53 protein-coding genes and 1 pseudogene (2 of these 54 only partly in view) are annotated in these 55,137 nt (G+C 69.3%); 26 read left to right on the top strand and 28 right to left on the bottom strand.

The genetic code is table 11. From position 1 onward, the window contains the following. Positions 1–144, bottom strand: partial view of a Smg family protein gene (locus HHAL_RS11740; RefSeq protein WP_011815110.1) — the 5' end (the start) only. Its footprint begins 327 nt before the window's first position; the window shows 144 of its 471 coding nt (coding positions 1–144); it begins with the start codon at positions 142–144; the stop codon falls past the left edge of the window. Positions 145–146: 2 nt separating this feature from the next. Beyond that, the gene (dprA, locus tag HHAL_RS11735) at positions 147–1,313 is read right to left on the bottom strand and encodes a DNA-processing protein DprA (protein WP_011815109.1); all 1,167 of its coding nucleotides are present in this window, start codon (positions 1,311–1,313) and stop codon (positions 147–149) included. A gap of 123 nt (positions 1,314–1,436) precedes the next feature. Between dprA and def the strand changes: the two genes are divergently transcribed. From def to hemF, 4 genes are read left to right on the top strand one after another with little or no spacing between them, the layout of a single operon-like run. After that, complete coding sequence (gene def / locus HHAL_RS11730; RefSeq protein ID WP_011815108.1) at positions 1,437–1,946, top strand: peptide deformylase; 510 nt, start codon at positions 1,437–1,439, stop codon at positions 1,944–1,946. Then, positions 1,946–2,878 (top strand): methionyl-tRNA formyltransferase, encoded by a 933-nt coding sequence (gene fmt / locus HHAL_RS11725; protein ID WP_011815107.1) that lies wholly within the window; start codon positions 1,946–1,948, stop codon positions 2,876–2,878. Before def ends, fmt begins: the two co-directional genes overlap by 1 nt. Continuing rightward, on the top strand, positions 2,875–4,164 hold the full coding sequence (gene rsmB, locus HHAL_RS11720) for a 16S rRNA (cytosine(967)-C(5))-methyltransferase RsmB (protein ID WP_011815106.1): 1,290 nt from the start codon (positions 2,875–2,877) through the stop codon (positions 4,162–4,164). Before fmt ends, rsmB begins: the two co-directional genes overlap by 4 nt. Continuing rightward, on the top strand, positions 4,161–5,081 hold the full coding sequence (gene hemF / locus HHAL_RS11715) for an oxygen-dependent coproporphyrinogen oxidase (RefSeq protein ID WP_011815105.1): 921 nt from the start codon (positions 4,161–4,163) through the stop codon (positions 5,079–5,081). Before rsmB ends, hemF begins: the two co-directional genes overlap by 4 nt. A 47-nt stretch (positions 5,082–5,128) precedes the next feature. Here the strand turns inward: hemF and HHAL_RS11710 are convergent, their stop codons facing one another. After that, on the bottom strand, positions 5,129–6,145 hold the full coding sequence (locus HHAL_RS11710) for a class 1 fructose-bisphosphatase (protein WP_011815104.1): 1,017 nt from the start codon (positions 6,143–6,145) through the stop codon (positions 5,129–5,131). A gap of 151 nt (positions 6,146–6,296) precedes the next feature. Here HHAL_RS11710 and HHAL_RS11705 point away from each other — a divergent pair, with 151 nt between their 5' ends. Next, the gene (locus HHAL_RS11705; protein ID WP_011815103.1) at positions 6,297–7,565 is read left to right on the top strand and encodes a 6-phosphofructokinase; all 1,269 of its coding nucleotides are present in this window, start codon (positions 6,297–6,299) and stop codon (positions 7,563–7,565) included. On the opposite strand, the gene HHAL_RS11700 is transcribed toward HHAL_RS11705, so the two are convergent. Genes HHAL_RS11700 through HHAL_RS11690 form a run of 3 tightly spaced genes read right to left on the bottom strand, consistent with a single transcriptional unit; the run spans position 7,562 to position 10,456 of the window. Further along, the gene (locus tag HHAL_RS11700) at positions 7,562–8,830 is read right to left on the bottom strand and encodes a 3-deoxy-D-manno-octulosonic acid transferase (protein WP_011815102.1); all 1,269 of its coding nucleotides are present in this window, start codon (positions 8,828–8,830) and stop codon (positions 7,562–7,564) included. The genes HHAL_RS11705 and HHAL_RS11700 overlap by 4 nt on opposite strands. 4 nt (positions 8,831–8,834) lie before the next feature. Further along, complete coding sequence (gene lpxL / locus HHAL_RS11695; protein WP_011815101.1) at positions 8,835–9,806, bottom strand: LpxL/LpxP family Kdo(2)-lipid IV(A) lauroyl/palmitoleoyl acyltransferase; 972 nt, start codon at positions 9,804–9,806, stop codon at positions 8,835–8,837. Beyond that, the gene (locus tag HHAL_RS11690; RefSeq protein ID WP_338073431.1) at positions 9,803–10,456 is read right to left on the bottom strand and encodes a protein-L-isoaspartate O-methyltransferase family protein; all 654 of its coding nucleotides are present in this window, start codon (positions 10,454–10,456) and stop codon (positions 9,803–9,805) included. Before HHAL_RS11690 ends, lpxL begins: the two co-directional genes overlap by 4 nt. Before the next feature lie 168 nt (positions 10,457–10,624). On the opposite strand from HHAL_RS11690, the gene rpmB reads away from it, so the two are divergent. The 4 genes from rpmB (at position 10,625) to mutM (ending at position 13,294) form a co-directional block, all read left to right on the top strand. Further along, a complete protein-coding gene (rpmB, locus tag HHAL_RS11685; protein ID WP_011815099.1) occupies positions 10,625–10,861 on the top strand; it encodes a 50S ribosomal protein L28 in 237 nt (78 codons plus the stop codon). Next, on the top strand, positions 10,861–11,031 hold the full coding sequence (rpmG, locus tag HHAL_RS11680; protein ID WP_011815098.1) for a 50S ribosomal protein L33: 171 nt from the start codon (positions 10,861–10,863) through the stop codon (positions 11,029–11,031). Before rpmB ends, rpmG begins: the two co-directional genes overlap by 1 nt. 160 nt (positions 11,032–11,191) lie before the next feature. After that, on the top strand, positions 11,192–12,463 hold the full coding sequence (locus tag HHAL_RS11675; protein WP_011815097.1) for an EAL and HDOD domain-containing protein: 1,272 nt from the start codon (positions 11,192–11,194) through the stop codon (positions 12,461–12,463). Positions 12,464–12,481: 18 nt separating this feature from the next. Next, positions 12,482–13,294, top strand: coding sequence for a bifunctional DNA-formamidopyrimidine glycosylase/DNA-(apurinic or apyrimidinic site) lyase (mutM, locus tag HHAL_RS11670; protein WP_011815096.1), 813 nt, complete (start codon positions 12,482–12,484; stop codon positions 13,292–13,294). Between the two features lie 6 nt (positions 13,295–13,300). On the opposite strand, the gene HHAL_RS11665 is transcribed toward mutM, so the two are convergent. The 5 genes from HHAL_RS11665 to HHAL_RS11645 are packed head-to-tail and all read right to left on the bottom strand — an operon-like array spanning position 13,301 to position 17,483. Next, a complete protein-coding gene (locus HHAL_RS11665; protein WP_011815095.1) occupies positions 13,301–13,681 on the bottom strand; it encodes a hypothetical protein in 381 nt (126 codons plus the stop codon). Between the two features lie 23 nt (positions 13,682–13,704). Then, positions 13,705–14,199: a pantetheine-phosphate adenylyltransferase gene (coaD, locus tag HHAL_RS11660; protein ID WP_011815094.1), complete on the bottom strand. Its 495-nt coding sequence runs from the start codon at positions 14,197–14,199 to the stop codon at positions 13,705–13,707. Between the two features lie 10 nt (positions 14,200–14,209). After that, the gene (rsmD, locus tag HHAL_RS11655) at positions 14,210–14,800 is read right to left on the bottom strand and encodes a 16S rRNA (guanine(966)-N(2))-methyltransferase RsmD (protein ID WP_011815093.1); all 591 of its coding nucleotides are present in this window, start codon (positions 14,798–14,800) and stop codon (positions 14,210–14,212) included. Continuing rightward, complete coding sequence (locus tag HHAL_RS11650; RefSeq protein ID WP_011815092.1) at positions 14,797–16,152, bottom strand: M16 family metallopeptidase; 1,356 nt, start codon at positions 16,150–16,152, stop codon at positions 14,797–14,799. Before HHAL_RS11650 ends, rsmD begins: the two co-directional genes overlap by 4 nt. After that, positions 16,152–17,483, bottom strand: a complete 1,332-nt coding sequence (locus HHAL_RS11645; protein ID WP_011815091.1) for a M16 family metallopeptidase — start codon at positions 17,481–17,483, stop codon at positions 16,152–16,154. Before HHAL_RS11645 ends, HHAL_RS11650 begins: the two co-directional genes overlap by 1 nt. Before the next feature lie 127 nt (positions 17,484–17,610). On the opposite strand from HHAL_RS11645, the gene ftsY reads away from it, so the two are divergent. The 4 genes from ftsY (at position 17,611) to rpoH (ending at position 21,309) form a co-directional block, all read left to right on the top strand. Continuing rightward, on the top strand, positions 17,611–18,558 hold the full coding sequence (gene ftsY, locus HHAL_RS11640) for a signal recognition particle-docking protein FtsY (RefSeq protein ID WP_011815090.1): 948 nt from the start codon (positions 17,611–17,613) through the stop codon (positions 18,556–18,558). After that, complete coding sequence (gene ftsE / locus HHAL_RS11635) at positions 18,555–19,235, top strand: cell division ATP-binding protein FtsE (RefSeq protein WP_011815089.1); 681 nt, start codon at positions 18,555–18,557, stop codon at positions 19,233–19,235. Before ftsY ends, ftsE begins: the two co-directional genes overlap by 4 nt. After that, positions 19,235–20,281, top strand: coding sequence for a permease-like cell division protein FtsX (ftsX, locus tag HHAL_RS11630; RefSeq protein WP_011815088.1), 1,047 nt, complete (start codon positions 19,235–19,237; stop codon positions 20,279–20,281). Before ftsE ends, ftsX begins: the two co-directional genes overlap by 1 nt. Positions 20,282–20,445: 164 nt before the next feature. Continuing rightward, positions 20,446–21,309, top strand: a complete 864-nt coding sequence (rpoH, locus tag HHAL_RS11625; protein WP_011815087.1) for an RNA polymerase sigma factor RpoH — start codon at positions 20,446–20,448, stop codon at positions 21,307–21,309. Between the two features lie 46 nt (positions 21,310–21,355). On the opposite strand, the gene radC is transcribed toward rpoH, so the two are convergent. After that, positions 21,356–22,030 carry a RadC family protein gene (gene radC / locus HHAL_RS11620; RefSeq protein ID WP_011815086.1) on the bottom strand — a complete coding sequence of 225 codons (675 nt, stop codon included), beginning with the start codon at positions 22,028–22,030 and terminating at the stop codon, positions 21,356–21,358. 73 nt (positions 22,031–22,103) lie between these two features. Continuing rightward, complete coding sequence (locus HHAL_RS11615; RefSeq protein WP_011815085.1) at positions 22,104–22,502, bottom strand: hypothetical protein; 399 nt, start codon at positions 22,500–22,502, stop codon at positions 22,104–22,106. Between the two features lie 130 nt (positions 22,503–22,632). Between HHAL_RS11615 and coaBC the strand changes: the two genes are divergently transcribed. The 4 genes from coaBC (at position 22,633) to argB (ending at position 26,763) form a co-directional block, all read left to right on the top strand. Beyond that, complete coding sequence (coaBC, locus tag HHAL_RS11610; protein WP_011815084.1) at positions 22,633–23,862, top strand: bifunctional phosphopantothenoylcysteine decarboxylase/phosphopantothenate--cysteine ligase CoaBC; 1,230 nt, start codon at positions 22,633–22,635, stop codon at positions 23,860–23,862. Beyond that, positions 23,852–24,313: a dUTP diphosphatase gene (gene dut / locus HHAL_RS11605; RefSeq protein ID WP_011815083.1), complete on the top strand. Its 462-nt coding sequence runs from the start codon at positions 23,852–23,854 to the stop codon at positions 24,311–24,313. Before coaBC ends, dut begins: the two co-directional genes overlap by 11 nt. Positions 24,314–24,352: 39 nt before the next feature. Beyond that, the gene (locus HHAL_RS11600) at positions 24,353–25,747 is read left to right on the top strand and encodes a phosphomannomutase/phosphoglucomutase (RefSeq protein WP_011815082.1); all 1,395 of its coding nucleotides are present in this window, start codon (positions 24,353–24,355) and stop codon (positions 25,745–25,747) included. A 113-nt stretch (positions 25,748–25,860) separates the two neighbouring features. Continuing rightward, positions 25,861–26,763: an acetylglutamate kinase gene (gene argB, locus HHAL_RS11595; protein WP_011815081.1), complete on the top strand. Its 903-nt coding sequence runs from the start codon at positions 25,861–25,863 to the stop codon at positions 26,761–26,763. On the opposite strand, the gene HHAL_RS11590 is transcribed toward argB, so the two are convergent. The 13 genes and pseudogenes from HHAL_RS11590 to HHAL_RS11540 all read right to left on the bottom strand — a co-directional run bounded on the left by HHAL_RS11590 (position 26,751) and on the right by HHAL_RS11540 (position 43,200). Then, positions 26,751–27,917, bottom strand: a complete 1,167-nt coding sequence (locus HHAL_RS11590; protein WP_011815080.1) for an MFS transporter — start codon at positions 27,915–27,917, stop codon at positions 26,751–26,753. The genes argB and HHAL_RS11590 overlap by 13 nt on opposite strands. A gap of 32 nt (positions 27,918–27,949) precedes the next feature. Continuing rightward, complete coding sequence (locus HHAL_RS11585) at positions 27,950–30,988, bottom strand: efflux RND transporter permease subunit (RefSeq protein WP_011815079.1); 3,039 nt, start codon at positions 30,986–30,988, stop codon at positions 27,950–27,952. Beyond that, on the bottom strand, positions 30,985–32,100 hold the full coding sequence (locus HHAL_RS11580) for an efflux RND transporter periplasmic adaptor subunit (RefSeq protein WP_011815078.1): 1,116 nt from the start codon (positions 32,098–32,100) through the stop codon (positions 30,985–30,987). The genes HHAL_RS11585 and HHAL_RS11580 overlap by 4 nt, the downstream gene beginning before the upstream one ends. An 82-nt stretch (positions 32,101–32,182) precedes the next feature. Then, a complete protein-coding gene (pyrE, locus tag HHAL_RS11575; protein ID WP_011815077.1) occupies positions 32,183–32,830 on the bottom strand; it encodes an orotate phosphoribosyltransferase in 648 nt (215 codons plus the stop codon). A 6-nt stretch (positions 32,831–32,836) separates the two neighbouring features. Next, positions 32,837–35,488: a phosphoenolpyruvate carboxylase gene (gene ppc / locus HHAL_RS11570; RefSeq protein WP_011815076.1), complete on the bottom strand. Its 2,652-nt coding sequence runs from the start codon at positions 35,486–35,488 to the stop codon at positions 32,837–32,839. A gap of 45 nt (positions 35,489–35,533) precedes the next feature. Next, positions 35,534–35,914 (bottom strand): CBS domain-containing protein, encoded by a 381-nt coding sequence (locus HHAL_RS13620; protein WP_276569347.1) that lies wholly within the window; start codon positions 35,912–35,914, stop codon positions 35,534–35,536. Positions 35,915–36,061: 147 nt separating this feature from the next. Further along, a pseudogene (gene icd, locus HHAL_RS11565) lies at positions 36,062–37,303 on the bottom strand (isocitrate dehydrogenase (NADP(+))); the annotation flags it as partial. 111 nt (positions 37,304–37,414) lie between these two features. Further along, positions 37,415–38,377, bottom strand: coding sequence for a thioredoxin-disulfide reductase (gene trxB, locus HHAL_RS11560; RefSeq protein WP_011815074.1), 963 nt, complete (start codon positions 38,375–38,377; stop codon positions 37,415–37,417). A 67-nt stretch (positions 38,378–38,444) separates the two neighbouring features. Further along, the gene (locus HHAL_RS11555) at positions 38,445–39,851 is read right to left on the bottom strand and encodes an AmpG family muropeptide MFS transporter (protein WP_011815073.1); all 1,407 of its coding nucleotides are present in this window, start codon (positions 39,849–39,851) and stop codon (positions 38,445–38,447) included. Further along, the gene (locus HHAL_RS11550; RefSeq protein ID WP_011815072.1) at positions 39,848–41,542 is read right to left on the bottom strand and encodes a potassium channel family protein; all 1,695 of its coding nucleotides are present in this window, start codon (positions 41,540–41,542) and stop codon (positions 39,848–39,850) included. Before HHAL_RS11550 ends, HHAL_RS11555 begins: the two co-directional genes overlap by 4 nt. Before the next feature lie 16 nt (positions 41,543–41,558). Further along, positions 41,559–41,942: a DUF6394 family protein gene (locus tag HHAL_RS11545; RefSeq protein ID WP_011815071.1), complete on the bottom strand. Its 384-nt coding sequence runs from the start codon at positions 41,940–41,942 to the stop codon at positions 41,559–41,561. An 8-nt stretch (positions 41,943–41,950) separates the two neighbouring features. Then, positions 41,951–42,163, bottom strand: a complete 213-nt coding sequence (locus tag HHAL_RS13155) for an endonuclease V (protein ID WP_081432233.1) — start codon at positions 42,161–42,163, stop codon at positions 41,951–41,953. Continuing rightward, positions 42,160–43,200 (bottom strand): NADP(H)-dependent aldo-keto reductase, encoded by a 1,041-nt coding sequence (locus tag HHAL_RS11540; RefSeq protein WP_011815070.1) that lies wholly within the window; start codon positions 43,198–43,200, stop codon positions 42,160–42,162. The genes HHAL_RS13155 and HHAL_RS11540 overlap by 4 nt, the downstream gene beginning before the upstream one ends. Positions 43,201–43,332: 132 nt before the next feature. Here HHAL_RS11540 and xth point away from each other — a divergent pair, with 132 nt between their 5' ends. The 4 genes from xth to HHAL_RS11520 are packed head-to-tail and all read left to right on the top strand — an operon-like array spanning position 43,333 to position 47,697. Further along, positions 43,333–44,136: an exodeoxyribonuclease III gene (xth, locus tag HHAL_RS11535; protein WP_011815069.1), complete on the top strand. Its 804-nt coding sequence runs from the start codon at positions 43,333–43,335 to the stop codon at positions 44,134–44,136. Then, a complete protein-coding gene (ubiD, locus tag HHAL_RS11530; RefSeq protein ID WP_011815068.1) occupies positions 44,133–45,599 on the top strand; it encodes a 4-hydroxy-3-polyprenylbenzoate decarboxylase in 1,467 nt (488 codons plus the stop codon). The genes xth and ubiD overlap by 4 nt, the downstream gene beginning before the upstream one ends. 36 nt (positions 45,600–45,635) lie before the next feature. After that, positions 45,636–46,643: a CDP-6-deoxy-delta-3,4-glucoseen reductase gene (locus tag HHAL_RS11525; protein ID WP_011815067.1), complete on the top strand. Its 1,008-nt coding sequence runs from the start codon at positions 45,636–45,638 to the stop codon at positions 46,641–46,643. Then, positions 46,618–47,697 carry a phytoene/squalene synthase family protein gene (locus tag HHAL_RS11520; RefSeq protein WP_011815066.1) on the top strand — a complete coding sequence of 360 codons (1,080 nt, stop codon included), beginning with the start codon at positions 46,618–46,620 and terminating at the stop codon, positions 47,695–47,697. Before HHAL_RS11525 ends, HHAL_RS11520 begins: the two co-directional genes overlap by 26 nt. 20 nt (positions 47,698–47,717) lie before the next feature. Here the strand turns inward: HHAL_RS11520 and HHAL_RS11515 are convergent, their stop codons facing one another. After that, positions 47,718–48,608, bottom strand: a complete 891-nt coding sequence (locus HHAL_RS11515; protein WP_011815065.1) for a fructosamine kinase family protein — start codon at positions 48,606–48,608, stop codon at positions 47,718–47,720. Positions 48,609–49,820: 1,212 nt separating this feature from the next. Between HHAL_RS11515 and HHAL_RS11510 the strand changes: the two genes are divergently transcribed. Next, a complete protein-coding gene (locus HHAL_RS11510) occupies positions 49,821–51,158 on the top strand; it encodes an ethylbenzene dehydrogenase-related protein (protein ID WP_041595697.1) in 1,338 nt (445 codons plus the stop codon). Between the two features lie 24 nt (positions 51,159–51,182). On the opposite strand, the gene HHAL_RS11505 is transcribed toward HHAL_RS11510, so the two are convergent. Beyond that, positions 51,183–51,767 carry an HNH endonuclease gene (locus HHAL_RS11505; RefSeq protein ID WP_011815063.1) on the bottom strand — a complete coding sequence of 195 codons (585 nt, stop codon included), beginning with the start codon at positions 51,765–51,767 and terminating at the stop codon, positions 51,183–51,185. 264 nt (positions 51,768–52,031) lie between these two features. On the opposite strand from HHAL_RS11505, the gene HHAL_RS11500 reads away from it, so the two are divergent. The 4 genes in view from HHAL_RS11500 to HHAL_RS11485 are tightly spaced (at most 37 nt apart) and all read left to right on the top strand, a layout consistent with a single transcriptional unit that may run on beyond the window. Continuing rightward, the gene (locus HHAL_RS11500; protein WP_011815062.1) at positions 52,032–53,171 is read left to right on the top strand and encodes a Re/Si-specific NAD(P)(+) transhydrogenase subunit alpha; all 1,140 of its coding nucleotides are present in this window, start codon (positions 52,032–52,034) and stop codon (positions 53,169–53,171) included. Continuing rightward, positions 53,168–53,467, top strand: a complete 300-nt coding sequence (locus HHAL_RS11495; protein ID WP_011815061.1) for an NAD(P) transhydrogenase subunit alpha part 2 — start codon at positions 53,168–53,170, stop codon at positions 53,465–53,467. The genes HHAL_RS11500 and HHAL_RS11495 overlap by 4 nt, the downstream gene beginning before the upstream one ends. A 2-nt stretch (positions 53,468–53,469) precedes the next feature. After that, complete coding sequence (locus tag HHAL_RS11490) at positions 53,470–54,864, top strand: NAD(P)(+) transhydrogenase (Re/Si-specific) subunit beta (RefSeq protein ID WP_011815060.1); 1,395 nt, start codon at positions 53,470–53,472, stop codon at positions 54,862–54,864. Between the two features lie 37 nt (positions 54,865–54,901). Continuing rightward, a protein-coding gene (locus tag HHAL_RS11485) for a TIGR02444 family protein (protein ID WP_144446144.1) crosses the window boundary here: on the top strand, positions 54,902–55,137 show its start. The gene runs 319 nt beyond the window's last position; 236 of the gene's 555 nt are visible here — the first part of the coding sequence; it begins with the start codon at positions 54,902–54,904; its stop codon lies beyond the right edge, outside the window.

The following is a 55,137-nucleotide window of genomic DNA, read 5'->3' as shown; positions in this document are numbered from 1 at the left end:
CTCGAAGGCCTTGCGGATCTCCATCGCGCTGAACCCGGCCTCGTGGAGTTCGCTCTCGAGCGAGTCCCGATCGCCGGGTTCCTCGTCGTTGTAAAGGTAGTTCTCGAACAGGTACATCAGCACTTCGAAAACGTTCTGCTTCATCATCAGCCCTCTGGCCCGCGCCGCTGGTACCGGCCCCCGGGTACCGCAGTCAACAGGCCCTTCAGCTCCATGGTTAGCAGAATGGATGAAAGCCTATCGAGCGTCAATCCAGACCGCTGCTGGAGGGTGTCGAGGGTGAGCGGATCGTGGCCGAGGGCTTCGAGGATACGCGCCTCGTCCGGATCCGCGGCTGGACTGGTCGACTCCGAGGGGGCGTTGACGGGCGCTTCACAGACCGTCCCCGGGAACTCTTTCAGGATATCGTCGATCGATTCTAACAGCTTGGCGCCGTCGCGCAGAAGTGCGTGGCACCCGCGGGCCAGGGGGTCGTGGATCGACCCGGGTACGGCGAAGACCTCGCGGCCCTGCTCGGCAGCGAGCCGGGCGGTGATCAGCGAGCCGCTGTGGCGACCGGCCTGGATGACCACGACCCCCAGCGACAGACCGCTGACGATGCGGTTGCGCCGTGGGAAGTGGGCGGCCAGGGGGCCGCTGCCCGGGGGCAGCTCACCGAGCACCGCCCCGGAGGCGGTGATCTCGGCGTGCAGGCGCTGGTGCCGGGCGGGGTAGACCTGGTCCGGCTCGGTGCCGACAACGGCCAGCGTGGTGCCGCCGGCCTCCAGCGCGCCACGGTGGGCGGCCGCATCGATGCCGGTTGCCAGACCGCTGGTGGTGGCGATGCCGGCGCGTGCCAGGCCGCCTGCCAGGTTGCGGGCCAGATCCCGGCCGCTGGCGGTGGCGTGGCGGCTGCCGACAATGGCTACCTGCGGCCGGTGTAGGGTGGTCGGATCGCCGGTCACGAACAGCAGCGGCGGCGGGTCGGGGATCTCGGCCAGGCGGCGCGGATACCCGGGTTGCGCCAGGCGCAGCAGGTGCCGCGGCCCGGGGCCATCCAGCCAGTCGGCATCGGTCCGGGCGGCATTCCAGTCCGGGGCGAGGATTCCGCTCTCGGTGGCGGCGCTGAGGCCGAGGCTGCGCAGGGCGCTGCGCCCGGCCCGGAAGACCGCCGCCGGCCCGCCAAAGGCCGCCATCAGCCGGGACCAGGTGCGTGGCCCCACGCCCGGCACCCGTGCCAGGGCCAGGGCGTAGAGGGTGTCGTCGTCCATGTCGTGCTCACCGTCCTTGGTGAAGGAACCGATACCGTGCCGGGCGGTGAGGGCCGGGCGCAAGGGTGTGCCGTTGGAGCGGGGGCGGTCTGGATGCTCTGTATAAGCATTCCAGATTATGGCTGCCCTCGGCTGCGCGGTGCGTTACAATCGACCCGTCATTTAACAACAGGCACAGCATCGGTCATGGCCCTCCTCGATATCCTTGTCTATCCCGATCCCCGCCTCCGTGAGCGGGCCGAGCCCGTCGCCGAGGTGGACGACGCCGTCCGCCGCCTGGTGGACGACATGCTTGAGACCATGTACGAGGCCCGCGGCATCGGTCTGGCCGCCACGCAGGTGGGCGACCGCCGGCGGGTGGCGGTGATCGATGTGTCCGAGGAGCGTGACGAGCCGCTGGTGCTGATCAATCCGGAGATCCTCGAGGCCACCGGCGAGGCCAGCGGCGAGGAAGGCTGCCTGTCCATCCCGGGCTACTACGACGATGTGGCACGGGCCACCCGGGTGCGCTACCGCGCGCTGGACCGCGACGCCCAGCCCATCGAGGGCGAGGCCGAGGGGACGCTGGCCGTCTGCCTGCAGCACGAGATCGACCATCTGGACGGTCGACTGTTCATCGACTACCTCTCCGAGCTCAAGCGCAAGCGGGTGCGCAAGCGCATGGAGAAACGCGAGCGGCTCAGCGCGGCGGGCTGATGGCGGCACGGATCGTCTTTGCCGGAACCCCGGATTTTGCGGTGCCCGGCCTCGATGCCCTGGTCGAGGCCGGGGTGAGGCCCGTGGCGGTCTTCACCCAGCCCGACCGGCCCGCCGGGCGAGGGCGGAGGCTGACCCCGCCGCCGGTCAAGCGGGCCGCCGAGCGCCACGGGCTGGGCGTTCACCAGCCCGAGCGCCTGGGGGCCGAAGAGGCGGAGCAGATCCGCGCGCTGGCGCCCGATCTGATGGTGGTGGTGGCCTACGGCCAGATCCTGCGGCGCAATGTGCTGGACGTACCGCGCTTTGGCTGCGTGAATGTCCACGCCTCGCTGCTGCCGCGCTGGCGGGGCGCGGCGCCGATCCAGCGCGCCCTGCTGGCCGGGGACGAGCAGACCGGTGTAACCCTCATGCAGATGGACGAGGGACTGGATACCGGGCCCATGCTTGCCCGCAAGGCGACCCCGATCAGTGCCGACGAAACCGCCGGGTCGCTCCACGACCGCCTGGCGCGCATCGGCGCCGACCTGCTGGTCGCCCACCTGCCCGAGATTCTGGCCGGGGCCATCACCCCGGAGCCTCAGCCGGACGACGGCGTGACCTACGCCGCCAAGCTGACCAACGACGAGAGCTGGCTCGATCCCACCGAGCCCGCGGAGCAACTGGAGCGGCGCGTGCGCGCCCTGGCCCCGGTCCCCGGAGCGCGGCTCCAGCTGGGCGAGACGCCGGTGCGGGTACTGGCGGCACGGGCCTGTGCGGGGCGGCCCGAGGATCGGGCCGGAACCGTGGCGGCGGTGGGCAGTGGCGGCATCGAGGTCGCTACCGGCGAGGGGCGTCTTGAGATCACCCGGCTGAAGCCCGCCGGTGGGCGGGAACAGACGGCTGCCGATTACCTCAACGGGCGCCGCCTGGTGCCGGGAGAGCCGGTTCAGTGAGTACCCCCCCGCGGGTCGCCGCGGTGCACGTCCTTGAACGGGTGCTGGAGCGCGGCGAGACCCTGGATGAGGCCCTGGAGGCCCAGTTTTCCCGGGTATCCGAGCGCAATCGGTCGTTGCTTCAGGCCCTGGTCTACGGCGCGCTGCGCTGGCTGACCCGGCTCGAGGCCCAGGTGGCGACCCTGACCCCGCGCGACGACTGGCGCGCCGATCCGCTGCTACGTGGTCTGCTGGTGATCGGGGCCTGGGAGGCCCAGGGGCTTGCCACCCCAGCCCATGCGGCGGTCTCCGAGGCCGTCGATGCGGCCCGACGGCTGCGTCGGGCGCGCGCGGCCGGCATGGTGAACGCGGTGCTGCGCAAGCTGCACAAGGCCACCCCACCCGGGCCGGCAGACGAAGCCGCCCGCTACGCCCTGCCGCCGTGGCTGCTGGACCATCTACGCCGCGCCTGGCCGGAGGATTGGCCGGCGGTGGCCGAGGCCGGGAACGCTCACCCGCCAATGACCCTGCGCTTCGACCGGAACCGCATCTCCCGCGAGGCGTGCCTGCAATCGCTGGCCGAGCAGGAGATCCCGGCGCACCCCGGCGAGGTCGCGCCGAGCGCCGCGACCCTCCATGCCCCGGTACCCGTGGCCCGCCTGCCCGGCTTCGCCGAGGGGTGGTTGTCGGTGCAGGATGAGGCCGCGCAGCTCGCCGCCCCGCTTCTCGACCCGCAACCCGGCGACCGGGTGCTCGATGCCTGTGCCGCACCGGGTGGTAAGACCCTGCACCTGCTCGAGCACACGCCGACGGCGGCGGTGACCGCCCTCGACCGTTCGTCACGCCGGCTGCGCCAGGTACGCGATAACCTCGCGCGTGGCGGCTACGAGGCCCAATGCCTGGCCGCCGATGCCGCCGACCCCGAAGCGTGGTGGGACGGTGAACCGTTTCAGCGCATCCTCCTCGACGCCCCGTGCACGGGCAGCGGCGTGATCCGCCGACACCCCGATATCAAGTGGCTGCGCGGGGTCGACGACCCGGCGCGCATGGCGGCGGCGCAGCGCCACCTGCTCGCCGCCCTGTGGCGCGTGCTGGCGCCGGGCGGGCGGTTGCTCTACGCCACCTGCTCGATCTTCCCCGAGGAGAACGAGCAGGTGGTGGCCGGTTTCCTGGCCGAGCACGCCGATGCCAAACCGGGGCCGTTGGCGCCGGTGGGCCGCTGCACCGGGTCCGGGTGCCAGATCCTGCCCGGCGAGCACGGGATGGATGGGTTCTTCTACGCCTGCCTCGAGCGGAGTGCCGCATGACGGATGCGATGCCGGTCGACGGGATCCAGCGCGTCCACGACTGGCTGTTGACCTGGCAGGAGCGTGTCTGCCGGTTCGTTGAAGGTTGGGACGGTGGCGGTGCCTTCCAGGCGGATCGCTGGGACCGTCCTGGCGGGGGCGGCGGCGAGAGCCGTGTACTTCAAGGTGGTCGGGTGATCGAGCAGGGCGGTGTGAACTTCTCCCACGTCCGTGGTGAGGCGCTGCCCGAGGCGGCCACCGAGCGGCGGGCCGAGCTGGCCGGGCAGCCCTTCGAGGCGGTGGGCGTGTCCCTGGTGCTGCACCCGTGGAACCCGTACGTTCCGATCACCCACGCCAACCTGCGGTTGTTTGTGGCCGGTGAGCCGGGTCGCGGCGCCCAGTGGTGGTTCGGCGGCGGGTTCGATCTGACCCCTTGCTACCCCTTCGACGACGATTGTTACCATTTCCATCGCTGTGCCCGGGCGGCCTGCGCGCCGTTCGGAGAGACGGTCTATCCGGTGTTTAAACGCTGGTGTGACGACTACTTCCGCCTGCCCCACCGCGATGAGCAACGCGGCATCGGCGGGCTGTTCTTCGACGATCTCAACGACTGGGGGTTCGAGACGACCTTCCGGTTCGTCCAGAGGGTGGGGCGGGCCTTCCTCGATGCCTACGGCCCCATCATCGAGTCTCGCCGGGATCACGCCTACGGCGACCGCGAGCGGGAGTTCCAGCTCTACCGGCGCGGCCGGTATGTGGAGTTCAACCTCCTGCAGGATCGCGGGACCCGGTTCGGCATCCAGTCGGAGGGGCGGACCGAATCAATCCTGATGTCGCTGCCACCCCGGGTGCGCTGGGAGTACGGCTACCAGCCCGAGCCCGGCAGCCCGGAGGCCCGCCTGACCGAGGTGTATCTCATCCCCCGCGACTGGGTCTGAACACCCCGCGCCCGGCGGGGTGCGGGGTCGTCCGAGTCCCGAGCGCCTCAGCCCTCCTGATGGTAGCGGGCGATCCGCTCGACCTCGTTCCTGGAGCCGAGGACCACCGGCGCCCGCTCGTGGATGTCGCTCGGATCGAGCTCAAGGATCCGCTGCCGGCCGGTGGTCGCGCCGCCGCCGGCCTGCTCGACGATGAGGCTCATGGGATTGGCCTCGTACATCAGGCGCAGCCGGCCGTTTTGCCCCTTGGCCTTGATCTTGGCGTCGAGCGGGTACATGAAGACGCCGCCCCGGCAGAGGATGCGGTGCACCTCGGCGACCATCGAGGCCACCCAGCGCATGTTGAAGTCTTGGCCCCGCGGCCCCTCCTTGCCCTGGAGGCACTCGTCGATGTAGCGCTGGACCGGCTCCTCCCAGTGGCGCTGGTTGGAGACGTTGATGGCGAATTCCTGGGTATCTTCCGGGATCTGCACGTCCTTGCGGGTGAGGATGAACTCGCCGAAATCGCGGTTGAGCGTGAACATCTGGACGCCCTGGCCTTTGACAGCGAGCACCAGGATGGTGGATGGGCCGTAGAGGCAGTAGCCGGCCGCCACCTGCTCCGTGCCGTGCTGGAGGAAGTCCCCGGCCGAGGGGTTCTCGCTGCCCTGCGGCGCGCGGACGATGGAGAAGATCGTGCCCACGGAGACGTTGACGTCGATGTTCGAGGAGCCGTCGAGCGGGTCGCAGAGCAGCAGGTAGCGGCCGCGCTGGGACGGGTTGGGCAGGGTATAGATGTCGTCCATCTCCTCGGAAACCAGGCCGGCGATATGGCCGTTCTGGGTCAGGGCCTCGATGAAGACCTCGTTGGTCACCACGTCGAGCTTCTTCTGGGTCTCGCCCTGGACGTTCTCCGAGTCGGCCGAGCCGAGCATGCCCACCAGGTCGCCCTTGTTGACCAGGTCGGCGATGCGCTTGCAGGCCACCGAGATATCGTTGAGCAGGCCGGTGAACTCGCCGGTGGCCTCAGGCAGGTTGCGTTGCGTCTCGATGATGTAGTTGGTCAGAGTCGTTCCGATGTGCATGGTTTTCTCCCCTGGCGTGCGGTTTTCATGACTTCTTTAATATCGACCGAGGAAATCCGCCGCCCATTGCCCGGCGGCGGCAAGCGTTCGGTGCATTCCTTCGGTACATTGGTGCGCAAGCCCATGAGCGTCAACACACAAGTCTGATCGCATGCCAAAGAACGCACTATATGCTCAGTCCGGTGGCGTCACGGCGGTCATCAACGCCAGCGCCTGGGGGGTGATCGAGGCGGTGCGGGGTCACCCGGCCCATTTCGGCACCTGCTACGCGGCTCGTAACGGGATCCTCGGGGTGCTCGAGGAGGAGATCCTCGATCTCGATGAGGAGGATCCGCTGACCCTGGCCGCCCTGCGCCATACCCCCGGGGGGGCGTTCGGGTCGTGCCGTTTCGACCTCGGTGACTTGAAGCGGGATCGGGCGCAGTACGAGCGCCTGGTGGAGGTCTTCCACGCCCACGACATTGGCTACTTCTTCTACAACGGCGGCGGTGGCTCCATGGACACCGCCCACAAGGTCGCGCGCATCGGCGACGAACTCGGCTACCCGATCACCGCCGTCGGCGTGCCCAAGACCATCGACAACGACCTGGGCATGACCGACACCAGTCCCGGGTTTGGATCGGCGGCCAAGTTCATCGCCACGGTGGTCCGTGAGGCGAGCCTGGACGTCGAGTCGGCCCACACCACCTCGACGCGGGTCTTCATCCTCGAGGTCATGGGGCGCCACGCCGGGTGGCTGGCGGCGGCAGCGGCGCTGGCCCAGGAGTACGACGGCCGGCCGCCGATGCTGATCCTGTTCCCCGAGACCCCCTTCGATCTCGGCGATTTTCTCACCCAGCTCCAGATGGCGGTCCGCACCCACGGCTACTGCGTGGTGGTCGCCTCCGAGGGGCTCAAGAACCCCGATGGCTCCCTGTTCTCCGTGGCGCAGAGCCACGATATCTACGCCTACACCCAGCTAGGTGGCGTGGCGCCGCGGCTGGCCGAGATCATCCGCCAGGAGACCGGCCTTAAGCTGCACTGGTCGGTGGTGGACTACATCCAGCGGGCGGCCCGGCATCTGGCCTCGCGGGTGGATGTGCAGCAGGCCTATGCGGTGGGGCGGTCCGCCGTCGAGGGCGTGGTGGCCGGCGAGCACAGCTTCATGCCCGTCATCCGCCGGGATTCGGATCGGCCCTACCGGTGGTCCATCGACCGGGTGCCGCTGGAGGCGGTGGCGAGTATCGAGCGCGGGCTGCCGCCCGCGTTCATCTCGCCGGATGGCTACGGCATCACCGCCGCCTGTCGCGATTACCTGCGGCCGCTCATCGAGGGGGAGGACTATCCGCCGTTCGACCGCGGGCTGCCCTGTTACCCGCGGATTCGCGGGGTGCTCCGCCCGCAGCGCTGCGCGCCGTTTCGCGTCGAGTCGCCGGGCTAACGCTCGGTCGGCGCCGCCCCGGGGCGTGACTCGAGGTGGGCGAGGATGGCGTCGGCGTAGAGGCCCGCGGTGTCCTGGGCCGCCTGGACCGTGGCCGCAGCCTGCTCGCCCATCTCCCGGCGGGCTCTCGGGTCGCGGGCCAGCTCGGCGATGGCGTGGCGCAGGTCGGTCTCATCGAAGAAACGCTGTGCGCCGCCGGCAGCGAGGAGCCGCTCCGACTCCTCGGCGAAGTTGCTCATATGCGGACCGAACAGAATCGGCTTACCGAGCCGTGCCGGCTCCACCAGGTTCTGCCCGCCGCGGCGGATCAGCGAGCCGCCGATGATTACCGTCTCCGCCCCGGCCATGAACGACTCCAGCTCTCCCAGAGTGTCGGCCACGTAGATATCGGCCCATTGCCAGTCTTCGCCCGCCGAGCGCAGCGCCACACGGAAGCTGGCCTGTTGCAGCGACTGGCGAATCGCCGGCCCGCGCTCAGGGTGGCGCGGGACGATGACCAGTAGCTGCGGGACGTCGCGTTCCCGGCGCGCCTCGGCCCAGGCGTTGGCGATGCGGATCTCCTCGTCGTCGTGGGTCGAGGCCGCCAGGAGCGCCGGGCGCTTGAAGGCGAACGGCTCGGGGGCCGGGGTGATGGGGGGCGCCAGTTTCAGGCTGCCGAGGGTGTGCAGACGCTCCGCAGGGACGCCGAAGCCGGCAAACCGCCGGGCGTCGAGATCGCTGCGCGCCAGGATGAGGTCGACGTGGGTGAGGGCCTCGCCCTGCAGTCGTCGGACCAGGGTGGCGCCTTCGACGGTGCGTTCGGACAGGCGGGCGTTGGCCAGCAGCAGTGGGATGCCTCGCCGCGCGGTGGCGGCGTAGAGGTTGGGCCAGATCTCGGTTTCCAGGATCACGGCGCCGCGCGGCTCGAAGGCGTCCAGGAAGCGGCGGACGGCCCCTGGCCAGTCCAGCGGCAGGTAGGCGTGCCGGGTGCCAGCGGGCAGGACCCGGGCGGCGGTCTCGGCGCCCGTGGCGGTGGCAGTGGTGACCAGCAGGGGCAGCCCCGGTCGCCGCGCGGCGAGGGCGTGGATCAGCGGGGCGGCAGTGCGGACCTCCCCCACCGAGGCGCAGTGTAGCCACAGGGGGTGGTTCACCTCGGGCAGTCCGTAATGGCCGCGGCGCTCGCGGCGCATGCGCGGGCCGCCGCGCTGGCGGGCGCTGCGCCTCAGCCATAGCCAGATCAGCGGGGCCAGGCCGTAGAGCAGGGTGGTGTAGACAGGTTTCAGCATCGGTTCAGTAGCGCGGGGGCTCGCCCTCGGGCCGGGATTTGAATCGTTTGCGGACCCAGAAGTACTGTTCCGGCTGTTGCCGGATCCACTGTTCGATCAGTCGATTGATGCGCGCCGTATCGGCGTGGATGTCGCCGCTGGGGAAGTCTTCCAGTGGGGGTTCGAAGACCAAGCGGTAGCGCCCGCCCGCCAGCCGCTGCGGGTAGTAGGGCAGCACGATGCACCCGGTGCGTTCGGCCAGTCGTGCCGTTGCCGGTGTGGTGGCGGCCTGGATGCCGAAAAAGGGCACAAAGATGCCGCCCCGCCGCGGCGCGATGTTTTCGTCCGGCGCGTACCAGATGATATCGCCGTCCTTGAGCGCGCGGATCATGCCGCGCATGTCCTGGTTGGAGATGACATCCTCGATGCGCCGGCGCCGGTTGCGCCGGATCAGGGTGGCCACCAGCGGGTTGCGGTCCTCGCGGTAGAGGGCCTTGAATGGCGTGATCTGCAAAACCCGAGCCGCGCTGAGCTCCAGGCCGAGCATGTGGCAGCTGAGCAACAGTACGCCACGGTCGCTCGCCCGAGCAGCCTCGAGATGCTCCTGGCCGTGGACCTCGAACAGCTCGGCGATCCGTTCCATGGGGAGCCACCAGCCCATCGCCGTCTCGACCACCCCGATGCCCATCAGTCGGAAGTTCTCCCGGGCAATGGTTTGGCGGCGCTGCTCGGAGAGCTCGGGGAAGCTGAGTTCGAGGTTGCGCAGGACCAGTCGGCGCCGCTGCGGTGCCATGTGCCATGCAAGCTCGCCGATGCCCGCGCCGAAGGCCATGCGGGCCCGGTGAGGCAAAGTCACCACGGTCCGCAACAGGCCCAGCTGCAGCCACACGCCCCAGAATCGCGGATGCAGGAAGCGCAGCTGCAGCAGGCGGTCGTCTTTCGGGGTGGGCCGGGCCCCGCGGCGCCGGCCCTTGGGGGCTGTGGCGGCGTTGCTCAAAGCTTGAATGGATCCCTCTTGGTCAGGCCGCGCAGCGGCGGCACTGCGGTATCGAAGACGCTCTGGGTCGACCAGGCGTTGGGGCCCGTGCGGGTGATGCGCAGGGCCTCCATCATCGGGCCCTGACCGACGATGACGAACAACCGGCCGCCGATGGTCAGGGAGCTGTGGAAGCCGTCGTGGAGCTCGGGCAGGGAGCCGGTGACCGAGATCACGTCGTAGTGCTGGGCATCATGCCAGCCGTGGGCGGCATCGCCCTGGACCAGCTCGGTGCCCTCGGCTACCCCGGCGGCCTCGAGCCGCTGCTGAGCCTGTCGGTGCAGGTCGGCGTGCAGCTCGACACTGGTTACGTGGCCACACAGGTGGGCCAGGCAGGCGGTGACGTAACCGCTGCCAGTGCCGACCTCCAGCGCCTTCTCGCCCGGTGCCGGGTCCAGTTCCTGCAGCATCCGCCCTTCCAGGCGGGGCTCCATCATCACCTCGCCGTTGCCCAGCGGCAGTTGCAGGTCGCTGTACGCCATCCCGCGCAGGTGCTCGGGTACGAAATCCTCGCGGGGGATCGCCTCCAGTGCCTCCAGCACCCGCGGCTCGAGCACGTTCCACGGGCGGATCTGGCGGCGGATCATGTTGTCGCGTGCCGAATCAGTCACGCTTTGTGTCATTATAATCTCCTCCCCTCATCCCTGGAGCGATGGGCAGAGCAATCGTAGGGGGTCTGGCTGGTTGCGGCAAGCACTCCTTGCGTCGGCGCCCGGATGCTGGTATAAAAACCGCCTTTTCCGGCGGCTGCCGGCGAGCTGGGATTGAGGAGCGTAGTTATGTCCAAGGTCTGCCAAGTCACCGGCACGCGTCCGGGTACGGGGAACAACGTTTCCCACGCCAACAACAAGACGCGCCGGCGTTTTCTGCCCAACCTGCACGATCACCGCTACTGGGTGGAGAGCGAGAATCGCTGGGTACGTCTGCGTGTCTCCGCCAAGGGCATGCGGATCATCGACAAACGCGGCATTGACGCGGTGCTCGCCGACATGCGGGCCCGTGGGGAGAGGGTCTAATGGCCGGTAAGAGCGCACGCGAGAAGATCAAGCTGGTGTCGAGTGCCGGCACGGGCCACTTCTACACCACCGATAAGAACAAGCGAAACACCCCGCACAAGCTTGAGATGAAGAAGTACGATCCGGTCGTACGCAAGCACGTAACCTACCGCGAGACCAAGCTCAAGTAGCGGGAGCGGCGCTAACGCGCCGCATCGCCAACGGGCCCGGCTGCCTTCGGCACCGGGCCCGTTGTGTATCGGGGCTGGCTGGCCGCTTGACCGTTGCGCGTCGGTCGGGGAATCTTGCTCCCTGCTCCCCCCGAGAGCTGCGTCGTGGAGTTTCGCTGCCATGTCGGAGATCTTTCTGGCCCGTCAGCCGGTATTCGACCGCGAGCTGCGGGTCTGTGGCTACGAACTCCTCTACCGCGCCGGGCGTGAGGAATCGGCGCGTTTTGCCGACGGCGACGCGGCCACGGCCACTGTAATCCTCAGCGCCTTCATGGAGATCGGGCTGCGCTCGATCACCGGTGGGCAGCCGGCCTACCTGAACCTCACCCGGCGATTCCTCCTGCAGCAGCCCGTGCCGTTCCCGCAGCACGAGGTGGTGATCGAGGTCCTCGAGGACGTGGCCCCCGACCAGGAGTTGCGGGCAGCACTGTGCCGGTTGTCGCGGCAGGGTTACCGGATCGCCCTGGACGACTATCTGCTCGATGACTCCGGCCGGGAGCGGCTGCTGCCGTGCGTGGACATGGTCAAGGTCGACGTCCTCGGCATGGCGCCGCAGGAGATCGTGCGCCATGCGCGGACCCTCCAGCGTCAGGGGGTGCCGTCGTTGCTGGCCGAGAAGATCGAGAGCCGAGAGGTGATGGATCTGTGCCGTGCGGCGGGGTTCGACTATTTCCAGGGGTTCTTCCTGTCGCGGCCGACCACGCTGTCGCGGCGCTCGGTGCCGCACAACCGCCTGCCGCTGTTGCGCCTGATCGCCTCGCTGCAGCGCCCGGAACTGGATGTGCGGGAGATCGAGCAGATCATCGGCCAGGATGTGTCACTGTCCTACAAGATCCTGCGCTATCTGGCCTCGCCGCTGTTCCCCACCCGGGACATCGACAGCATCCGCGCCGCCGTGCTCTACCTGGGGCGCAGGCAGCTGGCGAACTGGGCTGTGCTGTTGGCCATGACCTCCTGCAACGATCAACCCTCTGAACGCATCGTCGCCCTGCTGGTGCGGGCGCGCACCTGCGAGCAGTTGGTGCGCCACCGCTACGGCGGTTCCGATCCTGGCGCGGCGTTCACCATCGGATTGTTTTCCGGGCTCGATGCTGTGCTCGACGCGCCGCTGTCGGTCATCTGTGCCGAGCTGCCGCTCAGCTTCGAGGTGCGTCAGGCGCTGCTTGAGCTTGAGGGTCCCTACGGGCGCATCCTCGCCGCGGTCCTGGCCCAGGAGCGGGGAGACTGGGAACGTCTGGCAGCCACCGGGGTCGATCCCATGCAGGTCAACCATCACTATCTCGAGTCGCTGAAGTGGGCGGACGCCCAGTGGGCCTGGCTAGCTCATCTATCCCGCAGCGAGCGTCCGGAACGGTTGGCCGCCCGCCGGCGTGGTCCGCCGTCGGAATCGTGATCCCAGGGGAGGCGGCCGTTGCCCGAGCTGCCCGAGGTTGAGACCACCCGTCGCGGCCTGCAGGTCCACCTGGTCGGGCGTACCCTGCAGCGCGTCGTGGTACGCCAACGGCAGCTGCGCTATCCCGTGCCGGCCAGGGTGGAGGCCGCCGTCGTCGGTGAGGAGGTGGTGGCCCTGGAGCGGCGCGCCAAGTATCTGCTGATCCGCCTTGGCGGCGGTGCCTGGCTGTTGCTGCATCTGGGTATGTCCGGGAGCCTGCGGCTGGTGGCGGAGACCGATGCCCCGGGGCGGCACGACCATGTCGATCTGGTCCTCAATGATGGCCGTGCCGTCCGCCTGACCGACCCGCGCCGTTTTGGCTGCCTGCTCCTCGGTGACGGGGACCCGCAGGACCACCGGCTGCTCCGCCGCCTTGGCCCCGAGCCGTTGGGATCGGCCTTCGATGGGGCCGTGCTGCACCGCGCGGCCCGTGGCCGTCGCGTGGCGGTGAAGGCCCTGCTGATGGATGCCACCGTCGTGGTCGGGGTGGGGAATATCTATGCCAATGAGGCGCTCTTTCGTGCCGGTATCCGCCCGGACCGAGCGGCCGGGCGGATCGCCCGGGCCCGGTACGACCGCCTGGCCGGGGCCGTACGGGCGGTCCTGGAGGCAGCGCTGGCGGCGGGGGGCACCACGCTGCGCGATTTCACCGACGGTTCGGGTGAGCCGGGATACTTCGCCGTGAATCTGTCCGTCTATGGCGCTTCGGTGTGCCCGGTCTGCGGCGGCGCGCTGCGCCAGATCCGGCTGGCGCAGCGCGGGACCTGGTTCTGCCCCCGGTGCCAGCGCTAGGCAGGCCTAGAGCGCGGGCGTACCGAGCCACAGGCCGAGGGCGAACAGGGTCATGAACAGCAGGATGATGAAGACATCCCGCAGCATCCGGAATAGGTCATCGAGCTTGGGGACTGGGGCGCGGACGCCGTAGTCCCGCGGGTCGAGGGTGCCCTCGTCGGCCCGGGCGATGATCTCCCGCGCGAGTTCCCGTGCCCACGGTGGTGTGCAGTCCTGATCGCGCATGTACAGCCCGAAGAGCCGATCCAGATCCTCGCGTCGGGCGATGCGCTTGAAGCGGCGCCAGTGGGCCAGGGCGAGGAAGTCGTACTCGGAGATCTGCAGCAGCTGAGCCGCCTCCAGCACGCTGTTGTCGTAGACCAACGGCTTGAACCACGACCAGGCCATGGTGCCCTCCTTCGCGGTGCGGGTCAGGGGACGCGGCGGACGCGGTTGCGCAATGCCTCCGCCACTGCCGGGTGGACGAAACGCGAGACGTCACCGCCCAGCGCGGCGACCTCGCGGACGAGGCTTGAGGAGATGAAGGCGTACTGCTCCGCCGGTGTGAGGAATACGGTCTCGACGTCGGCCCGCAGCTGGCGGTTCATGCTCGCCAGCTGGAACTCGTATTCGAAATCGGAGACGGCCCGCAGGCCGCGGACGATGACCTGCGCCTCGTGGTGCGCGACGAAGTCCACCAGCAGGGAGGTAAAGGCCTCCACCTCGACGTTGTCGATGCCGGCCAGGGCCGTGCGGGCCAGCTCCAGGCGCTCCTCCACGGCGAAGGCGGGCGCCTTCGAAGGGCTGGGGTTGGCGGCGACGCCGACGATCAGGCGGTCGAACAGCCGCGCTCCGCGCTGGATCAGGTCCGTGTGCCCATGGGTGATCGGGTCGAAGGTCCCGGGGTAGATGGCGGTTACGCCCATCAATGGCTCCTCAGTCCTCGTCTGGGTTGGCTCCGTCGGCACGCAGCAGTTGGAAGCGGCACCGTCCGGCCCGGCCCTGCCGGTGGACGTGCCACCCCGCGGGTAGCGGCGGCGTCGGGGTGTTGCGGTCGTCTTCAATATAGATGTGGGCGCCGGGCGCAAGCCATCCGCCGGTGGCCAGGGCGTGACAGCAGTCTGCCAGCAGCCCGGTGCCGTAGGGCGGGTCGAGTAAGACGATCTCGAAGGGGCCGCCGGCGGGGCGGTTGCGCAGGTAGTGGACCCCGTCGGCACACTCCACCCGCGCCTGTGTCGCTCCCAGCGTGGTCAGGTTCCGGCGCAGGGTGTCGGCGACCCGCCGCTCGCGCTCCACCAGGACCACCTCGGCGGCACCGCGGGAGAGGGCCTCCAGGCCCAATGCGCCGGTACCGGCGAACAGGTCCAGGCAGCGTGCGCCGGGCAGCATCGGGGCCAGCCAGTTGAACAGGGTTTCGCGAACCCGGTCACCGGTGGGCCGCACCCCGATCTCTGCCGGGATCGGCAGGCGCCGTCCCCGCCACTGCCCGGCGATGATACGCAGCTGGCTCCCGCGGCGGCGGCTCACTCTGGATCCATCTCCATGTCAGCGTTCTCCAGGTCCGGGCCGACCAGCACGGTGACCATCCGCGTCGGGTCGAGCCGCTCGTCCAGCGCGCGGCGGATCGCCGCCGCGTCCACGGCCTCCATGCGCGGTATATAGCGCGCCAGGTGGTCGGTGGGCAGGCGGTTGGCTGCCATGACGCTGAGCTGCCCGACCAGCGCCGAGTTGTTCGCCACGCTGAGCGGGAAGGAACCGGTGAGGTGGCGAACGGTCGCGTCGATCTCCTCGTCCTCCAGGCCGTCGCGTGCGAGGCGCTCGACCTCGGCTCGCAGCACCTCCAGAGCTTCCTCGCTCCGTTCGGCCTCGACCGTGGAGCGGATCAGCCAGGGGCCGCCCACCGGCATGATGTTCAGGCTCGACGACGAGGCGTAGGAGAGCCCGCGCTCCTCGCGCATGCTCTGGTAGAGCCGCGACACCAGTCCGCCGCCGCCCAGGACGTGGTTGGCCACCCGCAGCGGGTACTCCAGCTCCTCCTCGCCGCGGGCGATCGCCGGCAGGCCCATCATCAGCGCCGTCTGTGAGCCCGGGAAGCGGATGCGGATCTCCTCCTGCGCCGGCTCGGCGGGCGGCTCGGGGAGTGCCGGCGCCGGCTCACCGCCCTCCAGGGCGCCGAGCAGGCGATCGGCCAGTGCCTCGGCCTGCTCGCGCCCCAGGTCCCCCACGATGGCGATGCTGGCGTTGGCGGCGACGTAGTGCTCGTGGAAGAAGGCGGCGACCCGGGAGGCGTCCAGGGCTGCCAGCCCCTCCTCGGTGCCCGACGGCGGGGGGGCGTAGGGGTGATCGTCGTACATCGCGGCGTAGAGTGCGCGCAGGGCGATGTTCGAGGCCGACTGGCGTTCGGCGCGCAGGTTCTGCTGCATGTGTCGCAGCTCCCGCTGGACCGCCTCCTCGTCGAAGGCCGGTACGGCCAGGACCTTCTCGAGGAGGTCCACGGAGGCATCCAGCGCCGTGGCGTCGGAGAGGCTGCGCAGGTGGACCTGGGCCTGCTGGCGGCCCGCCGAGGTGCTCAGCCGCGCGCCGACGTCTTCCAGGCGGCGGGCCAGGGCTCCCGCATCGAGCTCACCGGCCCCCTGGTCCAGGCTGCGCGAGGTGAGCAGCGCCAGGCCCGGTGTGCCGCGGTCGCGGGCGCTGCCGGCGTCAAAGATCACCTGGATGTCCACCATCGGTACCTCGCGCGCCTGGATGAAGTAGACGGCGGCCCCTTCGCGGCCTTCCCAGCGCTGGACCTCGGGGCCGAACGGATCGGCCTGTGCAGTGCCGGCCAGCAGCATGACGGTGGCCACGGCGGCCGCGCCGAATCGATGCAGGACGCCCATCAATCCTCCTCGCCGGGCAGCAGGCGGCCCACGGTGAGCCGCTCCGGTTGCAGGTACGTTTCGGCGGCACGTTGGATGGCCTCCGGGGAGACGGCGCGAACCCGCTCCTCGAAACGCTGCGCCTCTTCCCAGCCGATGCCCGTGCTGGCCAGCCGCCCCAGTCGCTGCGCGCGGCCCATGGGGGCGTCCCGGGCGTAGACCTCGGCGGCGAACAGGCGGGTCATGGCGCGCTCCAGCTCCGAGTCTGCCACCGGCTCCTCCTGGAGCCGGTGGATCTGCTCGCGCAGGGCGGATTCCAGGTCGTCCAGGTCTTGGTCGTCGGCCGGCCGTGCCACCAGCGAGAAGAGGGTGTCGAGACGCGCCACCGGCGAATAGCCCGCCGAGGCGCTGGTGGCCACCCCGCTGCCGCGCACCAGGGCCTCCGGCAGGCGGGCGGAGCGCCCGCCGTCGAGCAGCTCGGCCGCCAACAGCAGGGCGTAGGCGTCGCCGGGATCCGCCGCGGTGGCCAGCGAGGGGACGTTGTAGCCGAGGAAGAGCATGGGCACGCGGGCGTCGTCGAAACGGACCTCAATGCGTCGCTCCCCGGGGGCGGCGTCGATCTCGCGGCCCTCCGGCTGCGGCTCGGCCTCGCGGGCAGGGACCTCGCCGAAGTGCCGCTCGGCCAGTTCGAAGACCCGCTCCGGCTCCACCGCGCCGACCACCACCAGAGTGGCGTTGCTCGGGGTGTACCAGCGCTGGTACCACGCCTCGAGCTCCTCCAGGCGCAGGCGGTCCAGGTCCCGTTGCCAGCCGATGATCGGGTGGCGGTAGGGGCTGGCCATATGGGCGGTGGCGGTGAAGCGTTCAAAGGCCCGGGCCTCCGGCGGATCGTCGACCCGCTGGCGCCGTTCCTCGTGGATGACCTGCATCTCGCGCTGGAACTCCTCGGGGTCGAAGACCAGCTGGTGCATGCGGTCGGCCTCCAGCTCCATGGCCAGCTCGAGGCGGTCGGCCGCCAGCAGTTGGAAGTAGCCGGTGAAATCGCGGGCGGTGAAGGCGTTGGTCTGCCCCCCTTCGCGGGCGATCTGTCGGGCGAACTCACCGGTCTCGCGGGTCTCGGTGCCCTTGAACATCATGTGTTCGACGGCGTGGGAGATGCCGGTGATGGGCCGGTGCTCGTGGCCGGATCCGACGTGGTACCAGAGCATGGAGGCGACCACGCCGCCGCGGTGGTCCTCCTGGACTAGAACGGTCAGGCCGTTGTCCAGCTCGTGGTGGTGCACGCGGTCAGCCGCAGCAAGCGGCGCCAGGCTGGCGAGCAGCAGGGTGGTGAGCAGTCTGCGCAGGGCCATGGCTCCTCTGGGGTTGGGTCGCCGCCGGGTTCGGCACCAATGGTAGGATACCCGACAGCGCAAGTCGCGGGCGGCAGCGCCCATCGGGCCCGCGGCATCCCAATGGACCACAACAGTGCCGAAGGTCATGAGCGAAAGCGAGAAGACCGACAAACGCCCCGGGCTGATGGGGCGACTGCGCAACGGGCTGCGGCGGACCCGCAGCGGGCTCACCGAAGGGCTGGCGACGTTGTTCGTTGGCCGCCGCGAACTCGACGACGAGCTCCTCGAGGAGCTGGAGATGCGTCTGCTCCAGGCCGACGTCGGCATGGAGGCGACGCAGAAGGTGCTCGACGGTCTCGTCGAGCGCCTCGGTGGTTCCGGCGGCGGTACCGGCGAGACGGTGCTGGAGGCCCTGCGCAGCGAGATCGTCAAGGTGCTCGAGCCGGTGGAGAAGCCGCTGCAGATCGATACCGACAAGCGGCCCTTCGTCATCCTCACGGTCGGGGTCAACGGGGCCGGCAAGACCACCACCATCGGCAAGCTGGCGGCCCGTTTTCAGAACGAGGGGCGGTCGGTGATGGTCGCCGCAGGCGATACCTTCCGCGCCGCTGCAGTGGATCAGCTCCAGCAGTGGGGCGAACGGGTCGGTTGCCCGGTGATCGCCCAGCCCACGGGCTCGGATCCCGCCTCGGTGGTCTTCGATGCCCACCAGGCCGCCCGCGCCCGCGGTGCGGATGTGCTCATCGCCGATACCGCCGGCCGCCTGCACACCCAGGACAACCTCATGGAGGAGCTGCGCAAGATCCGCCGCGTGCTCGGCCGGCAGGATGCCGATGCGCCCCACGAGACCCTCCTTGTGCTCGACGGTGGCAACGGCCAGAACGCACTGGCCCAGGCCGAGCAGTTCGGCGCGGCGGTGAACGTGACCGGTCTGGCCGTGACCAAGCTGGACGGGACCGCCCGTGGTGGCGTGCTGCTGGCCCTGGCCGAGCGGCTCCAGGTGCCGGTGCGCTACATCGGCGTGGGTGAGAAGGTCGAGGACCTGCGCACCTTCCGTGCGGCCGACTTTGCCGAGGCGCTGACCGCCGAATGATCCACTTCGACCGGGTCAGCAAGCGCTACCCGCGCGCTGGCCAGGACGGCCTGCGGGGCGTCAGCCTGGAGATCGGTCAGGGCGAGCTGGTCTTCATCACCGGCCACTCCGGTGCCGGCAAGAGCACCCTGCTGCGCCTGATCCCCCGGCTGGAGCGGCCGAGCGGCGGGCGGGTGGTGGTCGCCGGCGTCGACGTGGGCCAGCTGCCCCGGCGCAAGATCCCGCTGCTGCGCCAGCGGGTCGGGGTGACCTTCCAGGATCACCGCCTGCTGGCGGATCGCAGCGTCTTCGGCAACGTCGCCCTGCCGCTGGAGATCACCGGGGTCGCCCGGCGCGAGGCAGCGCGCCGGGTGCGCGCCGCCCTCGACAAGGTGGGCCTGCTGCACAAGGAGACGAGCTACCCCGAGGCCCTCTCCGGAGGGGAGCAGCAGCGGGTGGGCATCGCCCGCGCGGTGGTCAACCGGCCCCCGGTGCTGCTGGCCGACGAGCCCACCGGCAATCTGGATCCGGGACTCTCCGAGGAGATCATGCGGCTGTTTACCTCGTTCGTGAGCATTGGCACCACGGTGTTGATCGCCAGCCACGACCTGGAGCTGGTCGAGCGGTTCGGCCACCGCACCCTGACGTTGCGCCAGGGTGAGCTGGTGGGCGATCGACCGGCCCGAGAGGCGGTCTGATGGCCCGGCGTCCGGAGCGCGGGGCGACCCCCCGGCGGCGCCAGGCTCGGGCCGAGGCGCGGGCACAGCGGGCGGCGCTGCGCACCTCACGGCGCAGCGAGGCCGGCGCCATCGGGCGCCTGCTGGCCGCCCCGCTGCTCTATCTCTCCCGCCACGCTCAGGCGCTGGCGGCGGCTGTGCAGCGTGCCCGGGGGGCGCCGCTGCACAGCGTGCTGACCAGCGCCGTGGTGGGGATCGCCCTGGCCCTCCCGGCGGCGTTCATGCTCAGTCTGGAGAACGCCGAGCGGGTCGCGGGGGGCTGGGAAGACGGGGCGCCGCAGATCTCCCTGTTCCTGGCCCACGATGCCGGGCCCGACACCCTGCGCGAGCAGGCGGAGGTGGCGGCCGAACAGGCCGGCGTGACCCGGGTGGAGCCGGTGACCCCGGATGCGGCCCTGGCGGAATTCCGGGCCGGATCCGACTTCGACGCAGCGCTGGAACTGCTCGATGAGAATCCGCTGCCGCCGGTGCTGGTGGTGACGGTCGATCGCGGGCTCGACCCCGACGCCGTGGCCGAGCTGGCCGAGGGGTTGGCCGACGACCCGGCGGTGGTGCGCATGCGGCTCGATCAGGAGTGGGTCGAGCGCCTGCACGCCATCATGACGCTGGCCGAACGGGCCCTGTGGTCCGCCGGGGTGCTGCTGGCCCTGGCGGTGATCCTGGTCATCGGCAATACCATCCGTCTGACCATCGAGAGCCGGCGGCACGAGATCGAGATCATCAAGCTCATCGGCGGGGGCAATGGTTTTGTGCGCCGACCGTTCCTCTATGAAGGCATCGGCTACGGGCTGATCGGGGGGCTGCTGGCCTGGCTGCTCACCGAAGCCGGGCGCTGGGCACTGGCCGGTCCGGCCAGCCGGTTGGCGGCCACCTACGGGACCGATTTCACCCTCAGCGGTCTGGGCCTGGCGAACGGGCTGCTGCTGTCGGTGGGCGGCGCCGCCCTCGGCGTGCTCGGGGCCTGGACCGCTGTGGCACGGCACCTGAGCGCCATCGAACCGCGGTAAATCGTCATACCCCTTTCGGATGCTTTATACTGTGGTCACATCAGGTTGTGAATCACCCTTGAAAAGCGCTGACATCGCCCCCAGCCGTGCCTTCGGAGAGGCAGAAACACCGGATTGGGTGGCTGGCTAGAGGAGTCTTGAACAGGTTGGAGGAGAAGGCGCGTATGAGCACGGCACTGGTCACGGCGGGTAACGCCAATCTGCCGCTGCCGACGAGCAGCGAGGACGCGTATATCCAGGCAGTGAGCCAGATCCCGGTGCTCGATGCCGACGAGGAGTACGAGCTGGCCCGGCGGTGCCAGTACGAAGGCGATCTCGACGCCGCCCGGCAGCTGGTGCTCTCGCATCTGCGTTTCGTCGTCCACGTGGCTCGGGGGTACCGCGGCTACGGCCTGGCCCTCGGTGACCTGATCCAGGAAGGCAATATCGGCCTGATGAAGGCCGTCAAGCGCTTCGATCCGGACGTGGGGGTTCGTCTGGTCTCCTTCGCCGTGCACTGGATCCGCGCCGAGATCCACGAGTTCATCCTGCGCAACTGGCGCATCGTCAAGGTGGCCACCACCAAGGCGCAGCGCAAACTGTTCTTCAACCTGCGTGGCGCCAAGAAGCGCCTGGGCTGGATGACCCGCGAAGAGGTCAACGCGGTGGCCGAGGATCTCGGCGTCCAGCCTGAGACGGTCCTGGAGATGGAGTCCCGGCTCTCGGGGCAGGATCTGGGCTTCGATCCGCTGGTTTCCGAAGAAGATGAAGAGCAGGCGCGGGCCCCGGTGGCCTACCTGGAGGACCGGCGCTTCGATCCGGCCGAGGTGGTGGAGAGTTCCGACTGGGGGACGCACCAGGACGATTCGCTGCACCAGGCGCTCGGTCAGCTGGACGAGCGCAGTCAGAACATCCTGCGCGCCCGCTGGCTGGAGGAAGAGCGCCAGACCTTGCAGGAGCTGGCCGAGCGTTACGGTGTCTCTGCCGAGCGCATCCGCCAGCTCGAGAAGAACGCCATCAGCAAACTGCGCGGGGCGGTCAGCGCCTGAGCCGTCGCCTCATGGAGCGCTGCACCCCGCGCAGCGGATGTGCCCCCTACAGGACCCCCCGCTCGGCGAGTGACACCGGCTCGCCGTCGCCCACCACGAAGTGATCCAGCAGACGGACGTCGACCAGTCCCAGGGCCTCGCGCAGGCGGTGGGTCAGGGCCTCGTCCGCAGCACTCGGTTCCGTGATGCCGGAGGGGTGGTTGTGGGCCACAATCACCGCGGCTGCATTGTGGGCCAGGGCGCGGCGCACCAGTTCTCGCGGATAGACGCTGGCGCCGTTGATGGTCCCGCGGAAGAGTTCCTCGAAGCCGATCACTCGGTGGCGGTTGTCCAGGAACAGCCCGCCGAAGACCTCGCTGGGGTGGTCGCGCAGCAGCGCGGCAAGGTACGTCCGGGTCTGCGCCGGGCTGCTCAGGGTGGGGCCCCGCTGCAGCTGTTCACCCAGGTGGCGTCGGGCGATCTCCAGGGCCGCCTGCATCTGGGCGTACTTGGCGTCGCCCAGCCCCGGGCGGGCGGCGAAGGTCTCGCGATCGGCCTCGAGGAGGCCGCGCAGGCCGCTGAACGCGGCTAACAGTTCCCGGGCCAGCTCCACCGCGGACTGGCCGCGGCGCCCAGTGCGCAGGAAGATGGCGAGCAGCTCGGCGTCGGACAGCGCTTGCGGACCGCGCTGGATCAGCCGCTCGCGGGGCCGCTCCTCGCGCGGCCACGAACGTATCGACATGACACTGCCCTCCCTGGCGGCGTCGAGTCCATGGGTTGTCAATGGGCGCCGCCGCGCAGCGGCGCCCCGGCGATTACTCCTCCGCCCAGTTGTCGCGCACGCGCTTGAGGCGGCGCGCCTGGTAGCGGTTGATGTTGGCCGTCATCATGAAGATCGCGACGATGAACAGCAGCGGGAAGGCCAGGGCGATGGCCAGCTGGTGAGCGCCCACCAGATGCAGGCCCAGAAGGACCACCATTGCTGCGGCGGGAGCGCCGATCAGCCGCACCATGGCGGCGGACTCGGTGCGCTTGATGTGGGCATCCAGCTCTTCGTAGGTCTCGAACTCGTTCTCGTCCGTCGCCCCGAACATCCGGCCTAGTGCGCTGCCGCCGGTGGCCGCTCCTTCGGCGGTTTCGGAGCCGGTATCGGCCTCCGACGTATGCGCGTAATGCTCGGTGGTCTCGTCCACGTGTGCGTGCTCTCGGCTCATGGTGCCTCCTCGGGTGAATACCCTGTCCCCAATGGGATGAAACGATAGAATGCGGCCCATGATGGAACCCCATCGGCTAGCGGTGTAGCGCAGTCGCGCGCCGCCTGCACGGATCTGCGACAATACGCGTATGTCTTTGCCGAGCCGACCGATCCGCATCCTGCTCGTGGTGACCGGCGGGATCGCCGCCTACAAGGCCGCTGACCTGGTGCGCGAGCTGCGCCGCGGCGGTGCCGACGTGCGCGTGGTGATGACCGCGGCCGCGCAGCACTTCGTCACCCCGCTGACCTTCCAGGCCCTGTCCGGCCACCGCGTCCATACCGATCTGCTGGATCCGGATGCCGAGGCGGGGATGGGCCATATCGAGCTGGCGCGCTGGCCGGATCGCATCGTCGTGGCACCCGCCACCGCGGATTTCCTGGCACGCCTGGCCCAGGGGCGCGCGGACGACCTGCCGGCGGCGCTGTGCCTGGCCTCGCGGGCGCCGATCATGGTGGCCCCGGCCATGAACCACGTCATGTGGGAGGCGGGGGCGACCCGCGAAAACCTGGCGACCCTGCACCGCCGCGGCGTGGCGTGTATCGGCCCCGAGGTTGGTGAACAGGCCTGCGGGGAGTCTGGCGAGGGGCGCATGTCCGATCCGGCGGCCATCGCCGCGGCCCTCCTCGATGCCGGGGGCGCCGCCGGGCCGTGGGCCGGGCGCACGGTGCTGATCACCGCCGGCCCCACCCGCGAGCCCCTCGACCCGGTACGGTACCTGACCAATCGCAGCTCCGGCCGGATGGGCTTCGCCCTGGCGGCCGCCGCCCGTGAGGCTGGCGCCCGGGTGATCCTCGTGGCCGGCCCCACGGCGCTGGCCACGCCCCCGGGCGTGGAGCGAGTCGATGTCGAGCGGGCCGGGCAGATGTACGATGCCGTGCTCGGTTGTATCGATGAGGCGGACTGCTTCATCGCCGCCGCAGCCGTGAGCGACTATCGGCCCGAGCGCGAGGCGCCTGAGAAGATCAAGAAAGGCGGGGACGCCCTGACCCTGGCCCTGGAGCCCACGCCGGATACCTTGCGGGCCGTGGCGGCCCGCTCGCCCCGGCCCTTCGTGGTGGGGTTCGCCGCCGAGACCGAGCGCGTCAGCGAGTACGCCCGGCGCAAGCTCAACGACAAGGATCTCGACCTGATCGCCGCCAACCGCGTCGGTCCGGGTCAGGGGTTCGATACCGACGACAACGCCCTGGAAGTCCTCTGGCGCGACGGCAGCGTCGCCCTGGCCGAGCAGCCCAAGACGGCACTGGCCCGGGAGCTGCTGCAGATCGTGGCCGAGCGCGCCGGGTTCGCGGAGGCAACGAGGAGCCACCATGCACCGTAGGATCGAAGCACGCATCGTCGATGCACGTCTCGGCAGCGAGATCCCGCTGCCTGACTACGCCACCGACGGCTCGGCCGCCATCGACCTGCGGGCCTGCCTGGACGAGCCGTTGGCCCTGGAGCCCGGGCAGCGACGGCTGATCGGTACCGGGCTGGCGGTGAATATCCACGACCCCGGCCTGGTCGGTGTGGTGGCCTCGCGCTCGGGGCTCTCCCTCAAGCACGGCCTGCGGGTAGCCCAGGGTATCGGCGTCATCGATTCCGACTACCATGGGGAGATCGGGGTGATCCTTGCCCACGACGGCACCGAGCCCTATACGATCACCCCGGGGGAGCGCATCGCGCAGCTGCTCTTCCAGCCGGTGGTGCAGGTCACGCTGGACTACGTCTCGGCGTTCTCGGCCACCACCGAGCGCGGCGAGGGCGGATTCGGCCACAGCGGCACGCTATGACGGGGGAGTCCCCGCACCGAGAATGACAAGGAGGAGCCCGTGAGCGCAGCGCAAGTACCCGCATCGATCTTTCGTGCCTACGACGTCCGTGGCGTGGTGGGCGAGACCCTGAATGCCGACATCGTCCGCTGGGTGGGCCGTGCGGTGGGCAGCGAGGCGCGCGAGCGCGGCGTCCGCCGCCTGGTGGTCGGCCGTGACGGCCGTCACTCCAGTGCCGAGCTGGCCGCGGCGGTGGCTGCCGGCATGAACGACGCCGGATGCGATGTCGTTGACATCGGCCAGGCCCCCACGCCGGTGATGTACTTCGCCACCCACGAGCTGGAGACCGGCTCCGGGGTGATGATCACTGGCAGCCACAACCCGCCGGAGTACAACGGACTGAAGATCATGGTCGCCGGCGACACCCTCTCTGGCGAGGCCATCACGGCCCTCTATCGGCGCATCCAGGACGGCTGCCTGTCCGCAGGGGAGGGGGGCGTGGAATCGCGTACGGACCTGGTGGAGCGCTACTTGGCGCGGATTACCGGCGATATCCGCCCGGCGCGTTCCCTGCGGGTGGTCCTCGATGCCGGTAACGGCGTCGCCGGCGCGGTGGCGCCGCAGCTCTTCGAGGCCCTGGGCTGTGAGGTGGAGGCCCTGTTCTGCGACGTGGATGGCGACTTCCCCAACCACCATCCGGACCCGGCCGAACCGCACAACCTGGAGACGCTCATCGCACGGGTCCGCGAGAGCGGGGCCGACCTGGGCCTGGCCTTTGACGGCGACGGCGATCGCCTCGGGGTCGTGGACTCGGCAGGCAAAATCATCTGGCCCGACCGGCAGCTGATGCTCTACGCCCGCGATGTGCTCAGCCGCCGTCCCGGCGAGCCGGTGGTCTTCGACGTCAAGTGCAGTATGCACCTCAAGCAGGTCATCGAGGCGGCCGGTGGGCGGCCGCAGATGTCGCGCACCGGGCACTCGCTGATCAAAGCCACACTGCGCGAAACCGGTGCCCCGCTGGCCGGCGAGATGAGCGGCCACACCTTCTTCGCCGAGCGCTGGTACGGCTTCGACGACGGTCTTTACACCGGCGCGCGGCTGGTGGAGATCGTCGCCGCCGACGGCCGGCCCAGCGCCGAGATCTTCGCCGAACTGCCCGAGGGTGTCTCCACGCCGGAGCTTAAGGTGCACATCCAGGAGGGTGAACAGGTCGAGCTCATGGACGCACTGGTGACGGAAGGGCAGCGGCGGTTCACCGACGCCACCATCCACACCATCGACGGCATCCGTGTGGAGTGGTCTGATGGCTGGGGGTTGATCCGCGCCTCCAACACCACGCCGGTGCTGGTGGTGCGTTTCGAGGCCAACGACGACGCCGGCCTGGCCCGCATTCGGGAGGCCTTCGAGGCTCTGCTCGCGGCCGTGCGGCCGGGGCTGGCGATACCCGGCGGATGATGCCCACCGCACCGGCGCCTTGTCAGGAGCCGTTCGGCCCTGGAAACTCCCAGCGCGAAACCAGATAACGATACCCAGCCTCCAAACCCGAATCTCAGAATACGATCCGAGCCATGCCCGAGACCCCAATTGATCCCGATCTTACCGCCCAGGTCCTGGTCGAGGCGCTGCCGTACATCCGGCGCTTCCGTGGCAAGACCATTGTCGTCAAATTCGGCGGTAACGCCATGGTGGACGAGGCACTGAAGGTGGCCTTCGCGCGGGATATCGTGCTCATGCGGCTGGTCGGTTTCCGGGTTGTGGTGGTCCACGGCGGTGGCCCGCAGATCGGTAACCTGCTCGAGCGCATCGGCAAGGAGACGGAGTTCGTCCAGGGCATGCGGGTGACGGACGCCGAGACCATGGACGTGGTGGAGATGGTGCTCGGTGGCCTGGTCAACAAGGAGATCGTCAACCTGATCAGCGCCCAGGGCGGTCGCGCCGTGGGGCTCACTGGCAAGGACGGCGGCCTGATCCGGGCCCGCAAGCTGGAGGTGGAGCAGCCCGGGCCTGAGAACCAGGTCCCGGAGATTATCGATATCGGCCACGTCGGCGAGGTCGATCACATCGACCCGGCGGTGGTCGAGATGCTCGACTCCGGCGAGTTCATCCCGGTGGTTGCGCCCATCGGCGTGGACGAGCGTGGCACCTCCTACAACATCAATGCCGATCTGGTGGCCGGCAAGATCGCCGAGGTGCTCAGCGCGGAGAAGCTGTTGCTGCTCACCAACACGCCGGGGGTGCTCGACGGCGCCGGTCATCTGCTCACCGGCCTGAGTCCCGAGCGGGTCGATGAGCTGATCGCCGACGGCACCATCGCCGGCGGCATGCTGCCGAAGATCCGCTGCGCTCTGGACGCCGTCGCCGGCGGCGTGCGCAATGCGCACATCATCGATGGCCGGGTGCCCCATGCGGTGCTGCTCGAGCTCTTCACCGACAAGGGCGTGGGGACGCTGATCCGGCGTCAGCCGGAGTAGGTGCCCCGTTCAGCGCGTGGGGCGGACCGCAGCCCCCAGATCCAGTACCCGGCCAGGCCGAGCATGGCCGCCAGGGAGGCCACGTAGGCCTCCCAGCCCAGGCCGTGGTAGAGGTAGCCCGGTAGCCAGGAGCCCACCGCGCCGCCGGCGTAGTAGAAGGCGATGTAGAGGCCGTTGACCACGCCGATATCGCCGTCCACCTCCTGGTTCAGGAACCCGGGCGCCAGGGCGTGGAGCAGGAACATCCCGGCGCAGAAGACGAACATCCCGACGAAGATCACCGCCAGCCAGGGGCCGAGGAACATCGCCAGCGAGGCAGCAAAGATGGCGATGCCCAACAGCATGGTGTTGACCACGCCGCCGATGCGATCAGCCACGCGCAGGGCGCTGAGCGCGGTGACCACACCCATCAGGTAACCGGTGTACATCAGCGAGATGCCCAGATCGCTCAGTCCGGTTTCCAACTCCACCAGACGGAAGGGCAGGAAGGTGAGCAGCGAGAGGAAGACGAAGAAGGCGCAGAAGATGGCGCCGTAGACCCGTAGGGCCCGCGGCTGGCGCAGGATCTGGCCGACGGCGCGGCGGTCCAGGCGGCCGAATCCGGCCTGCGGGTCGGCGTCCAGGCGCAGCAACAGAGCGGTGCAGAGCAGCTGGGCGATCCCGAAGAGCAGGAAGGCCGCCTCCCAGCTGGCGGCGGTGGTCATGGCGCCGGCGATGGCCCGGCCCAGGAAACCGCCCATGACCGTGGCCGCTACATAGCCGGCCATCACCCGCGTGGTCCGCCCCGGCGCGGCGCTGGCGGCCAGGTAGGTCATCAGGGCGGTGAGGATGGCCGGGATCAGCAGGCCTTGTACCAGGCGCAGCCCCAGCAGGATCTCGAAGGTGGGTGCGATGGCCACCGCTAGCTGGGTGAGCGCCAGTAGCCCCGAGGCCACCACCAGCATCTGCCGCGAGGAGACGCGCTGGAGGACGAAGCCGTAGGCGATGGGCGCGACCGCCAGGGGCAGCAGGGTAGCGGTGAGCAGCAGCGAGGCCTTCGGCTCGCTCACCGAGAAAGCCGCCTGCAGCGTCGGTAGCAGCGGCTGCGGGGCATGGATGGCCGAGAAGGCCAGGACCGTGCAGTAGATGGTGATCAGCAGCTGGGCAATGGGCATGGACGGGTGGTGACCGGGTAACGGGACGGTGGCTAGCGTTCGGCGCGATGCAAGAGGGCGTAGAGGACGGGTACCACGCCGAGGATGAGGATAGTGCCGAAGGCCAGGCCGGACATGACCGCGGTGGCCATGGGCGCCCAGAAGGGGCCCGAGAGGGCCAGCGGGATCATGCCCAGGATGGTGGTGGCCGCGGTCAGCAGCACCGGGCGCATGCGGCCGACGCCGGCCTCGACGATGGCCGGGTGGGTGGCCATGCCGTCCGCGCGGTTGAGCCGGATCTGCTCGACCAGGACGATGGCGTTGCGGATCAGCATGCCGGCCAGGCTCATGGCGCCGAGCAGGGCGATGAAGCCGAACGGCTGGCGGAAGAGCAGGAGCCCGGCAACCACCCCGATCAGCCCCAGGGGTACGGTGAGGGCCACCACGGTGGCGTCGCGCAGGCTGTTGAACTGGGCCACCAGGAGCAGGGCCATCACCGCCAGCACCAGGGGCACGAAGATCAGCACGTCAGCGCGCGCCTCCCACGAGGCCTCGGCCTCACCCCCCCAGGCCAGCTCCAGCCCGGAGGGCAGGTCGAGCTCGTCGAGCTGCGGGTCGAGTCGGGCCACCAGCCCCTCGGCGGTGGCGCCGGGCACCAGGTCGGCCTGCACGGTCACCGTCGGCACGCGGTCCTGGCGCCAGATGCTGCGCTCCTCCCAGGCCGGCTTCAGGTTCGCTACCTGGCGCAGCGGTACCGGGCGCTCGCTGTCCCGGGGCCAGATCTCCAGGGTATCGAGTCGCGAAAGGTCACCGCGCTCGACCTCCGGCAGGTACCAGTGGATGGGCAGGTGGCGGTCGCCATCGATGAGCACCCCGATGGGGCCGTCGTCGTAGGCCATCTCCAGGGTTTCTGCCACCTCGGCCGAGGAGAGCCCGGCGGCGCGGGCTCGCTCCTGGTCGACTTCGACGTCCAGAGATAGCGCCTGCTGGCGCCAATTGTGTCGCGTGCCTGCGGTCTCCGGCTGGCCCGCCAGCCAGTCGCGCAGTTCCTCGGCGACCTGGCGCAGCTCGGCGTGGTCACGCGGGCCGGCCACGCGCAGTTCCACCGGGTAGCGTACCGGGTCCCCGAGCATCATCGGTCGCACCCGTGGCTGCGCGTCGGCGAACCGCCCATCCAGCCAGTCGCGCACGTCGGCCATAACCGCATCCAGGTCGCTGTCCGGTTCCGTGCCGACCAGCAGCTGGGCGTAGGCTGGATTGGGCAGCTCGGGGATCATTGGCAGGTAGAAGCGCGGCGCCCCCTCACCGACAAAGGTGGTGACCCGAGCCACATCGTCGTGTTCGCGGAGGAAGGCCTCGAGGCGCGCCGTCTCGTCGGCCACTGCCTCGATGCGGGTGCCCTCGCTGCGCCAGTGGTCGATCAGGAACTGATCGCGATCAGCGGCCGGAAAGAAGATCCGTGGCACCAGGGTGAAGGCGGCCACGGCGATGGCCACCACCAGCAGGACGGTGATCAGGCTGGTGGTGCGGTAGCGCAGCATCCCGCCCAGGGCGCGCCGGTAGGCCCGGTGCCAGAGGGTGTCGTGGGGGTCACGGGCCTCGCCGCTGGTCGGTGCCGGCAGGAAGCGGTAGGCGAGCAGGGTGGTGAAGGTCACCGCCAGGATCCAGCTCAGGCCCAGGGCGAAGGCGACCACCCAGAACAGGGAGCTGGTGAACTCGCCCACCGCTGACGGCGTGAAGCTGATCGGCGAGAAGGCCAGGGCGGCGATGGCGGTCCCGATCAGCAGCGGTATGGCCGTCTCGCTGACCGCCTGTCGGGCCGCCTTCGCCCGCTCGACGCCACGCTGGATTCGGGTCATGGTCAGCTCGGCGACCACGATGGCGTTGTCCACCAGCATGCCCAGGACGACGATCAGCGCCCCCAGTGAGACGCGGTGCAGGTCGATGCCGGTGACCCACATCACCAGGAAGGTGCCGAGGATGGTCAGGGGCACGCCTGCGCCGACAATCAAACCGGTTCGCCAGCCCAGGGCGATCAACAGCACGGCAAGCACGATGACCACGGCAGTGGCCAGGTTGGTCACGAACTCGGCGATGGCCCCGCGCACCGTCTCTGGTTGGTCGTTGACGGTATGCAACGTCATGCCCACTGGGCGGTCGTGCTCGAGTTCGGCCAGGCGTTGCTCGATGCGCTCGCCGAGTTCAACGACATTGGTCCCCGGAGCCGGTGAGATCCCGAGGGCCACACCCGGCTCGCCGTCGTGGCGGAAGACCCGCTCCGGTGGATCGGCGAAGCCGCGGCGCACATCGGCGATGTCGCGCAGGTAGATCCGCTCGTCGGTCTCCGGGTTGCGGATGGACAGCCCGCGCACGTCCTCGACACTGTCGAAGGTCCCGGAGACGAACAGCCCCACCCGGTGGTCGTCCAGGTCGATGGCGCCGGCCGGGGCGACCACGTTCTGCCGTTGCAGGGTCTCGGCGATCTGCCCGGGGTGGAGGTTCAGTGCCGACAGCCGCTCACGGCTGATCTCGATGAAGATCCGCTCGCCCTGGCGCCCGAAGAGCTCCGCGCGGGCCACACCGGGGACGCGCAGCAGCTCGCGGCGGAGCTCATCGGCGTAATCGTCGATCTTGCGCAGGCTGTAGCCCTCGCCGGTGACGGCGTAGAGGAGCCCGAAGACGTCGCCGTAGTCGTCGTCCACCACCGGCCCGCGTACCTCGTTGGGCAGCTCGAGGCTGGCGCGCTGGACCTTCTTGTTCAGCTCGTCCCAGATCTGGCGCAGACGCGCCCCGGAGTAGCGTTCGTCGACGTCGACGTAGATCACCACGTCGCCGTCGCGGCTGACCGACTCGATCTCCTCGAGCTCTTCCAGCTGTTGGATATGCCGCTCCAGGACCTCGGTGACCTCCGCCTCCACCCGCTCGGCCCGGGCACCGGGGTACTCGGCCTGGACCAGAGCGGTGTGGATCGTGAAGTCGGGGTCCTCGAGCTGCCCGAGCTGGCCGTAGGCCCACAGGCCGGACAGCCCGATCAGGACCGTCGCGAAGACGATCAGCCGGGCACGCGCCAGGCTCCAGCCGCCGATGCTCACGGCGCCTCCGGATCCATCCGCCGGGTGGGCTGGCCTTCGGCCAGGTGGTGCACGCCGGCGGTCACCACCTCGTCACCGGTCTCCAGCCCGTCCGCCACCAGGGCGCTGCGCCGGTCCAGGGCGATGAGCTCCACGGCCTGACGACGGACCGTGCCGTCATCCCCGCGGAGCCAGACCTGGTGTTCGTTGTCGTGCTCGTGGAGGGCGGTTAGGGGGATGCGGAACCCCTCGCTCGGGTCCATCTCGGCGTGGAAGATGACCTCCGCAGTCATGCCGGGTAGCAACTGCTCCCCGGGCTCGGTCAGGGCGACCTGGACCGGGTAGGTCTGGCGCTCGGGGAGCACGTCCACGCCCACGGTGCGGATGCGCCCCGGGTACACGGCGTCGAGGGCCGGAATGCGGACCTGCACCTGCTGCAGATGGTCCCGGTAGACCATGAACTCCTCGGGGATACCGACCTCGACCTCCAGCTGCGAGAGGTCCTCTAGCAGGTAGACCGGTTCCTGGGGCGGCACCGCCTCGTGGGTGTCGAAGCGGCGTTCGGCGACGGCTCCGTCGAAAGGGGCGCGCAGGCGGGTGTAGGCCAGTCGATCCCGGGCCAGGGCCAGCCCGGCCTGCAGCGAGGCGGCTTCGGCCTGGGCCTCGTCGCGCTGGCGGGCGGCCTGGTCGTATTCCGACTGGGTGATCGCCTCTTCCTCCACCAGCTGCGCGGCGCGCAGGTACTCGGTGGCGGCGTAGGCTTGCCGTGCCCGTGCCGCCTCGAGCTGGGCCTCCAACTCGTCGACCTCGCGGACGTGGTCGGAGTCGTCCAGTTCGGCGAGGCGCTCGCCGGCGGCGACGCGGTCGCCGACCTCGGCGTGGACACCCTCCAGCTCACCGCCGACGCGGAACGAGACCCACGCCCGGTTTTGCGCCGCCACGCGGCTGGTGAAGCGGCGCTCGGCGAGCTGATCGGGGTCTTCTAGGATCAGGGTCTGGACCGGGCGGGGCCGTTGGTCGGGAGGTTCCTCGGCGCCGTGGTCGGTGCAGCCGGTGGCGAGGGCGAGGGCGCTGACCAGTAGGACCGCTGCCCGCAGGCTCGGGCGGGGTCCATGATGGAGCCGCGCATCCATGGCGTTCCTTCAATCTGATGGAGGGATCAGGTTCTGCGCCTATCCTATCGCCCCGGAGGGGCCCTTGCCAGCCGAGGCGCGGCTACGCCGCGCCGTAGCGCGCCCGGTACTGGCGGATGGCGTCCAGGGTATCGCCCTTGCCGCCGTGATCGGCCAGGTAGGTCTCGAGGTGATCCAGGGTGATGATCGGGACCACCGGCGCCCCCAGGGTCTGCTCGACCTCGTGCACGGCCGATACCTCGTCGCGGCCGCGCTCCTTGCGGTCGAGGGCGATGGCCACGGCGGCCACGGTGCCGCCCTCGGCGGTGATCAGCTCCGCTGCCTCGCGGATGGAGATCCCCGAGGAGATGACGTCATCGACGATCACGGCGCGCCGACCCTCCACCGGTGCACCCACCAGTCGCCCGCCTTCGCCGTGGTCTTTGACCTCTTTGCGGTCGAAGGCGTACGGGACGTCGCGGTTGCGCGTCTCGGCCAGCGCCATGGCCACCGCGGTGGCCAACGGGATGCCCTTGTAGGCGGGGCCGAAGACCAGATCGAAGTCGATCTGCGCCCGTACCAGGGATTCCACGTAGCAGCGCCCGAGCTTGCTCAGTGCCGTGCCGCTGTTGAACAGCCCGGTGTTGAAGAAGTAGGGGCTCTCGCGGCCGGACTTGAGCGTGAACCGCCCGAAGCGCAGGACCCCGCGGTCCAGCGCGAAGCGGATGAAGTCTTCTTGGTACTCGTACATGGCGGTCTATCCCGTGTTGCGCATTCCCGCGGCGATCCCGTTGATGACCACCTGCAGGCCGCGGCGCAGGGAGTCGTCCTCGCACATCCGGGAGCGGCGTAGCAGCTCCACCTGCAGCAGGTTGAGCGGATCGACGTAAGGGTTACGAACCTCCACGGCGCGCTTGACCACCGGGAAGTCCGACAGCGGCTCCTCGTGTCCGGTGACCGTGAGTACGGCGTCCCGGGTGCGGGCGAAGCGATCGCGCAGTTCATCGCCGACGCTGTGCAGCTCATCGGGGACCAGGGCGTGCTCATAGAGGCGGTTGACGCCGGGCTCCGCCTTGGCCACCACCATCTCCACCATGTCGAGGAAGGCCTCGAAGAACGGCCAGCGGGCGAACATCTCCTGGAGCTCTTCGGTGAGCCCCTCCTCGATGGCCTCCTCCAGGGCCTCGCCGACCCCCAGCCAGGCGGGGAGCATCAACCGGGTCTGTGTCCAGGCGAAGACCCAGGGGATGGCGCGCAGGCTGTCCACCGTCATCTGGTCCGGGGCGCGCTTGGCCGGCCGGCTGCCGATGGTCAACCGCGAGATCTCGTCGATGGGGGTGGCCGCCTGGAAGTAGTCCATGAACTCCGGGCGCTCCTTGACGGTCTGCCGATAGGCCGTCATGGCCCGGTCGCTGAGCCGCTCCAGGATCTCGCGCCAGCGCTTGGGCGGTGGCTCCGGCGGGCGGACGGTCGCCTCCAGGACCGAGGTGGTATAGAGCTCCAGGTTCCGCAGGGCGATCCCCGGCAGGCCGAACTTGGCCTGCATCACCTCGCCCTGCTCGGTGACGCGCAGGGTCCCGTCGACGGAGCCTGGCGGCTGGGCCAGGATGGCGGCGTGGGTGGGGCCGCCACCGCGGCCGATGCTGCCGCCGCGGCCGTGGAACAGGGTCAGGTCGACGCGCTGCCGGCGGGAGAGGGCCACCAGCTGCTCCTGGGCCTGATACAGCGTCCAGGTGGCGGTGAGGTGACCGGCGTCCTTGGTGGAGTCGGAGTAGCCGATCATGATCTCTTGGCGGCCGCCGATGCGCTGGCGGTACCAGTCGCTCTTGAACAGTACCTCCATGGTGTCGGCCGCCCTGGCCAGCGTGTCGCGGGTCTCGAACAGGGGGACCACCCGGGTGGGGTGGGTGAGCCCGCACTCCTTCTGCAGCAGCTCCACGGCGAGGATGTCGGAGGGCTTCGAGGCGTGGGAGACGATATACGCGCCCACGGCGTCGGGGCCGATCTCCTCGAGCATGTGGATGGTGTCGAGCACCTCCTGGACCTCGCGCTCGGGCTTGAAGTCCAGCGGGATCAGCGGCCGGCGGTGGGAGAGCTCCTGGAACAGCCACTGCTGCCGGGTCTCCTCGTCCCACTCGGAGTAGCTGCCCAGGCCCACCGCCTGGGTGATGGCGTCGAGTGCCGCGGTGTGGCGATCCGCATGCTGGCGGATGTCCATGGGCATCAGGGTGAGGCCGAAGCAGCTCACACGGCGGATGGTATCCAGCAACTCGCCCTCGGCGACCACGCCGGCGCCGACCCGCTGCAGGGAGTAATAGCAGCGCAGCAGCGGCTGGCGCAGGTCCTCGACCTCGGTGAGGATGTCGCTCTCCGGCGGTCGTCCGCCTTGGAGCTTGGCCTCGGCCCAGCGCATGGTCTGGCGCAGCCGCGCCCGCAGTCGCTTGAGCACCACGCGGTAGGGTTCCCACGCCTCGCCGCCGACCTCATCGCGCAGCTCGTCGTCGCAGACCTGCAGCGACAGGGTGGAGACCAGTCGCTGGATGTCCCGCTCGTAGAGGTAGGCGGCCATCCAGCGCGACAGGATGGCGACGTCCCGGGTGACCCGGTGGGTCACATTGGGGTTGCCGTCGCGGTCGCCGCCCATCCAGGAGCCGAAGGTGATGGGGGCGCAGTCCAGGGGCAGGGGGCGACCGGTGTGCTCGCGCAGGGTGTGGTCGAGGCTGCGCAGGTAGCGTGGCACCGCGTCCCATAGCGTCTGCTCCACCACCGCCAGGCCCCAGCGTGCCTCATCCTGGGGGGTGGGGCGGCGGCGCCGGATCTCGTCGCTGTGCCAGGCCGCGGTGATCTCCCGCTTGAGCGCCAGACGGGTCTCGGCCACCTCCGTGGGCGTCTGCCCGAAGCGGTCGCGGTTGTCCAACAACCCGGCGATGCGGTTGTACTTCTGCAGCATGGTCCGTCGCTGCACCTCGGTGGGGTGAGCGGTGAAGACCAGGTTGATGTCCATGCTGCAGATGGCCTCATGGAGTTGTTCGGGCTCCATATCTGCGGCCAGCCGGGGGACGGTCTCGGCCAGGGAGCCGAACAGCGGTTGTGCCTCGGGGGTGCGGGCCCACTCGCGGCTGCGGCGGACCCGGTGGTGCTGCTCAGCGATATTGGCCAGGTTGAGGAACTGCGAGAAGGCCCGAGCCACCGGCGTGACTTGTTCGGGCGGCAGTTCCGAAAGGGTTCGTTCGAGCTCCTGCGCAGCTTGGTCGTCCCCGGCGCGGGCCGTCTTGGCCAGCACCCGGACCCGCTCGACGGTCTCGAAGAGCTCGGTGCCGCCCTGCTCGCGCAGGGTGGCACCGAGGAGCTCGCCGAGGTCCCGGATGTCTTCGCGCAGGGCGCTGTCGCTATCCTGATGCTCTTCCATGCCGTTGCGCCCCGCCTGGTTGGGGTGGCTGCGTGATCCTTCGGCCTACTCGGGGAGGCCGAACTGCTCGACGCTGGCGAAGATGTCGGTATCGGAGATGATACCGATCGGCCGACCCTGGGTGTCGATGACCACCATGCGCCGGATGTTCTCCGCCCCCATGCGCTCGGCGCAGTCGAGCAGCGAGGTGTCCTCGGGGACGGTGATCAGTGGCCGCGTGGCTGCCTCGGAGATGCGCACCTGGCTCGGCTGCTTGGTGGCCGAGACCACCCGGCTGATCACGTCGCGCTGGGTCATGATGCCCATGCCCTCGGCCTCGTCCGGGGCGGGCTGGACCACCACCGAGGAGATCCGTCGCTCGCGCATCAGGTGCATGGCGTCCTCGACGCTGGTATCGCCGGACATGGTGACCAGGTTCGGGTTCATCAGGTCGGCCACCGTGTGCGGCACGCGGCCCGAGGCGACCATCTCCTCGAGCGGGGCCACCACCCGGCGCTGCTCGCGGGCCTGGCGCTCGGCCTCGATGGCCTCCTCGCGCTCGCGCTGGATGCGGTCGATGTCGATGGTGCCGTGCATCTGATCGATCAGCGCGTCGGCGAACTGGCTGGTCTTGACCTCGGTCGCCCCCTGCAGGGAACGGGCGAAGTCGTAGGTGACGATGCCGGCCCCGACCACCTTCTCGTAGGCGGCGCGGATCAGGTCCGCCGCCTCGCTCCAGCCGATGTGTTCGAGCAGCATGACGCCCGAGAACAGCAGCGAGCCGGGGTTGACCTTGTCCTGGTTGGCGTACTTCGGCGCGGTACCGTGGGTGGCCTCGAACACCGCCACGTTGTCGGACATGTTGGCGCCCGGGGCAATGCCGACGCCGCCGACCTCAGCGGCAATGGCGTCGGAGAGGTAATCGCCGTTGAGGTTCATGGTGGCGAGGACATCGAACTCGTTGGGCCGCAGCAGCATCAGCTGGAACATGATGTCCGCGATGCGGTCCTTGATGACGATCTTGCCCTCGGGGCGCTTGCCCCCGTAGGTGGCGTAGAGCTCCTCCTCGGTAATCGTCCGATCGGGGAACTCCTCGCGGGCCACCTCGTAACCCCAGGTGCGAAAGGCCCCCTCGGTGTACTTCATGATGTTGCCCTTGTGCACCAGGGTGACGCTCTCGCGATCGTGCTCAATGGCGTACTCGATCGCCTTGCGCACCAGGCGCTTGGTGCCGAAGGGGCTGATCGGCTTGACGCCGAGGCCGGCGCCGTCGAAGAATTCCTCGCCCATCTCCTCGCGCAGGAAGCGGGCCACCTTTTCGTTGTCGGCGCTACCGGCCTGGTACTCGATCCCCGCGTAGACGTCCTCGGTGTTCTCGCGGAAGATCACCACGTCGATGTCCTCGGGCCGCTGCAGCGGCGAGGGAACGCCGGCGTAGTGCCGCACCGGGCGGACACAGGCGTAGAGGTCCAGCTCCTGGCGCAGGGAGACGTTCAGCGAGCGGAAACCGCCGCCTACCGGCGTGGTCAGGGGCCCCTTGATGGAGATGAGCACATCCCGCAGCGCCGCCTTCGTCTCATCCGGGAAGTAGTCGCCGTCGTAGAGTGCGGCGGCCTTCTCGCCCATGAACAGCTCGGCCCAGTGGATCTTGCGCCGCCCGCCGTAGGCTTTCTCCACCGCGGCGTCCCAGATGCGCATGCAGGCGCGGTTGATGTCCGGACCGATGCCGTCGCCCTCAACGTAACCGATGATCGGGTTGTCCGGGACCTGCAGTCGGCCGTCGGACCCGACGGTGATCTTCTGGCCGCCCTCGGGGTATTGGATCTGTTGGCTCATGGCTCCTCCCGCTTGATTTCCTTTCGGCGGCGCGTGGCCGGTTCGGCTTTTGGCCGCGGTCCCGGCGCCTGTGAAAAACGGGCTCTATTCTCAATCAGCCCCCGGGGTCGATCAAGAATGGGCGAGCCGCTCCAGGTAGCGCTCGACATCCAGCGCCGCCATGCAACCGGTGCCTGCCGAGGTCACCGCCTGCCGGTAGACGTGATCGCAGACATCGCCGGCGGCGAATACCCCGGGGGCGCTGGTGGCGGTGGCGTTGCCGTCCAGGCCGCTGTTGACCCGGATATAGCCGCTGGACATGGCCAGTTGCCCCTCGAACAGGCCGGTGTTGGGCGAGTGGCCGATGGCGATGAAGACCCCTGAGACCTCGCGTTCGGAGACCTCTCCGCTATCAGTATGGCGCAGGCGGATGCCGGTGACGCCGCTGTCGTCGCCAACGACCTCGTCGAGGGCCCGGTTCCAGCAGATGTCGACGCGGCCCTGCTCGACCCGCTCCATCAGCTGGCGCTGGAGGATCTTCTCGGCGCGCAGGTTGTTGCGGCGATGGACCAGGGTGACGTGGGAGCAGATATTGGACAGGTACAGCGCCTCCTGGACGGCGCTGTTGCCGCCGCCGATGACCGCCACCGGCTGGTTGCGATAGAAGAAGCCGTCGCAGGTGGCGCAGGCCGATACCCCCTTGCCCATGAAGCGCTTCTCGGATTCGAGGCCGAGGTACTTGGCGCTGGCCCCGGTGGCGATGATCAGCGCGTCGCAGGTGTAGCGGTGCTGGTCGCCCTCCAGGGTGATCGGCTGCCCGGTGACGCGGGCGGTGTGGATGTGGTCGAAGATGATCTCGGTCTCGAAACGCTCCGCCTGGCGGCGCATGCGGTCCATGAGTTCCGGCCCCTGGATGCCTTCCGGCTCGCCGGGCCAGTTGTCGACCTCCGTGGTGGTGGTCAGCTGTCCGCCCATCTCCATCCCGGTGACCAGTACCGGCTCCAGGTTGGCCCGGGCGGCGTAGATGGCCGCGGTATAGCCGGCGGGGCCGGAGCCGAGGATCAGCACGTTGCAATGCTTGCTCTGTTGGGCCATGGCGTAACGACTCGTCTGGTTGCAGGGGTGGATGTTTGGTGCGCCCGGCGCACGGCAGGGGGATATGTTAGCGCTCTTGCAAGGGTGTCTCTACGTTGTTGCGCCCTGGCTGGTGGATGCGGTCCGGGTGGGCGTAGCGCAGCAGGACCAGGGCCAGCACGATGGCGGGGAGCCCGGCGGCGGCGGTGATCATGAAGAAGTGGACCCAGCCGACCTGCTCGGCGACGACCCCGGTGAAGCCGCCGAGAAACTGCCCCGGCAGGGTCATCAGCGAGCTGAACAGCGCGTACTGCGTAGCGGTGTAGGCGGTGTTGGTCAGGCTGGCCAGGTAGGCCAGGAAGACCGAGATCGCCATGCCGCCGGTCACGTTATCGGCCACGATGGCGGCGATCAGGCCGTAGATCTCCGGACCGAGGGTGGCCAGCCAGGAAAAGGTCAGGTTGGTCAGCGGTGCCAGGATGGCGGTGGCAATGAGCATCGGCGCGATGCCGATGCGGCTGACCAGTACGCCCCCGACGGCGGCGCCGAAGAGGGTCATGGCGAGCCCGAAGGCCGCCGCGATGTTGGCGATCTGGTCCTTGGTGAAGCCCAGGTCCAAATAGAAGGGGTTCGCCATCACGCCCATGACGATATCGCTGATCCGGAAGGTGGCGACGAAGACCAGGATGACGGTGGCCACCGGGAGGCCGAAGCGCTTGAAGAAGTCGGCGAAGGGGCAGAGGACAGCGCCGATCAGCCAGGCGGTGACCTGCCGGCGCAGGCCCTGGTGCCGGGTCCGTTCCAGGTAGTCGACGACCCGCTGCTCCAGCTGTCGGGTCGCGCTGGTCACGGCCACCTCGGGTTCGCGGATGAGCAGGGTGGTGGTCAGGCCTACGCCCATGAGCAGCGCCATACCGCCGTAGGCCAGGGTCCAGTTGCCCCAGGCCGCCAGGTGCAGGGCGCCGGCCCCGGCGGCGAGCAGGGCGATGCGGTAACCGAAGACGTAGGTGGCGGCCATGGCCGCCTGCCGGTGGCGGGCGGCGGCCTCGACCCGGTAGGCGTCGATGGCCACGTCCTGGGTGGCCGAGCCGAAGGCGGCGGCGACGGCGAATACGGCCACCAGGCCCAGGTGTTCGGTGGGGTCGGTCAGTGCCATGCCGAGCAACGAGCCGGCGACAAGGAGCTGGGCGAGAAGCATCCACGATCTGCGTCGCCCCATCAGGGGGCCGAGGACCGGCAGGGTGAGGCGGTCGACGAATGGGGCCCAGACCACCTTGATGCTGTGGGCGATGCCGACCCAGCTCAGGAAGCCGATGGCGGCGAGCTCGACCCCCATGTCCTGGAGCCAGGCGGTGAAGGTGCCGCCGACCAACAGCAGCGGCAGCCCCGCCGAGAAGCCCAGGAAGGCCATACCGATCACCCGCGGGTGCAGGTAGACCCGAAGTCCGGCGTAGCCGTTGCGCTCGATCGGTGGGGCGGTTGCGGAGTCGCTCATCGGCGTTCTCCCAGCCAGCGCCAGATGCTGCCGTCCGGGCGCTGCTCGCCGGTGATCAGGAAGCGCAGGGTGTTGCGGTGGAACAGCGTCCAGCGTAGCTGTGCGCGGGCCTCGGAAGTGCCGCAGCACAGCAGCCGGTCCCCCGCTTCCAGCGGGACCTGAGAGTCGGGCAGGGGCACCACGGCCTCCGGGCGGACCAGCAGCAGGGCCACGGCGTTCATGCCCTGGCCGCTCTGCTGGGGGTCGGCCAGGATGTCGCCAATGCACACCTCGGCCCCCTCACGGTGTAGCTCAATGATCGCCGGGCTGCGGTCCTCGCTGACGGTCAGGGTCCAGATCTCCGGCACACGCCCGGCGCTCACCTCGCGGATGCGTCGGGCCACCGCGGCGTGCCAGCTGCGATCGAAGCCGCGGGCGATGCGCAGGAACTCGGGCAGCAGCGGTGCGGTGATCAGGCTGAGCATGCGGGTGGCGATCAGGTAGCTCGGTTCCACCGGCATCTGCAATTGCGCCGCCTTGAACAGCGGCCGGTGGGCCATCTGATTCTCCCGGGCGGTGAGGTAGAGGTCCGGCTTGATGTCCCGGGCGGTCATGACGATGGAGAGATTGTCGGCGTCGTCGTCGGTGCCCGCGAGCACTGCCTCGGCCCGTTCGATGCCTGCCTCGCGCAGGGTGACGGCCTCAGTGCCCTTGCCGTAGATCGTGCCCTCCGGGGCGCCGGTCTGCTCCGGGGTTCGCTCGATGACAGTGTAGGGCACGTTGACCTTGTCGAGCCGGCGACAGACCGCCTTGCCGAAGCGCCCGTAGCCGCAGATGAGCCATCGGCCCGAGGGCGGCCGCGGGGGTTCGAAGAGCGGGGTGTTGGGCATCCCCGAGAGCCACTCGTAGACCCGGTGCATCTCCGGCTTGGTGATGGCCAGCGCCAGGCGGTCGGCGAAGGAGGAGAACGGGTCGACCACGTGGTCGGTGCCGAACGAGGCCATGTTGTCGGCCGTCGCCCGGTTCTCGGCCCGGCAGATGACGCGCTGCTCGGGGTGCAGGAGCTTGACGGTGATGGCGATCTGCAGGTTGGTGTGGTCGTCGTTGGTCACCGCCAGCACGCCGGCGCACTGGGGGTGGTCGAGGCCGGCGGCGCGGAGGTTCTCGGTGCCGTTGGCATCCGCCTGCCAGCCGGGGACGAACAGGCGCAGATCGCGGGTCTCGAGCTCGGCGATGCGCTCGCGGTCGGTGTCGAGCACGCTGGCCTCCCAGCCGCGCTCGGTGAGCGAGCGGACCAGCAACGAGCCGGTGTCGCCGTAGCCGCAGACGATCCAGAACGGGTCGGAGAGCCGGCGGACCCGCCGCCGGAAACGGCCGGCCTCCACGGTCCGCCGGAACACCGGGTCCTGGATCAGTCCGACGATGGTCACGATGGCGTAGAACCAGGCGATCACCGGCGGGTAGATGGCCAGCATGTAGCCGAAGCGCTGGGCGTAGTTGAACTCGTGGGGGTATTCGCCGAAGCCGATGGTCGGCGCCGTGTAGGTGAGGAAGTACAGGGCGTCGATGAAGTTCATCCGCCACGGCTCGCCATCCGGGTGCTCGCCGGGGATGGCCATGAGCACCAGGATGCCGAGCGCGTAGCTGCCGATCAGCACCAACAGCGGGCCACGCATACGGCGCAGCACCATGTAGAAGGCCGCGTTGCCCATGGACCGGTCCTGCGCCTTAGCGGTGGATCTTCACCGTCTCGATGATCAGCAGCGTCACCGAGACGACGTTGGCGACCAGTGCGCCGCCGGCCAGGGAGACGATGCTGGCCATGGTCATGTCGGTCAGGCCCACGCCAGTGCCGTAGACCGCGACGCCCCAGAGCACGGCGGCGGCGATCAGCTGCAGGTCGGCGACCAGGCTGGCCGCCAGCAGGATGGCGCCGATCTGCGTGCGCTCGCCGAACTTGAGCACCGTGGCGATCAGGTTGACCACGATGGCGGCGAACAGCTCCCAGGCGGCGTGGTGGTCCGGGTTGTCGATCGTCCCGTAGACGAACCCGAAATTCAGGGTTAGCGCCAGCAGGATGAAGAAGCCGAAGACGACCTTCTCAAGGTTCATGACTGCTCCTACGTGACTGGGTCCGAGGCCTTCGCGGCCAATTGATCGGCTTTGCGGATGGGCTCAGGCAGACGGTAGCGCGTGCAGCAGGCGAGAGCCCATTCCGTCGCTGTGGCGCAGTCTAAGCGGTGGCCCGGTGAGACGTACACGGGGCGGGCTCGATCCCGGGTGCGCAGCACGGTCCCGATGCGTTCGCCGCCGTCGTACAACGGGGCCGTCATGGGCAGGGGTTGGGGTTGGCCTGGTGGAGGGTGTCGATCTCCTGCAGGAGTGCCCCATCTAGGGCCAGCGCCCCGGCCTCCATATTGGTGCGCAGCTGCTCGGTGGTCGTGGCGCCGATGATCGTGCTGGTGCAGAAGGGCCGCTGGGTGGCGAAGGCGATGGCCATCTGTGCCGGGTCGAGGCCGTGCTTCCGGGCGAGGTCGACGTAGGCCCGGGTGGCGGTCACGCCCCGTTCGCCGGTGTAGCGCTGGAAGCGCTCGAAGAGGGTCAGGCGGGCCTCGGCCGGGCGTTGACCATCCAGGTACTTGCCGCTGAGCACGCCGAAGCCGAGGGGCGAGTAGGCCAGCAAGCCGCAGCCCTCGCGGTGGCTGACCTCGGCGAGTCCGACCTCGTAGCTGCGGTTGAGCAGGTTGTACGGGTTCTGGATGGAGACGATGCGCGGCAGACCGAGGCGCTCGGCCTCGGCGATGAAGCGCATGGCGCCCCAGGGCGTCTCGTTGGACAATCCGATGTGGCGGATCTTGCCAGCGTCGACCAGCTCGGCCAGCCCCTCCAGGGCGCGCCGGATGCGCTCATGCTCCCGCCCGTCGTCCTCGGGGCAGGGGTAGTCGAGTCGCCCGAAGTAATTGGCGGGGCGCTCCGGCCAGTGCAGCTGGTAGAGGTCGATGTAGTCGGTCCGCAGCCGCTGCAATGAGCCGTCCACCGCCTCGCGGAGCTGCTCGGGGGTGTAGGCGCGCTGGCCGTCGCGGATCGAGTCCAGCCCGGGGCCGGCGATCTTGGTGGCGATGACCAGATCCTCGCGGCGTGGCTGGCGGGCCAGCCAGTTGCCCAGGTACGCCTCGGTGCGCCCGGCGGTCTCGGCCCGGGGCGGCACGGGATACATCTCCGCCGCATCGATGAAGTTCACCCCGTGCTCGGCGGCGAGGTCGAGCTGGGCGTGGGCCTCGGCCTCACTGTTCTGTTCGCCCCAGGTCATGGTGCCCAGACAGATGGCGCTGACGCGTAGCTCGCTGTGACCGAGTGGGCGGTATTCCATGGGGGTGTCCTGCTGTCGGCTGCGATCCGCTCAGTGTCCCGGCAGCACGGGGCGACGGCAAGCCCCCCGCGGGGTCGTGGCGGCGTCGACAAGCCGTTAAGCTGAGGGCGACCGCCGAAGAAGGAGACCGCGGTGAAGATCGCCTCTTGGAACGTGAACTCGCTGAAGGTCCGCCTGCCCCAGGTCAAGGCGTGGGCGCAGAGCGCGACGCCGTCGGTCATCGCCCTGCAGGAGACGAAGGTCCCCGACGATCAATTCCCCCTCAAGGCGTTGCAGGAGGCCGGCTATCGGGCCGCCTTCGCCGGCCAGCGGACCTACAATGGGGTGGCCGTCCTCGCCCGCAGCGCCCCGCAGGACGTGGTGACCGATCTGCCCGGCTTTGCCGATACCCAGCGTCGGGTGCTCGCCTGCACCGTCTCCGGGGTCCGGGTGATCAACCTCTACGTGCCCAACGGCCAGGAGGTGGGGTCCGAGAAGTACGGCTACAAGCTGCGCTGGCTGGAGGCCCTCCACCACTGGGTAGCCCGGGAGCTGGAGGCCCACGAGCACGTGGTGGTCCTGGGCGACTTCAACATCGCGCCGCAGGCGGCGGACGTCCACGACCCCGCCGAATGGGAGGGCAAGGTCCTGTTCAGTCAGTCGGAGCGGGATGCGCTCCGCGGGCTGCTCAATCTGGGACTGGTTGACACCTTTCGGCTGTTCGAGCAGCCCGAGGGGCAGTTCTCCTGGTGGGACTACCGGGTCAACAGCTTCAAGCGCAACCGCGGCCTGCGTATCGATCTGATCCTGGCCAGCAGCGCCCTGGCGCGGGCCTGTGTCGCCTCCCGTGTGGATGTCGAGCCGCGCCGCTGGGAACGCCCGTCGGATCACGCCCCGGTGGTGGCCGAGTTCGACCCCGTGGTGCTGGGGGGTGCCGAGGGCGAGAGGTCGGCATGAAGTACCGCGACCTGCGCGAATTCCTCCACCATCTGGAGGCTCGGGGCGAGCTCAAGCGCATCCGTCACCCGGTGGATCCGTATCTGGAGATGACGGAGGTGTGTGACCGCACCCTGCGTGCCGGCGGGCCGGCGCTGCTGTTCGAACATCCGCGTGGCTACGATACGCCGGTGCTCGGCAACCTCTTCGGTACGCCCCACCGGGTCGCCCTGGGCATGGGGGCCGAGGAGGTTGCGGCGCTGCGCGAGATCGGCGAACTGCTGGCGTTCCTGCGACAGCCCGAGCCGCCCAAGGGGATGCGCGATGCCTGGAACCAGCTGCCGGTCTTCCGTCGGGTGCTGGACATGGCGCCGAAGACGGTGCGCAAGGCGCCGTGCCAGGAGCGGGTGATCGAGGGCGAGGACGTGGATCTGTCCCGCTGGCCAATCCAGACCTGCTGGCCCGGCGACGCCGGTCCGCTGATCACCTGGGCCCTGGTGATTACCCGGGGCCCGGAAAAGGAACGCCAGAACCTGGGCATCTATCGCCAGCAAGTCATCGGCCGCAACCGGGTCATCATGCGCTGGCTGGCCCACCGGGGCGGGGCACTGGATTTCGCCGAGCACCAGCGTCACTACCCTGGTGAGCCCTTCCCCGTGGCCGTGGCCCTGGGGGCGGATCCGGCGACCATCCTCGGTGCCGTGACCCCGGTGCCCGACGCCATCAGCGAGTATGCGTTCGCCGGTCTGCTCCGTGGCTCGAAGACGGAGCTGGTGACGTGCAAGGGGTCCTCGCTCCAGGTGCCCGCATCGGCGGAGGTGGTGCTCGAGGGCCATATCCACCCCGGCGATACCGCCGAGGAGGGGCCTTTCGCCGACCATACCGGTTACTACAACGAGACCGAGACCTTCCCGGTGTTCACCATTGATCGGATCACGCACCGCGCGGACCCGATCTACCACTCCACCTACACCGGCCGGCCGCCGGACGAGCCGGCCGTGCTTGGCGAGGCGCTCAACGAGGTCTTCGTGCCGATCCTGCGCAAGCAGTTCCCGGAGATCGTGGATTTCTATCTGCCACCGGAGGGCTGCTCGTACCGCCTGGCGGTGGTCACCATCCGCAAGCAGTACCCGGGCCACGCCAAGCGGGTCATGCTCGGCGTCTGGTCGTTCCTGCGCCAGTTCATGTACACCAAGTTCATCATCGTCACCGACGGCGACGTGGACGCCCGTGACTGGAAGGCGGTGGTCTGGGCGCTGACCACCCGCAGCGACCCCCGCCGGGATGCCACCTTCATCGATCACAGCCCGATCGATTACCTCGATTTCGCTTCCCCCATCTCGGGGCTGGGGTCGAAAATGGGGCTGGACGCCACCAATAAGTGGCCCGGGGAGACCGATCGCACTTGGGGGACCCCGGCTACCATGGACGAGGCCACCCGGGCCCGGGTGGACGCCTACTGGGCCGAACTCGGTCTTGATTGATGCGGCGCCGACCGCCCACGAACCAGGCAGAGGCTCATGACCTATACCGTGCGTTTCAGTGACGGCACCGAAATCGGCGTGGAGTCGGATGAGGCGATCCTCGATGCGGCCCTGCGCCAGGGGATCTCGTTGCCCTACGGGTGCCGCAACGGCGTCTGCGGGACGTGCCGGGCGCCGGTGCGTGCCGGCGAGATCGCCTATCCCGCGGGGCAGCCCAAGGCGCTGGAGGATGCTGAGCGGGCGGCCGGGGTGGCCCTGCTCTGCCAGGCCCGGGCCACCAGCGATCTGGCGGTGGACCTGGAGCCCCTGGGGGATGCGGCGGCACCGCCGCGGATCCTGCCGGCGCGGGTGGCGCGCCTGGAGCATCTGGCGCCGGAGGTCTGCCGCCTGTTCCTGCGCCTGCCCGAGGGCAAGCGGCTGCCCTTCCGGCCGGGCCAGTATATCGAGATCCTGCTCGGCGACGGCGCGCGGCGCGCCTTCTCCCTGGCCAGCTCGCCGCTGGACGACGAGCACCTCGAGCTGCACATCCGGCACATCCCTGGGGGGCGTTTTACCGATTACGTCTTCAACGAGATGCGTGAGGGCGAGCTGCTGCGCGTCGAGGGCCCGCTGGGGCAGCTCTACCTGCGCGAAGACAGCGATCGGCCCGCCCTGCTGGTCGGTGGCGGTACCGGCTTCGGTCCGCTCAAGGGCATCGTGGAGCATGCCCTGGCCCGCGGCGACCAACGTCCGCTCCACCTCTACTGGGGGACGCGCGAGCGCGCCGGGCTCTACCTCCACGACCTGGCCCGGGGCTGGGCCGAGGCCCAGCCCCAAGTGGACTACACCCCGGTGCTTTCGGAGCCCCGCGCCGAGGACCACTGGGCCGGGCGGGTCGGTTGGGTGCACGAGGCCGTTGTGTGCGACTACCCCGACCTCTCGGGCTTCGACGTCTACATGAGCGGTCCGCCACCGATGACCGAGGCCGCGCGGGCGGCCTTTCTCGAGCACGGACTGAACCCGGAGCGACTCTTCTACGATGCATTCCACTTCAGCCACGAGTGATCGCTACAGGGCGTACCGCTGGGCGGTGAACCGCGCCTATCAGGAGGCAGCGCTGCCCGGTGTGTCGCGTACCTTTGCGCTGACCATCCCGCAGCTGCCCGAGGTGCTGCGCGATACCGTCACCAACGCCTACCTGCTGTGTCGGGTGGCGGATACCATCGAAGACCATTCGGCCGCCGACGTGGAGGTCAAACACGACCTGATGCTCGGCCTCAAGGAGGCCCTGAACGGTGCCCGCGATCCCCAGCAGCTCGCCGGTCAGATCGAAGCCGTGCTCGACTGGGACACGCCGCCCGCCGAGCGTGACCTGGTCGTCTCGCTGCCGCGGGTGATCGCGGTCACCGGCGGCCTGCCGGAGGCCCACCAGGGGCCGGTGATCCGCTGCGTCTCGATCATGGGCGAGGGCATGGCGCGCTTTCAGCGCCTGCGCTCGCCGGTCGGGCTGGCCGACCGTGCGCAGTTCGAAGAGTACTGTTACTACGTCGCCGGCGTGGTGGGCGAGATGCTCACGGACCTGTTCATCCTCGAGGTCGAAGGTTTCGACGGCGATCGCGACGAGATGATGGACCTGGGGCGGCGCTTCGGCCTGGGGCTGCAGGCGACCAATGTCATCAAGGACGTCTGGGCCGACCGTGAGCGAGGCGTCTGCTGGCTGCCGCGGGAGATCTTTACCGAGTCCGGTTGCAGCCTGGGCCCGGACGCCGACTGGAGCGAGGATCCCGGGTTCCATCGCGGCATCGGTCGCATGATCGAGATCGGCGTCGAGCACATGGAGGCGGCGCGCGCCTACATCCTGCGCATCCCGCCGACGCAGCCCGGTATCCGCCGCTTCTGTGCCTGGGCGGCGACCATGTCCCTGGCGACCTTGCGGCAGATCCGGCGGCACCCCGGCTTCAAGTCCGGCGACGAGGTGAAGATCAGTCGCCGCCAGGTCCGCCGCCTGGCGGGACTGACCAACTACGCCGCCGAGCGCGACTGGGCCATGCGCACCGTGCTGGCCTGGAGTGGCCGCGGCTTGCCGCGGCCGCTGGTCCGCTCGTCGGGGCAGGGCTGAGCCACCGGGCGCTCGGTGGCTCAGCCGCCGATCTCGGCGAGGAGCCGGTCGATCAGGCGCTGCGATTGGCTCAGGTACATGCCGCCGAACAGGTTGAAGTGGTTGAGGACGTGGTAGAGCTGGTAGAGGTCCCGCCGGGTGGCGTATCCCGGGTCCCGGGGCCAGACGGCGTCGTAGCCTTCGTGGAAGGACGCCGGGAAGCCGCCGAAGAGCTCGGTCATGGCCAGGTCGGTCTCGCGGTCCCCGTAGTAGGTGGCCGGGTCGTAGATGACCGGTGCGCCGTCGCGGGCGAAACCGGCATTGCCGCCCCACAGGTCGCCGTGCAGCAGTGAGGGCGGCGGCGTGTAGCCGGGGAAGAGTGCCTCCAGCCGCGCAGCCAGACGCTCACCGGCGTCGATCACGCGTCGGCCCGCGCCGCGTTCGGCGGCCAGGCGCAGCTGATGGCGGAGCCGCCGCTCGCGCAAGAACGGGATCCACTCGTCGTGCCAGCCGTTGGGCTGCGGGGTTGCGCCGATGAAGTTGTCGCGGTGCCAGCCGTGCGCCGCGGCGGTGACCCCGTGCAGGGCCGCCAGCCCCTCCCCCAGGCGCCGGTAGCCGGCGGTATCTCCCCGCCCGGAGAGGTCCACATGCTCCAGCACCAGGAAGTACTGTCCGCCGTGCGTACCTTGGGCGACGGGGCGCGGCACCCGCAGCGCCTCGGCGGCGACCAGCTCGCGCAGGGCGTCGGCCTCCGTCTCGAACAGCTCGGCCCCGGCGGCATCGTTGACCTTGACGAAGAAACGCCGGTGCTCATCGCTGAGCGCGAACGCGTCGTTGATGCAGCCGCCTCCGGCGCCGCCCCGGCGGGCCGGCCCGAAGGGTTCGCCGGTGGCCTCGGTGATGGCGGTCTCGATGGTGCGTTGCAGATCCATGGCATGCACTCCTGCTGCTCGGGGGTCGGATGCCCGGAGGACAACGTGCAGAATAGGCGCCTTCGACTCAAGCGTCTCCTGTGCCCGGTTCCATCGATAGCGAGGTCTCCCGTGTCCCGACTCCCCCGTCCCCACGCCTTGCTCACTGCCAGTGCCGCGGCGGCCCTGATGGCCAGCGGCTGCGCTGCCCTCGATGAGGAGTACGAGGCCGCCCTACTGCTCAGCGACCTAGGCGCCGAGGGCCACGAAAAGACCCGCCTGCAGGATCGCGGCGGTGATCCGGAAGTGACCTCCGTCCGCTACGACAAGGGCCAGGGTGAGCGCGAGGCCGACCTCTACCGGCCCGACGGCGAGGCCCGCGGGAACCTGGTGCTGATCCACGGGCTGACCGAGCAGGGCAAGGACGATCGCCGACTGGTGGAGATGGCCGAGAGCCTGACCCGGGTCGGTTACCGGGTCCTGGTGCCCGAGGTAGAGGAGCTCCGTGAGCTGCGCTGGGGGCCGGAGAATCGCGACGACGTGGCTGATGCGGTGCGCCATATGGCCAACCGGGAGGCGAGCCGCGGTCTGCCCCTGGGGGTCAGCACCCTGAGCCTGATGAGCGGCCCGGTGCTGCTCGCCACCGCCGATGACGAATTGCGTCGGCGGGTCGAGTTCGTCGCCCTGATTGGCGGCTATTACGACATCGAGGCGTGGCTGCGCTACGTGACCACCGGTCATGACCCGCTGGCGGATGCCCGGGACGACCCGGAGCCCCGCCCGGAAAGCCGCTGGGTCCTCCTGCAGGCGCTGGCGGCCCGGGTGGACGAGGACGACCGGGAGTGGATGCAGCGCATCGCCGAACGCCGCCTGGACGATCCCGAGGCAGATATCACCGCCGAACGGGCGGCGCTGGGCGAGGAGGCAGCCGCCCTGGTGGATCTGCTGGTCAACGACGACCCGGAGGCCTTCGATGACGACCTGGCGGAGATCCCCGCGGCGTACCGCGAGGCGCTGGACGAGCTGGATCCCTCCCGCCACGACTGGTCGGACTACCACCCGGAGTTGCTGCTGATCCACGGCACCAACGACCCGGTGGTGCCCTTCTCCCACAGTGAGGCGCTGGAGGCCGCTGCCCCGGATGCGCACCTGTACCGCAGCGCCGGACTCGCCCATGTGGACCTGGAGGGCGGACTGTTCGACAGCGTCCGGCTCTGGCGGGCGGCCTCGGCGCTGCTGGACGTCCGCCTGGACCCGGAGCAGCCCCTGGCATCGGACCCGGGACGGAATGTCTACATCCCGCCGCGCGGTGAACTCGAGCGCACCCTGCGCGTGGGCGCCGTCTACAACGATGACGAGATCCAGATCCGTTACGAGTTCGCCACCGAGGCCCCGTCCTGGTACCACCAATACTGGATCTACGAGGTGGAGGGGCGCGGGACCGGCGGCGAGTGGGTGCAATACGGCAGTGGCGGCCCGGAGCCCGATGAGCACGGCCTCTACGAGGATCGCATCTCCATGCTCCTCGACGATGGGGATCTGGGGCTCGATCGCTACGGCGGCTTCATGACCGCCCACGAGGGCATGCGCGGGCTCACCGGGGCCGCCGAGTCCGAGGAGGTCGAGGCCCATCCCCACCTGGGCGAGACCCTGGGGCGCTCGGACGTGCGCAAGTACATCCCCCAATCGCGGGAGGACGGGGACAACGGTGGCGCGGACTGGCAGGACGTGCGTGATGAGGCCGAGCTCGAGGCCATGCGCGAGCGGGGCGAGTTCCTCGACCTCTGGCAGTGGCGCGCCCACCGTTCCCACCCGCTGGGCTACGCCGACAACGGCTACGTCCTGGAGTACCGCCACAGCTCCGAGGGGCGGGGGATGTTCACCGACAACTGGGACGACGAGGCCGATCAGCCCCGTTGGATGTACGACCCGGACGAGGCGGGCTTCCGGGCCCTGGAGCGCGACCGGCTACTGGATGGTGCCTATGACCAGGACGATCTCTACTACCTGAGCGAGGGGCACGCCACCGACTTCGATCCGGACCACCACTGGGAGGACGGCGACGTCCTGCCCCAGCGCTTCCTGCAGGAGCCCGATGGGAGCCGTGGGGCGATCCGCGCCGCTGGCGGCTATGAGGACGGTGCCTGGCGGGTGCGCCTGACCCGCTCGCTCGAGGCGCCGGAGCCCACCGATAGCCACACCCTGGAGCCGGGCGGGGTCTACGACGTGGCCTTTGCCGTTCACGAGGGCGTGGGCCAGCGCTGGCACCGGGTCTCACTGCCGCAGACGCTCGCCCTGGCCGAGGAAGCGGCGGATGCGCCGGAGGCCGACATCGTGGCCACGCACACGGAGGGCGATCTGGACGATGCCGACGTGGAGTGGACTGAGGTCGGGTTGATCTACCCGGGGCAGATGACCTGGGACTGGCTCACCGATCGCAGCCCCGCCGGCCACCCCGGTGCCGGTCATGTCATCGGTGGTGAGCGCGCCATCGGCGACGAGCACCGGCTGCCAAGGTTGCAGGACTACCTGCTCTACGAGGAGCGCCGGCGCATCGATCAGCAGGACTGAACCGGCGGAGTCCGGGTGGGCGGGCTAGGGCTCGCGCACCCGCAGCGGGCTGCGGCGGGGAAAGTGCGACTTCAGGAACTCCATCTGGTCGGCGAGGATCCGCCGGCCCTGCAGGTAGACGTACTCCGCGTGGGTCGGGGTGAAGGGCACCGCGAGCAGCTCCATGCCCGCCGCCTCCGGAGTCCGGTCGCTCTTTTGGTTATTGCAGCGCTTGCAGGCGGTGACCACGTTGTTCCAGGTGTTGGCACCACCGCGGCTGACCGGGGTGACGTGATCGCGAGAGAGGTCGGAGGTGCGGAAGCGGCGGCCGCAGTAGAGGCAGAGGTGGGCGTCGCGGCGGAAGAGGGTCGGGTTGTTCAGGGGCGGCGTGTAGCCCGGACGACCCTTGAGCGATGCCTGTCGGGTTCCCTCGGTGGCGATGATCGAGTTCAGGTCGACGAACGATCGTCGTCCGGTGGCCGAGTTGTACCCGCCCCGGACCCGATAAAGGGTGCTACCGCAGGCGTAGGCCACCTGGCCGAGGTAGTAGTAGCGGACCGCCTCTTCGAAGCCGACCCACTCCAGCGGCATGCCGGATATGTCGGTGCGTAATATGCGATGTTCGAGCATTGCCCACCCCCCGGTGTCAGGCTAGGGCTTGCCCACTTATAGCCGGTTGGCACGCCTCTTGACAACAGTCTGCGAACGGGGTTGCGGTTTTGCCGCACCGCGGCGCCGCTTCACACCCCGGGGCCGATTCGCTAGCATCTGCCCGTTCGGCTGGGCGCGCGGCGATACCCGTGCGCCGTGATCCGGGTCGGGCTTCAGGCCTGCCCGGGCAGTCGTCACGGACCAACTAACGGCTAACAACTGCCGCAAACGGGGGATCAAACCATGGCCATCAAGGTTGCCGTGCCGAAGGAGACCCGGCCCGGCGAGCGGCGTGTCGCGCTCGTCCCTGGGGTCCTGAAGCAGTTCGGCAAACTCGGCGTAGAGCTGCTCCTGGAGACGGGAGCCGGTGAGGGCGCCGGGTTCGATGATGCCGATTATGAAGCCGGCGGTGTTCGCATCGTCCAGTCGCGCGACGAGTTGCTCAAGGAGGCCGATGTCCTGCTCAGCGTGCAGCCGCTGAGCGTCAAGGAGACCGGCCAGCTGAAGGAAGGGGCGGTGGTCATCAGCTTCCTGACGCCCCACGAAGGCGACGAGCGGATCCAGACGCTGTGCAAGCGCAAGGTGACCTCCTTCGCCATGGAGCTGGTGCCGCGGATCACCCGCGCCCAGTCCATCGACGCCCTCTCCTCCCAGGCGGCTGCCGCCGGTTATAAGGCCGCGCTCATCGCCGCCGAGCGCTCCCCGCGCTTCTTCCCCATGTTGACCACCGCGGCTGGTACCATCCGCCCGGCCAAGGCTGTGGTCGTCGGCGCCGGTGTGGCCGGCCTGCAGGCCATCGCCACCTGCCGCCGCCTGGGTGCCCAGGTCGAGGGCTACGATGTGCGCCCCGAGACCAAGGAGCAGGTGGAGTCGCTCGGCGCCAAGTTCATCGATACCGGCGTTTCGGCCGTCGGTGAGGGCGGGTACGCCCGTGAGCTGACCGCCGAGGAGCAGCAGCAGCAGGCCGAGGTGCTGGCCAACCATATCGCCAACGCCCACGTGGTGGTGACCACGGCGGCCATCCCCGGTCGGCCGGCGCCGAAGATCATCGACAAGGCGACGGTCGAGCGCATGGGCGGTGGTACGGTGATTGTCGACATGGCCGCCGAGACCGGTGGCAACTGCGAGGTCACCAAGGCCGGTAAGGACGTCACCCACAACGGCGTCCTGGTGGTCGGCCCGAAGAATCTCCCCGCCAGCGTCGCCGTCCACACCAGCGAGATGTACAGCAAGAACCTGTACAACCTGCTCACGCTGATGGTCGAGGAGGGGGACCTGACTCTGAACTGGGACGACCAGGTGATCGCGGATACCTGTCTGACCCACGACGGCCAGGTTCGCCACGGGGCCACCCGGGAGCGCCTGGAAGGAGGTAAGTCATGATCGAGGTCGGCGGGCTCGTCGCACTGTACGTCTTCATGCTCGCGGCGGTGGCTGGTTACGAGGTCATCACCCGGGTGCCGGTCATCCTGCATACGCCGCTGATGTCCGGTTCGAACTTCATCCACGGTATCGTCGTCGTCGGTGCCATGGTCGCTCTCGGTGTCGCTGAGACGCCGCTGGAGCAGGCCATCGGCTTTGTCGCCGTGCTGCTCGGCGCCGCCAACGCCGTCGGCGGCTACGTCGTCACCGAGCGGATGCTCGACATGTTCAAGAGCAGCAAGAAGGAGGACGGCTGAACATGAGTGTCGTAGTCCAACTCAGTTACTTCGTCGCCTCCGTCCTGTTCATCTTCGGCCTCAAGGCCATGAGCTCGCCGGTGACGGCGCGCAAGGGCGTGATGTGGGCCGGGGTCGGCATGGTCGTGGCCACGGTGGCCACCTTCGCCCACCCGAGCGTGGGGATGGAGAACCTCTCCCTGATCCTCATCGCCATCGTCCTCGGTGGCGCCTTCGCCTGGTACACGGCGCTCAAGGTGCAGATGACCGAGATGCCGCAGATGGTGGCGGTCTACAACGGCCTCGGTGGCGGCTCCGCCGGTGCCATCGCCGCGGTCTCTCTGCTCCAGGGCGCCCGCGCCGACGAGGGCTCGGTGGCTGCGGCCATGGGCTCCGATGCGGCTGTGCTCGGCCTGCTCGGTGCGGTGATCGGTTCGGTGGCCTTCTCCGGCTCGATGATCGCCTGGGCCAAGCTGGATGACCGGCTGAAGAAGTCGACCCTGGTCGAGAACCACCAGTGGTGGAACGTGGCCCTGGCCGCAGCGACCCTGCTGCTGGCGATCTGGGTGTTCCACACCGGATCCGGCTTCCCGATCCTGCTCTTCTTCATCGCCGCGCTGGCGCTGGGCATCTTTATCACCGTGCCCATCGGCGGTGCCGACATGCCCGTGGTCATCTCCCTGTTCAACGCCCTCACTGGCCTGGCCGTGGGCTTCAAGGGCTACGTCCTGGGCAACCTGGCGCTGATCATCGCCGGTACGGTGGTGGGTGCTGCGGGCATGCTGCTGACCGTCCTCATGGCCAAGGCCATGAACCGTTCGCTGATGAACATCCTGTTCAGCGGCTTCGGTGCTGCCCCGGCTGCCGCCGAGTCGGAGACCGAGGGCGAGATGAAGGAGGTCGGGCCCGCCGACGGCGCCTACATGATGGGCTACGCCGACCGCGTGATCATCGTGCCGGGTTACGGTCTGGCCGTGGCGCAGGCCCAGCACAAACTCTGGGAGATGGTCGAGCTGCTGCAGAAGCACGACGTGGACGTGAAGTTCGCCATCCACCCGGTGGCCGGCCGCATGCCGGGTCACATGAACGTGCTCCTCGCCGAGGCCGGCGTGCCCTACGACATGATCTACGACATGGACGAGATCAACGAGGAGTTCGAGGACACGGACGTGGTGCTGATCATCGGTGCCAACGACGTGGTCAACCCGGCCGCCCGCGAGGACGAGGGCAGTGCCATCTACGGCATGCCGATCCTCAACGTGGACTACGCCGACCAGGTCTTGGTGGTCAAGCGTGGCCGCGGGGCCGGCTTCTCCGGTGTGGAGAACAAGCTGTTCTTCCGCGACAATACCCGCATGGTCTTCGGCGACGCCCAGAAGGTGGTCTCCGAGATGGTTCAGACTGTGAAGGGTATGTAAGCCGGCCCTGGGCCGGTCTGCTGGAGGCAACGGGTTGTTGGATGAGTCCGAGCGGCTTTGGCGCTTCGCCGAGGATATCTACGCCAGGCCGGGCGTTGAGGCCGCATGCCTCAAGCTCCAGGCCCGTTACGGGCTGTCCATATCGCTCCTCCTGGCCGCCGTCTGGAGCGGCCTGGAGGGGCGGGGGCGGCTCGGTGTCTCCAGTGCAGAAGGTGCCATTCGCCGGGGCCAGGAGTGGGATCGAGAGGTCATCGCCCCGCTCCGGGCCCTGCG

Origin of the sequence: Halorhodospira halophila SL1 (assembly GCF_000015585.1) — a bacterium.
Lineage (GTDB): Bacteria > Pseudomonadota > Gammaproteobacteria > Nitrococcales > Halorhodospiraceae > Halorhodospira > Halorhodospira halophila.
Note: the sequence above shows the minus strand (reverse complement) of the source record. Positions and strands in the feature narration are given on the sequence as shown.

Bases quoted from the DNA above. Each gene is read 5' to 3' on its own strand.
- coaD (WP_011815094.1), bottom strand. From the start codon at position 14,199: ATGGGCGTAACCGCCATCTACCCCGGGACCTTCGACCCGATCACCCAT.
- ftsE (WP_011815089.1), top strand. From the start codon at position 18,555: ATGATCCACTTCGACCGGGTCAGCAAGCGCTACCCGCGCGCTGGCCAG.
- HHAL_RS11555 (WP_011815073.1), bottom strand. From the start codon at position 39,851: ATGAGCGACTCCGCAACCGCCCCACCGATCGAGCGCAACGGCTACGCC.
- HHAL_RS11520 (WP_011815066.1), top strand. From the start codon at position 46,618: ATGCATTCCACTTCAGCCACGAGTGATCGCTACAGGGCGTACCGCTGG.
- ftsY (WP_011815090.1), top strand. From the start codon at position 17,611: ATGAGCGAAAGCGAGAAGACCGACAAACGCCCCGGGCTGATGGGGCGA.
- HHAL_RS11525 (WP_011815067.1), top strand. From the start codon at position 45,636: ATGACCTATACCGTGCGTTTCAGTGACGGCACCGAAATCGGCGTGGAG.
- HHAL_RS13155 (WP_081432233.1), bottom strand. From the start codon at position 42,163: ATGACGGCCCCGTTGTACGACGGCGGCGAACGCATCGGGACCGTGCTG.
- HHAL_RS11700 (WP_011815102.1), bottom strand. From the start codon at position 8,830: ATGCTGAAACCTGTCTACACCACCCTGCTCTACGGCCTGGCCCCGCTG.
- HHAL_RS11550 (WP_011815072.1), bottom strand. From the start codon at position 41,542: ATGGGCAACGCGGCCTTCTACATGGTGCTGCGCCGTATGCGTGGCCCG.
- HHAL_RS11490 (WP_011815060.1), top strand. From the start codon at position 53,470: ATGAGTGTCGTAGTCCAACTCAGTTACTTCGTCGCCTCCGTCCTGTTC.
- HHAL_RS11500 (WP_011815062.1), top strand. From the start codon at position 52,032: ATGGCCATCAAGGTTGCCGTGCCGAAGGAGACCCGGCCCGGCGAGCGG.
- pyrE (WP_011815077.1), bottom strand. From the start codon at position 32,830: ATGTACGAGTACCAAGAAGACTTCATCCGCTTCGCGCTGGACCGCGGG.
- fmt (WP_011815107.1), top strand. From the start codon at position 1,946: ATGGCGGCACGGATCGTCTTTGCCGGAACCCCGGATTTTGCGGTGCCC.
- def (WP_011815108.1), top strand. From the start codon at position 1,437: ATGGCCCTCCTCGATATCCTTGTCTATCCCGATCCCCGCCTCCGTGAG.
- rpmG (WP_011815098.1), top strand. From the start codon at position 10,861: ATGGCCGGTAAGAGCGCACGCGAGAAGATCAAGCTGGTGTCGAGTGCC.
- HHAL_RS11645 (WP_011815091.1), bottom strand. From the start codon at position 17,483: ATGGCCCTGCGCAGACTGCTCACCACCCTGCTGCTCGCCAGCCTGGCG.
- HHAL_RS11495 (WP_011815061.1), top strand. From the start codon at position 53,168: ATGATCGAGGTCGGCGGGCTCGTCGCACTGTACGTCTTCATGCTCGCG.
- HHAL_RS11545 (WP_011815071.1), bottom strand. From the start codon at position 41,942: ATGAACCTTGAGAAGGTCGTCTTCGGCTTCTTCATCCTGCTGGCGCTA.
- HHAL_RS11675 (WP_011815097.1), top strand. From the start codon at position 11,192: ATGTCGGAGATCTTTCTGGCCCGTCAGCCGGTATTCGACCGCGAGCTG.
- HHAL_RS11665 (WP_011815095.1), bottom strand. From the start codon at position 13,681: ATGGCCTGGTCGTGGTTCAAGCCGTTGGTCTACGACAACAGCGTGCTG.
- ubiD (WP_011815068.1), top strand. From the start codon at position 44,133: ATGAAGTACCGCGACCTGCGCGAATTCCTCCACCATCTGGAGGCTCGG.
- trxB (WP_011815074.1), bottom strand. From the start codon at position 38,377: ATGGCCCAACAGAGCAAGCATTGCAACGTGCTGATCCTCGGCTCCGGC.
- HHAL_RS11540 (WP_011815070.1), bottom strand. From the start codon at position 43,200: ATGGAATACCGCCCACTCGGTCACAGCGAGCTACGCGTCAGCGCCATC.
- argB (WP_011815081.1), top strand. From the start codon at position 25,861: ATGCCCGAGACCCCAATTGATCCCGATCTTACCGCCCAGGTCCTGGTC.
- ppc (WP_011815076.1), bottom strand. From the start codon at position 35,488: ATGGAAGAGCATCAGGATAGCGACAGCGCCCTGCGCGAAGACATCCGG.
- radC (WP_011815086.1), bottom strand. From the start codon at position 22,030: ATGTCGATACGTTCGTGGCCGCGCGAGGAGCGGCCCCGCGAGCGGCTG.
- HHAL_RS13620 (WP_276569347.1), bottom strand. From the start codon at position 35,914: ATGAACCCGAACCTGGTCACCATGTCCGGCGATACCAGCGTCGAGGAC.
- ftsX (WP_011815088.1), top strand. From the start codon at position 19,235: ATGGCCCGGCGTCCGGAGCGCGGGGCGACCCCCCGGCGGCGCCAGGCT.
- HHAL_RS11615 (WP_011815085.1), bottom strand. From the start codon at position 22,502: ATGAGCCGAGAGCACGCACACGTGGACGAGACCACCGAGCATTACGCG.
- coaBC (WP_011815084.1), top strand. From the start codon at position 22,633: ATGTCTTTGCCGAGCCGACCGATCCGCATCCTGCTCGTGGTGACCGGC.
- HHAL_RS11705 (WP_011815103.1), top strand. From the start codon at position 6,297: ATGCCAAAGAACGCACTATATGCTCAGTCCGGTGGCGTCACGGCGGTC.
- HHAL_RS11505 (WP_011815063.1), bottom strand. From the start codon at position 51,767: ATGCTCGAACATCGCATATTACGCACCGACATATCCGGCATGCCGCTG.
- HHAL_RS11650 (WP_011815092.1), bottom strand. From the start codon at position 16,152: ATGGGCGTCCTGCATCGATTCGGCGCGGCCGCCGTGGCCACCGTCATG.
- HHAL_RS11710 (WP_011815104.1), bottom strand. From the start codon at position 6,145: ATGCACATCGGAACGACTCTGACCAACTACATCATCGAGACGCAACGC.
- hemF (WP_011815105.1), top strand. From the start codon at position 4,161: ATGACGGATGCGATGCCGGTCGACGGGATCCAGCGCGTCCACGACTGG.
- rpoH (WP_011815087.1), top strand. From the start codon at position 20,446: ATGAGCACGGCACTGGTCACGGCGGGTAACGCCAATCTGCCGCTGCCG.
- HHAL_RS11590 (WP_011815080.1), bottom strand. From the start codon at position 27,917: ATGCCCATTGCCCAGCTGCTGATCACCATCTACTGCACGGTCCTGGCC.
- dut (WP_011815083.1), top strand. From the start codon at position 23,852: ATGCACCGTAGGATCGAAGCACGCATCGTCGATGCACGTCTCGGCAGC.
- HHAL_RS11515 (WP_011815065.1), bottom strand. From the start codon at position 48,608: ATGGATCTGCAACGCACCATCGAGACCGCCATCACCGAGGCCACCGGC.
- rpmB (WP_011815099.1), top strand. From the start codon at position 10,625: ATGTCCAAGGTCTGCCAAGTCACCGGCACGCGTCCGGGTACGGGGAAC.
- HHAL_RS11580 (WP_011815078.1), bottom strand. From the start codon at position 32,100: ATGGATGCGCGGCTCCATCATGGACCCCGCCCGAGCCTGCGGGCAGCG.